Source organism: Kitasatospora sp. NPDC058492 (genome assembly GCF_042720685.1).
Lineage (GTDB): Bacteria > Actinomycetota > Actinomycetes > Streptomycetales > Streptomycetaceae > Kitasatospora.
Window position 1 is genome coordinate 1 of sequence record NZ_JBHXMU010000059.1, and the last position, 54,056, is coordinate 54,056.

The window sequence follows — 54,056 nt, forward strand, 5'->3', positions numbered from 1 at the left end:
CTCGCCGCGAAGCTTCTCGATATCCCCCAAATCCACGCCGACAGGATGCCCGACCCGAAGACCAAGATCAAGTTAAGTTAACGAAGTACTACTAGCGCCGCGCCTGCGCTGCGAACCCGCCAAGGCCCCTGGCGGGAACGGCCGGTGCCGCGCGGAGCCGGTGCGCGCAGGATCGCGGCCCCGCGTCGGGCGGCGTGCGGTCAGCGCAGGGCGGCGAGTTCGCTGACGCGCAGGGTGGGGGTGCCCAGGAAGAGGTCGGCAGGTGCCGGGCCGTGGGCGATGTTGAGCGTGTCGAGCCGGTAGGTCCACGCGCCGTCGTGCGCGTGGGCGAAGCGGTAGTTGATCTGCCAGCGCAGCCATTGCCCGCGGGCCAGGCGCAGTGCCGGGGGGCGGCGCCGTCGGCGCGGCATGCCGAAGGGCGTCGCGACGAGCTGGACCCGCAGCAGGTGGCCGGCCTCCTGGAGGAGCACGCCGGTGTCCGTGCGGGAGCCGGGTGTGCTCTCGTGCGTCAGGGAGCGGGGCCGGAAGCCGTCGGACTCGTGCATCCGGACCTCGTGGACGAGGGGCGGTGAGCCGGGCGGCAGCAAGAAGGCGGTCGGGGCCGCGTTGCGCCGGGCGGCTTCGGGTCCGCCCCGGGACTGTCCGGTCCATGACGTGCGGACCCACTGCATCACCGTTTCCACGGGGCCGATCCTGCGGCAGGGCGGTGCCCGGGCGCCACGTCGTTTCGGCGGCTCACGGCACCGGCCGGGGCCGGGCGGGTGGGCCTGACGGCAACGGCCATGCGCGGGTGGGCGCGTAGTCGGCCTTGAGGCTGTGCAGCTGGGCGGCGAGCAGGCGGCCCGCCGCCCCGGCCAGGCCCTGGCGGTCCGTCACCGGATGCGGACCGTCCAGGAGGGACATGGTGAGGCGGTAGGTCGACAGGGCTCTGTCCGTCCGGGCCCCGGTCTGCTCCCGGGACGGTGCGCGGGACAGGACCAGTACCGCCGGCTCGCGGTTCTCGGCGATGGCGGCGCCGAGGCGGGCGTGGCCGTCCAGGACCACATGGCAGTTGAGCCCGCTGAACCACCAGAGCAGGACGGGCGCCAGGATGCCCTCCCGGGCCTGCTTGCGGCAGGCCTTCACCCGGGGGTCGTCGGGTGGCGGCATCCGGCGCAGCGGCATGACCCGCCACGAGCCGTCGAACCAGTCGATGTAGCCGTCGGGATGGCCGTCGAGCAGCAGGGAACGCCACTGGCCGCCCGGCCCGCCTGCGGCCGGTGCCATCCCCTCGCGGGCGAGCCGCGGGGAGAGCACCCACCGCCCCTCGTGGAGCGGGCCGGCGGCGCGGGCGTGCAGGGCGCCGGCGAAGCGGTGTGCCCAGCGGGCGTACCAGGACGGCCCTCCCGGCCCGGCGACCGCGCACGCCTCGGCGACCGCGCACGCCTCGGCGACCGCGCGTGCCTCGGCGGCCCGCAGGGGGACGACGGGGGAGCGGTAGTGGTCCGTGCGGGAGTACTCGACGCCGCACCGGTCGTCGTCGATCCTGCCGGTGAGCACCACCCGCGGCCCCTGCGACAGGACGATCAGGTTCCCGTTCGCCGTCCGCGGCCGAAGCCCCGGTTCGGTGGCAGGGGGGAGCTCCAGGCCCAGGCCGCCCCAGGATTCGCCGTCGGCCGCTGTCAGATTCCTCCGGTGCACCGGCCGATCCTAGGCGCCGGCAGGCCCGCGTCGCCCCGCCCGGCCCGGGTTGACACGTTTCTTCACATCTAGAATATTGGATGCGTCATCTGGTCGAGGGTCGGGCGAAGGGGGTGCGTGCGGTGGATCCGCTGGCCGTTCACAAGGCGCTCGCCAATCCGGCGCGGGCGGACTTCCTGCGCTGGCTCAAGACGCCCGAGCGCTACTTCGACGAGGACTACTACCGCGAACGCGGCGTGGGCTTCCACATCGGCGTGTGCGTGACGGACATCCGGGAGAAGTCCGGGCTCGCCCAGTCCGTGGTCTCCGGCTACCTGCAGATCCTGCGCGACGCCGGACTGCTGGTGTCCGAACGCGTCGGCAAGTGGACCTTCTACCGCCGCGACGAGGAGACGATCGCCGCGTTCGCCGCCTACGCCCGCGACGAACTCTGACGCTCCGCCCCCTCAGGGGCGCACCCCACCGCCCCCGCCGGGGCGGCCCGGGCTGCGCCCTTCCTTTTCGCCCCATTCCATCTAACTATCTAGATTTGTAGCCCTGTGCGTGGGGGGCGGGTGCCGTGCGCCCGCACACCCCGCGCACCGGGCGGACGGAGGCAGCACATGGCAAAGACCGGCCCCGCCGTCCTGACGCTCTCCCTGGGAGTGTTCGGGATCATCACCACCGAGATGGGCGTCGTCGGCGTCCTGCCCCGCATCTCCGAGGACCTCGGCGTCACACCCTCCGCCGCCGGCTGGCTGGTGGGCGTCTTCGCCCTCGTGGTCGCCGCCACCGGGCCGTTCGGCACCCTGCTGGCCTCCGGCCTGCGCCGCAAGGCCGTCCTGGCGGGCGCCCTGGCCGTCTTCGCGCTCTCCAACGCCGTGTACGCGCTCACCGGCGACTTCGCCGTGATGTTCGCCTTCCGGATCCTGCCCGCGCTCTTCCACCCCGTCTTCTTCGCCGTCGCCCTCACCACCGCCGCCAACCTGGTCCCCGCACACCGCGCCACCCGGGCGGCCACCACCGTCTTCGCCGGCGTCACCCTCGGCTTCGCCTTCGGCGTGCCGCTCACCTCCTACCTCGCCGAACACGCGGGCCTGGCCGCCGCGTTCTGGTTCGGCGCCGGCGTCAACCTGCTGGCCTGCCTGGGCGTCCTGCTCCTCCTGCCCGCCACCCCCGCAGCGCCCACCACCCCCACCACCCCCACCACCCCCGCAGCGCCCGCCGGTCGGCGCCCCTCCTACCGGGGCCAGCTGGCCATCCTGCGCCGGGGCCGGCTGTGGCTGTCGGTCCTCGCGGTCGTGTGCGTGTTCGCCGCGATGTTCTCCGTCTACGGCTACTTCGCCGAATACCTGGAACGCGTCACCGGCCTGAGCGCCTCCCTGGTGGGCGCCGCGCTGATGGCCTTCGGGATCGTCATGGTCCTCGGCAACCTCCTCTTCGGCCGCCTCCTGGAACGCGACCTGCTGCGCACCGTCACCGCCTTCCCCGCCCTCTACGTCCTCCTCTACGCCCTGCTCTACGCGATCGGCCCCTGGCCCGCGCCGATGACCGCCGGCGTCCTGCTCTGGGGCGCGGTGCACTCCGGCGGACTCGTCGTCAGCCAGAGCTGGCTGGCCCGCGACGCCCAGGACGCACCCGAGTTCGGCAACAGCCTGTTCATCTCCTTCTCCAACCTGGGCATCACCGCCGGCAGCGCGGTGGGCGGCCTCGTCGTCTCCACCGCCGGCGCCCGCCACCTGCCCTGGGCCGGAGCGGGCTTCGCCCTCGCCGCCCTGGCCGCCGTCCTGCTCCGCCGCCGCCTGGGCCCCGGCGCCCCCGCCGCCGCCGCTGCGCCGCAGGCGCAGGCGCAGGACGCACCGCCCGCCACCGTCTGACGGCTCCCGTATCAGTCCAGGCAGGCCAGGGCGTCCGCCACGAGTGAGCGCGCTGCCGCGCCCCGTACCGCCCCCTGTGAGAGGCGGTCGAAGGCCCGGGCGTACAGGCCGACCTGGCTGGGCTGGGTGAGGGTGAAGGCAGCGTCCAGCGTGTCCGCGTGGACCCTGCTGTCGTCGAAGATCGTGAAGGTCGGCATGGGCCACACGTCCCGTTGTGCCGCGAACGGGACGATGCCCAGGGCGACGTTCGGGAGATCCATGGCTCCGAGCAGGTGGCCGAGCTGCGCGGCCATGGCCTCGGCGCTGCACACGCGGTACCGCAGCACGGACTCCTCCAGGACGAAGGAGAACCGGCGTGTGCCGTTGTTCAGTACCGCGTTGCGCTTCATGCGGGCCGCCACGGCGTCACTCACGTCGTTCGGGATTTCCCGGAAGTCCGCGATGGACGCCAGCAGGGCGGCGGCGTATCCAGGTGTTTGGAGGAACCCGGGGATCACGTCGGAGACGTAGGTCCGGAACACCTTGGTCTGTCGGTACAGGTCTCCGGTGGACTCCTGCAGACGGCGCAGCCCGCTTCGCTGGAGCCGTCTCCACTGCACGTGGGCGTCGGTGGACTGCCTGTTGGCGGCGATCAGGTCGGGGATCTGATCGTCGGCGTCACAGGCCCGGCACCACGCCCTGATGTCCGCGTCGGAGGGGGGCGTCCTGGCGTTCTCGATCCGGGACGACTTCGACTCCGACCAGCCGCACCTGATGGCCAGCTCCCGCCCGCTGATCTCTGCGTCCTTGCGGATCTCGCGCAGCCGGGCGGCCAGGACTTCGCGGGCCTGCTGGACGCTCGCAGAGGGGTGCGCGGGCACGGAGGCGGGCCTTCGTCAGATTCCGTACAGGTGGTGCGGGACCGCTCGCTCCCAGACCGCTTCGAACGCGGTGGCGCACAGCTTGACGGTCTGCGGGTCCTCGGTGATCTCGTCCTCGACCACCGCGCCGTCGCCGGAGAAGTGGTGCACCCGAAGCAGCGCGCCGTCGAACAGCCAGAAGTCGTTGCCCGGCAGGGGGATGCCCGTGGCCCGTCGCCGGGGCAGCCAGCGGACCTCCTCGCCCGCCGCGACGTTGGCGTGGGTGACGTAGTGCTCCCACCGGATGTACGCGGACACGGGCTCGGAGACGACCCGGGCCCGGCGCACGGCCACACCCCGGGCCACCGTGTCCGTGATCAACTGGTCATAGGGATGCCACCAGGACCCGCGGTCCTCCCAGTCGATCCGCTCGCCGCGCCGCCACGCCTCGAACCGCTCCGTCGGGGCGTAGGAGTCCCGCAGCTCCAGATGGACGGCGGACCGCCGGCACCGCCCGAGCAGCTCAGCGAAGTCGGGCACGCTCGACGGCATCACAGGCCTCCCTGATCATGGGCACCATCCGGGCCGGAATCCTGACGATGGTCTCACTGTCGGGTACCGGACCGTTCGCGGGGCTGCTCGCCTCGCACTGCGCCTGAGTCTCGGGGCTCGCATTCCACCCCTGCAACAGGATCTCCTGAGCCTGCGGGTCCACCCACACGGTGGGGCAGTGGTCCCGATCGGTGTCGGGATCGATGCCAACGAACTCCACGGCCATGGTCGGCTCCCTGGTCCAGGTGCTTTCTCGGGCTCGCACAAGCTTTGCCGAGCAGCGGATACGGCGTCAATACGGGTACTCGCCAGGGTGATTGAAGTGCAAGCTCGTGCAAGTTCGTAGAGTCCGGTGCCTCGCTGTCCGTAGCGTGGCCTGTGCCGGTCACAGCAGACGGCGCAGGAAGCATCCGGGTGGAGTGCGGAGCCCGGGACGACGCGAAGGAGCCCGGCCATGGGTTGGGGAACCGGCAAGGGTGGGAGCAGCGGCGGCGGATCGGGCCGCAACGACGGCGGACAGGGCAAGCACGCGGGGAACAAGGACCCGGGCAAGTCGGCCCCGAGCCCCGACACGCAGGGCAGCAAGGGCGACAACAAGCACGGCAAGGGGAAGTAATTGCCTGAGCACGAGGGTCAGCCGGAGCAGGCCGCCGTTCGCGGCCTGCTCTCGGCCGTCGGCAAGGAGCTCGGCCGCGACGTGGCCCCGGAATGGGCGGCAGCCGCCGAAGCGGCGCCCCGGTCCTGGTTCCTCGCCGACCGGGTGTGGCTGGACGACGGGAACGGCGGCTACACGCCGTGCGACCGCGCATCCGATCCGGAGGGCTGGAACAAGGCCGCCTACGCCGACGTACCGGTCGTCACGCAGGTCAACGACGGGAAGGACCCGGACGCAGACCCATGGCCGTCGTCCTCGGCATCGGCCCCGTCCATCGTGTTCCGCATGCTCGAAATGCTCGATCTGCGGGACGGCATGACCGTGCTGGAGATCGGCACCGGCACGGGGCTGACGGCCGCCTACCTGAGCCACCGGCTCGGTTCGCCGAACGTCGTCTCCGTCGAGGTGGACGCGCAGGTCGCGACGCGAGCCCGGACCAGTCTGGCGAACGCCGGTTTCAGCCCCGAAGTGGTCTGCGGCGACGGCACCCGAGGGTGGGGCCTGCGGGCCCCGTACGACCGTGTCTCGGTGACCTGCGCCCTGCAAGGCGTCCCCGAGGCGCTGGTCCGCCAGACCAGGCCCGGTGGGCTGATCCTCACGCCGTGGGACAACCCGTGGGTCTGCTGGGGCCTGCTGAGGCTTTCGGTCGCCGAGGACGGCAGCGCCGAGGGCCGTTTCAGTCCCTACAGCGCGTTCATGCTCGCGCGGAACCAGCGAACGGACCTGCGGATCTATCGGGACGTGGTCCGCGACGAGCACGTGCCGGACGAGTCGCACACCGAGCTGCCCGCGCACGGGATCGCGGAAGACCGGTGGGACCTCGCGTTCACCATCGGCGTGCACCTCGGCAACGTCTGGACGGCGTGGGACGACGACCCCGACGTGGACGGCGTCGCCCGCCGGCTCTGGCTCGCCACCACCGACGCCACGTCGTGGGCGGCCGTCGATCGGGCGGACGACGGGTCGAGCGGCTACACCGTGTGGCAGTACGGCAAGCGGCGGCTGTGGGACGAAGTGGCACAGGCGCACGCCTGGTGGATCGGCCACGGCGAACCCGGGCCAGAGCGGTTCGGGCTGACCGCGACCCCCCAGGGCGAGCACCGGTACTGGCTCGACAGCCCGGGCAACGCCGTCCGTTCCAGGGACGATCGCTAAGGCTCGGACCGGGGCGCGGACGTCTCTCATCGCGACGGTCCATGCCTGCCGCCGTCCCACACGGGGTGTTGTTCAGCAGGGGACGGGGACGGCGAACCCTCGCGCCGGACCGGATTGAGGAAGGGCCCGCCGATCCGGCGCGGCCGCCCAAGAGCCCTTCCTGCGAAGCGAATCGGGAGCGCGCCGCGGCGTGCAGCGGGCGCGGTGACGGCCGGATGCCGGGGGTGTGAGCCGGGTGCCGGTGGCCTGTCAGTGGCGTGCCGGTGGGGCCTGGGAGCTTTCCGGGGACAGGCCGGGTGCCCATCCGGCAGGCGTGCGACAGACAGGGAACCACCATGACCACCGACATCACGATCATCGGCGCCGGACTCGGCGGGCTGACCCTGGCCCGGGTCCTGCACCTGCACGGCATCGCGTCCACGGTCTACGAGGCGGAGGCCTCGCCGGCGGCGCGTGCGCAGGGCGGGATGCTCGACATCCACGACTACAACGGGCAGCTCGCCGTCCGGGCGGCCGGCCTGATGGAGGAGTTCGAGGCCCTCGTGCTGGAGGGCCGCCAGGCGATGCGGATCCTCGACCGGGACGGGAGCGTCCTGCTCGACAAGGCCGACGACGGCACGGGCGGGCGCCCCGAGGTGCAGCGCGCCGAACTGCGGCAGATGCTGCTCGACTCGCTCCCGGCCGGCACCGTCCGGTGGGGCCGCAAGGCCGCCGGCGTCCGCGCCCTGGGCGCCGGCCGCCACGAGGTGGCGTTCGCCGACGGCGCCACCGCCGTCACCGGCCTGCTGGTCGGCGCGGACGGCGCGTGGTCCCGGGTGCGGCCGCTGCTGTCCGCCGCCACCCCCGAGTACACCGGCACGTCGTCCGTCGAGACCTACCTGTTCGACGCCGACACCCGCCACCTCGCCGCCGCGAAGGCGGTCGGCGGCGGGTCGATGATGGCGCCCTCGCCCGGCGCGGAGATCTTCGCCCACCGGGAGAGCGGCGACACCCTGCACACCTACGTGATGCTCACCAGGACGCAGGACTGGTTCGCCGCCGTCGACTTCACCGACCCCGCCGCGGCACGCGCCCGCATCGCGGCACAGTTCGACGGCTGGGCACCGGAACTCACCGCGCTGATCACCGACGGCGACACCGCCCCGGTCCTGCGCCCCCACTACACCCTGCCGATCGCCCACCGCTGGGACCGGGTGCCGGGGGTGACCCTGCTCGGCGACGCCGCCCACCTCACCGCCCCCAACGGCGAGGGCGCCAACCTCGCCATGCTCGACGGCGCCGAACTCGGCCAGGCCCTGGCCGCGCACCCCGGCGACACCGAGGCCGCCCTCGCCGCGTACGAGCGGACCATGTTCCCCCGCAGCGCCGAGGCCGCCTCCGAGGGCGTGCACATGCACGAACTCCTCAACGGCGACGACACCCCCCGCGCCCTGATCGCCGCCTTCCTCGACGGCGAACCGGCCTCCTGAACCGCCCACCTGAACCGCCCACCTGAACCGCCCGCCTGAACCGCCCACCTGAACCGGCCTCCTGAACCACCCACCGGCAAACGGGCGCAGGGCGGCGCTCAGGCGTACCGGTCGAGCAGCGCCTCCAGGTAGTCCTCCAGGCGCCGGCCCAGCAGGGCCGGCGTCAGGTCGCCGCGCCCCAGCTCCCGCCACGGCACGGCGACCTTCTCCGCGTCCGGGGCGAACGCCAGCGCGTCCAGCAGCCGCCAGTACAGGTGCGCGCCCGGGTCCTCCTCCAGCGTGCCGCCGGCCGCCAGGTAGCGGGCGGCGAAGTCCAGGCCGGTGTCCACGCCGTGCAGCAGGGCCAGGGCGGTGGAGCAGTGGGCCATGTCCAGGTCGGCCGGGCCCCAGGAGGTCTCCACCCAGTCCACGACCCCGCTGACGGCCAGCGCGGCGCCCTGCCCGGTGAACAGCACGTTGCCGGGGTGGAAGTCGCGGTGCAGGAAGCACGGCCGGTACGCGGGCGCCTCGCGGCGGATCACGTCCACCGCCCGCCGCCACACCCCGGGACGCGCCGTGGCCCCGGGCACCTGCACCCGATCCGGGGCCGTCCACGCCTCGAAGGCGCGGGGTCGCTCGCCCGGCGCCACCGCGAGGGCGTGCACGGCGGCCAGCTGACCGGCCAGCAGGTCCGCGCGGCGCTCCACGTCGCCGTCCTGCGCCACCCGCACGCCGCCCGGCAGCAGCGACATCACCAGCGACGGGTGGTCGCAGAACTCGCCCGCCGCGTCCAGGGCGTGCAGCCGCGCCGCCGGCACGCCGCCGTCCGCGAGCAGCCGCAGCACGCCGGCCTCACGGGTCAGCAGGGCGGGCGCGTGGCGCAGGTAGAACGGCTTGACGAACGAACGCAGCACCAGCGCGTACCCGCCCGGGACCGGGCCTGCCTCCGGGCCGACGTCCAGGCGCCGCATCCGCGACGTCCAGCCGCCGCGCAGGCCCGTCACCGAGCGCACCCGGTGGCCCGGGGGGAGGCCCTGCTCCACCCATCGCAGCGTGGCGGCCCAGTCCCGGCCCGAGGACCCGTACGGTTCGTGCGGGGGTTCGTGCGGCGGCGCGAAGGCGTTCATCCGCCGAAGGATACGAACACCGCCCGCCCGCCGCGACGCCGGGTTCCCCCCGCTCCCGCAGTCATGGCCTGACGCAGGGTCAACTCACCGTCAACGCCCGCCGACCGCCCACTATTCCGAGACCAGTCGAAGTTTGACAGTTTCCCGCGCACCGGGTTACGTAAGTGGCCGCACCGCACGCCGCACCGCACGCCACGCCGCACGCCACACCGCCACCGGCCCACCACAGCAGGGGAGTTGCGCCATGTCCAGGACCGTCGTCTTCGACCGCACCGGAGGACCGGAGGTCCTGACCGTGCGAGCCGCCGCCGTACCCGTGCCCGGCCCCGGCGAACTGCTCATCCGCGTCAGCGCGATCGGCCTCAACCGCGCCGAGGCCCTCTTCCGCGCCGGTGCCTACCTCGACGAGCCCAAGCTGCCCGCCACCCCCGGCTACGAGGCCGCCGGCACCGTGGAGGCCCTCGGCGAAGGCGTCACCGGCTTCGCCGCCGGCGACCGGGTCGACACCGTCCCGGCCTTCTCCCAGAACGACTACGGCGTCTACCGCACCCACGCCCTCGTGCCCGCCCGCGCCGTCGTCCACCACCCGGCCGGCCTCACCGACGTCCAGGGCACGGCCGTGTGGATGCCCTACCTGACCGCCTACGGCGCCCTCGCCGAGGACGGCCACCTGCGCCCCGGCGACCACGTCCTGCTCACCGCCGCCGCCTCCGGCACCGGCCTGGCCGCCATCCGCACCGCCCGCCGCCTGGGCGCCGTCCCCATCGCCACCACCCGCACCCGCGCCAAGAAGCAGCAACTCCTGGACGCCGGCGCCGCCGACGTGATCATCACCGGCGAGGAGGACCTGGTGGCCCGGGTGGACGCCATCACCGCCGGCGCCGGCGTGCGCACCGTCTTCGACCCCGTCGCCGGCCCCGGCGTCCTCACCCTCGCCCGCACCATCGCCGCCGGCGGACGCCTGATCGTCTACGGCCGCCTCGACCCCCGCGACACCCCCCTGCCCGGCCAGGACACCTTCGCCCCCGTCACCAGCCGCTTCTACTCCATGCACGACATCACCCGCGACGACGAACGGCTGCGCCGCGCGCAGGCCTTCGTCGCCGCCGGGCTCGCGGACGGCTCTTTCACCCCCGCCGTCGACCGGGTCTTCGAGGGCCTCGACCGGATCGCCGAGGCCCACCGCTACCTGGAGGCCGGCACCCAGGTCGGCAAGATCGTCCTCACCGTCCAGAACTGACCCCACTGACCCCACCAGGGCCGAGCCTTCCAGAACCGGCCCGTCCCACGGCCGCCGGCCGTGGGACGGGCGGGCCCGCTCAGGGCGCCGTGCGGGCCTCGGCATCGGCGGCGGCGACCACCGCCGACAGCAGGCCCGGGAAACGGCCCTCCAACTCCTCGGCGCGCAGCGAGTTCATCTTGGTGGTGCCGACGTAGTACTGGTGCAGCAGTCCGGCCTGGCGCAGCACGTTGAAGTGGTGCGTCGAGGTGGAACGGGAGACCGGAAGATCAAAGGAGCCGCAGCTCAGCGCGGCGCCCGCGTGGGCCAGCCGGCGCACCACCGATCTGCGGGCAGGGTCCGCGAGTGCCTCCAACACCTGCTGGACCCTGAGGTCCTCCACACCAGGGTGCACGATCACCCGCGCCGCCACGCGTGCCCGTCCCACACCCACCACCCCTTCCCAACGCTCGACCCCCGTCCCGGTTCGGTAAAAGCCGCGCGGCGTGCGCGACTTCGCGCCTCGACGCTACTACGAGCGCGCCGTGCGCCACGCCCACCGCAACACCTCCGCAACACGCGCGCGCCCGCCCCGGCGCGCCCGCGACCCCCGCGCCCCCGCCCGCCCCCGTGCGCGCACGCGGGCGGGCGGCCCCCTCAGCGTCGGGGCGCCGCCCGCCACGACGACAGGCCGTCAGGCCGCGCGCGCACCGACAGGCTCTCAAGCCGCGCGCCCCGGCGATCCGCCGAACCACGCGCGCACCGACAGGCCGTCAGGCCGCGCGCACCGCCGGTCCCGTCAGGCCGCGCGCACCGGCGGCCCGGCCGGGCGCGCCAGCCGGGCCAGGGCCAGCGGCTCGAAGATCCCCATCAGCACCGGGTCCACCGGCCGCACCACCGCCGGAGCGGGCGCGACGGGAGCGGGGGAGCGCAGCAGCGCCAGGTAGAGCTCCTGGGTCTCGGCGGCCGGGTCGATGCCCAGCTCCTCCGCCAGCACCCGGCGCAGCTGCTGGTAACAGCGCAGCGCCTCGGCCCGGTTGCCGGCCGCGGCCAGCGCCTCCATCCGGCAGCGGTAGGCGCTCTCGCGGAACGGGGCGCGGCGCACCGCCTCGTCGGCCCAGCGCAGCGCGTGGTGCTCCTCGCCCAGCGCCGAGGCCGACAGGCTCGCCGTCTCCAGCGCGGACATCCGCAGTTCCTCCACGTGCTCGCGCACCCCGCCCGCCCACTCGCCCTCGTGGTCGGGCAGGAACGCGCCGCGCAGGTTGGCGATCGCTCCTGCGGCCAGCTGCTGCGCCACCGCGTAGGAGCGGGCCGCGTACGCCTCCCCGGCCTCCCCGACCGCGCTGGCGGCGGCCTCCAGGTCCACCGCCGCGTCCGCGGGCAGCCGCAGGACGTAGCGCCCGCCCTGGGCGATCAGCGGGGTGGCGCCCGGGCCCTGGCCGGGGGAGGCGACGAAGGCCCGCACCCGCGAGACCACGCTGCGCAGCGCGGAGGCCCAGGTGTCGGGCAGGCCGTCGGGCCAGATGGTGTCGGCCAGCTGGTCGCGGCTGGTGCCGGCGGAGCGTTCCAGGACCAGGCGGGCGAACGCCACCTGGGCCTGGGCGCTGGACAGGTGCTGCGGGGCGCCGCGGTCGTGCTCGATCGTCACAAGTCCTGTCAGGCGGATCAGCATGAGAATGTCCCCGATCTGCCGGACGGACTGTCTTCCCGGAAGCCGTTCAACGTGCTCCAACCCCCTTGAGCCAAAGCGGAGCCGACGGCCCGTGACGCCAGGCCGACGGCGTGGGAAACCTGGACCGGAAATTCCGCCTACCAGCCGTTCGGTTTCGGCGGATTTCGACCATACATTCGGCGCATCACACGGTGTCAACACTGGTCGGCAAAACATACCCACCGGCCGGTCCATGCGTCGTGGACGCAGGGTTTCTGCACGTCAGAGCGTTACCGCAGGCCGAGAACACGGCTATTGCGGACGCCTTGCGCATCCTGCCGTAGAAATGTAGTCATCCTTGAGCACCCCGCGTGAAGGCTTCGAGAAACACCACCCACCCCCTGCGCCGGGCACCACCCGTAAAAGCCCCGGGACTATCCCGGGAGGAAACCCCAGCACCACCACCCGCCCCCGCGCCGGGAAATACCGAAAACAATCCGGAACAAGCCGACGACGAACCGCCGAACAGCCGACGGACAACCGGCGGCAAACCGACGGCAAACCGCACGGCAAAACCGCCGCGCGCCCGCCGCGCCCCGCCGAGAAGGAGACCCGCACGTGAACGCCACCGGAGCATGGGACCGCCTGGAGCCGAAGCTCGCCGCCACCCTGGACCGCGTGGCCGCGCTGGAGTCCGACCCCTCACGCCGCAACAGCTTCGTCGCCTACACCATGGAACGCGACAGCGCCTACTGCGACCTGGACGGCGAGCGCCTGCTCATGATGTCCGGCTACAGCTACCTGGGCCTGGCCGGAGACGAACGCGTGGTGGCCGCCGCCAAGGCCGCCGTCGACGTCTACGGCACCGGCAACCACGGCGTGCGCGCCCTGGCCGGCACCATCCCGCTGCACGAGGAACTGGAAGCCGAGGTCGCCCGCTTCGCCCGCCGCGAACGCGCCCAGGTCTTCGGCTCCGGCTACGCCGCCAACGTCGGCACCGTCGGCGCCCTGGTCGGCCAGGGCGACACCGTCCTGATCGACAAGTACGACCACGCCAGCATCGTCGACGGCTGCCGCCTCTCCGGCGCCACCGTCACCCGCTTCCGCCACAACGACGTCGACCACCTGGAACGCCGCCTCAAGGCCGCCTCCCCGACCGGCGTGCGCCTGGTCATCGTCGACAGCGTCTACTCCATGGACGGCGACATCGCCCCGCTGCCCGAACTGCGCGCGGTCTGCGACGCCCACGACGCCCTCCTGATGGTCGACGAGGCCCACGCCCTGGGCGTCATCGGCGAGACCGGCGGCGGCATCGAGGAGCACTTCGGCTACCGCCACCGCGTCGACATCAAACTCGGCACCCTCTCCAAGGCCATCCCCTCCATGGGCGGCTGGGTCGCCGGCAGCCACGAACTGATCGGCCACCTGCGCTACGCCGCCCGCCCGTTCCTGTTCTCCGCCGCCCTCGGCCCCGCCCAGACCGGCGCCGCCCTGGAGTCCCTGCGGATCCTGCGCCGCGAACCCGAACGCGTCACCCACATCCAGGTCCAGGCCGAGCGCCTGCGCCGGCGCCTCAACGACGCCGGCATCTCCACCATGGACTCCGCCACCGCCGTCCTGCCCGTCATCGCCGGCTCCGACGACGCCGCCTACGACTACGCCACCGCCTGCCGCAAGGCCGGCGTCATCGGCCTGCCCGTCGTCACCCCCGCCGTGCCCAACGACCTGGCCCGGCTGCGGATCGCCGTCACCGCCCGCCACACCGCCGCCGACATCGACTTCGCCGCCGACGCCTTCCTGACCGCCGCCGCCCAGACCGGCCTCATCTGACCGAGCCGGCCCCCGGCCCACCCAGGAAGGCCCGCCGGCCCCCGGCCCCGCCCCACCTGGGAAGGCCCGCGCCGGCCCCCAACGCCCGGAAAGGACAAGACCATGGCAGCCCGCCCCACCCGGCCCCCCATCGCCGTCACCGGCCTGGGCGTCGTCAGCCCCGCCGGCCACACCCCGGACGCGTTCTGGCACACCGTCAGCACCGGCACCCCCACCGCCACCGCCCTCACCGACCCCGCCCTGGCCCGCCACCGGGTCCGCCTGGGCTGCCGCGTCACCGGCCTGCCCGACAACGGCCCCGTCCCCGCCAAGGACGCCCGCCGCCTCGACCCCTTCGCCCACTACGGCACCCTCGCCGCCCTCGCCGCCCACCAGGACGCCGGCGCCCCCGAACCCGACCCCGGCCGCAGCGCCATCGTCGTCGGCAACGCGGTCGGCGGCCGCACCACCAGCGACCGCGAATCCGCGCTCTTCACCACCGCCGGACCCCTGCGCGTCAGCCCCCTGATGCCCCTGGTCACCATGCCCAACGCCGCCGCCGCCCAGATCGCCATGCGCCTGGCCTGGACCGGCCCCGCGCTGACCATCGCCACCACCTGCGCCTCCAGCGCCGACGCCATCGGCCACGCCGCCCTCCTCCTGGAAACCGGCCGCGCCGACATCGTCATCGCCGGCGGCTGCGAAGCCACCCTCACCCCCGTCACCCTCGCCGCGTTCGGCAACCTCGGCGCCCACTCCCAGCGCAACGACGACCCCGCCCGCGCCAGCCGCCCCTTCGACACCGACCGCGACGGCTTCGTCATGGGCGAAGGCGCCGGCTTCCTCGTCCTCGAACGCCTCGCCGACGCCCGCGCCCGCCACCGCACCCCCTACGCCCTCCTCGCCGGCTACGGCTCCAGCGCCGACGCCTACCACCTCTCCAACCCCCGCCCCGACGGCGCCGGCGCCGTCGCCGCCATGCGCGCCGCCCTCACCGACGCCGGCCTCACCCCCGCCGACATCGCCCACGTCAACGCCCACGGCACCTCCACCGTGCACAACGACCGCGCCGAAGCCGCCGCGCTGCGCACCGTCTTCGGCCCGCACGGCGTGCCCGTCACCTCCACCAAGGGCGCCATCGGCCACCTCATCGGCGCCGCCGGCGCCGTCGAGCTGATCGCCGCCGTGCAGGCCATGAACAGCCGCCTCGCCCCTCCCACCGCCAACCACGAGCACACCGAACAGGGCCTGGACCTCGACGTCGTCCACGGCACCGCCCGCCCCATCCGCGCGGGCGCGGCCCTGTCCAACTCGTTCGGCTTCGGCGGCCACAACTCGACCCTGGTGGTGACCCCGCTATGACCACGACCACACCCGCGACCACACCCGAGCCCGCTACGGCGACCGGGCCCGCCCACCGCACCGCCCGCACCAGCACCACCGTGACCGCCGACGCCCTGGCCGCCTACCGCACCGCCGCCCGCACCGGCCTGCCCCCCGCCCCGGACGCCGCCGCCGCCCCCGCCCACCCCTTCGTCCTCGCCCACACCCTCGCCCAGCACACCGTCACCACCCTGACCACGGGCGACACCGGCTTCACCGGCGTGGTCCACCTCGCCCAGGAGATCCACACCCACCACCCCCTCACCGCCGGCACCCACGTCGACATCGACGTCACCGTCACCGCCGCCCGCCGCGAAGCCCGCGGCACCCGCCTGGCCCTCACCACCCACCTCACCGACGGCACCCGCACCCTGGCCCACCTGACCACCTCCGCCCTGCTCGTCGGCGCCACCACCATCGAACCCTTCGGCACCCTGGGCCCCGCCGCCCACCCCGGCACCACCCCCGACACCGAACCCCTCACCCTCACCCACACCCTCACCCCCGCCGACGTCACCGCCTACGCCCACGCCGCCGGCGACCTCAACCCCCTGCACCTCGACGACGACGCCGCCCGCGCCGCCGGATTCCCCGCCGCCATCGCCCACGGCATGCACCTGGTCGCCCTCGCCACCGAGGAGATCACCGACCGCCACGCCGACGGCGACCCCACCCGCCTCACCGCCCTGGGCGCCCGCTTCGCCGCCCCCACCACCCCCGGCACCCCGCTGCGCCTGACCCTGCAGCCCTACGACCGGGGCACGGTGGTGCGCTTCACCGTCGCCACCCAGGCCGGCACCGCCGTCAAGGCCGGCTGGGCCGCCCTCACCCCGGCGGGGGAGTGAGACCCCGATGACCACACCCGCCGAACCCGCCGAACCCGCCGCGTCCGCCGCGTCCACCGCGTCCGCCGCGCCCGCCGTGCAGGCCCCGCCGCCGCTGTCGCTGCCCGACGCGTTCACCGCCCACGCCCGCACCCGGCCCGACGCCGTCGCCCTCCTGTGGCACGAGCGCGCCGTCACCTACCGCGAACTCGCCGAAACCGCCGAACGCGAACGGCTGCGCCTGCACACGCTGGACCTCGCCCCCGGCGAGCCGGTGGGCCTGCCCGCCGCCAAGTCCCCCGAGCAGATCGCCCTCGTCCTGGCCTGCCTGATCGAGCGCCGCCCCTTCCTGCTGCCCTCCCCGCAGCTGGCCCCCGCCCTGCTCGCGGCCCTGTTCGCCCAGGCCGGCGCCCGCCACCTGCTCGCGCCCCTGGGCCAGGACGCCCCCGCCCTGCCCGCCCTGGCCCGCCCCGCCCCCGTGCCCACCCTCGCCGCCGGCACCTCCTTCCTGCTCACCACCTCCGGCTCCACCGACCTGCCCAAGATCGTCCCCCTCGCGCAGGCCGCCGTCGACCGCTTCACCGCCTGGGCCCACGACACCTTCGACCTCGGGCCCGGCCGCGTCGTCGCCAACTACGCCCCCCTCAACTTCGACCTGTGCCTGCTCGACGTGTGGGCCACCCTCGCCGCCGGCGGCACCGTCCTGCTCATCGACCCCGCCCACGCGCTCAACGCCCGCCACCTGCTCGCCCAGCTCACCCGCCACCGCCCGCACGTCCTCCAGGCCGTCCCCCTCGCCTACGCCCTCCTCGCCCAGGCCGCCGCCCAGACGGCAGGCCCGGCGGTGCTGGACAGCGTCGAGCACGCCGCGTTCACCGGCGACGCCATCGACGCCCGCACCCTGGCCGCACTGCCCGCCCTGCTGCCCGGCGCCGCGCTCTACAACATCTACGGCTGCACCGAGACCAACGACAGCTTCCTGCACCGCCTGGACCGCCTGGACGCCACCGCCGCCCTGCCGGTGCCCATCGGCACCCCCCTGCCCGGCGTGCGCACCCTGCTCGCCGCCCCCGACGGCACCCCCGTCACCGGCCCCGGCCACGGCGAACTGTACGTCTCCACCCCCTTCCAGGCCGCCGGCTACCTGGACCGCTCCCGCGACACCGGCCGCTTCACCACCCAGCCCGAAGGCGCCGGGCCCGGACGGCGCTGGTTCCGCACCGGAGACCTGGCCGCCCGCGACGAACACGGCCGCCTGCACCTGACCGGACGCGCCGACTTCCAGGTCAAGGTCCGCGGCGTCGCCGTCAACACCGCCGAGGTCGAACGCGTCCTGCTCGCCCACCCCGAGGTCCGCGAGGCCGCCGTCGCCGCCGCCCCGGACCCGCTGACCGGCAAACGCCTGCACGCCGCCGTCCAACGCGCCGCCGGCTCCGCCCTCAACAGCCTCACCCTGCGCGAGCACCTGGCCCGCAACCTGCCGCGCGCCGCCGTGCCCGAACGCCTGGCCATCCACGACACCCCGCTGCCCAAGACCGCCACCGGCAAGGTCGACCGCAAGGCCGTCCTGCCCACCGCCTGACCGAGCCACCCGACCATCGCCCGACCATCACCTGACGACGCCACCAAAACCCGACACACCCAAGGGAGTTGCGAGCCATGAGCAACATCGCCCAGATCAAGCGGTTCCTCATCGAGGAGTTCCTGCCCGACGTCACCCCCGAGCAACTCGCCGACGACCACGACCTGCTCTCCGACGGCGTCATCGACAGCCTGGGCGTCCTCAAGCTCATCGCCTGGGTCGAGGACCACTTCGCCCTGCCCGTCGACGACACCGACCTCGACCCCAACAACTTCCGCTCCGTCACCGCCATCGACGCCTTCATCACCCAGCGCCGCGCCGTCCCGGCCAGCGCCGTGGCAGGCGGCTGACCCGTGCACCCGGCCCTCACCGCCCTGCTCGCCGGGCACGACGTCGACCTGGACACCTGGCGCTCGTGGTGGGACCAGCTGGAGCAGCGCACCCCGGGCCCGGCCCGCGACAGCGACCGGGCCCAGGCCGCGGCCCTGCTGGCCGCCCTCACCACCCGCCTGCCCGCCCCCGACACCCTCGCCGCCTTCACCACCTCCCTGACCGAACGCAGCCCCCACCCCGGCCCCGCCCACCCCGCCAGCGTCAACATCGTCGGCACCGGCGGCGGCCCGGCCACCTTCAACCTCTCCACCGCCGCCGCCCTGACCGCCGCCGCCATGGGCGTACCCGTCGTCAAGACCGGCTCCCGCGCCTACACCAGCAGCGCCGGCTCCATCGACCTGCTGGAGCGCCTCGGCATCACCCTCACCTCCTCCCACACCGCCACCGCCGACCACCTCGCCCGCCACGGCATCGCCTTCGCCGGCCCCCACGTCTACCCGCCCGCCCTCACCCGCCTGGCCCGCCTCCTGTTCCCACTCACCCTCAAACCCTTCGGCCGCCTCCTCAACACCCTCGGCCCGCTGCTCGCCACCGTGCCCGTCACCGCCCAACTCACCGGCACCAGCGCCACCACCGACCTGCCCGCCCTGCGCCACCTCGCCCCCCGCACCCCCGGGCGCGCCGTGTGGCTGGCCACCAACACCGCCGGCGCCGACGAACTCCTGCCCTTCGCCGACAACACCCTGCACACCCCCGACACCACCTTCCACCTGCCCGCCGGCTCCATCGCCCCCGCCGACGGCACCCTGGCCGACCTCGCCCCCCACCCCGAGGACCTCACCGGCCACTTCCTGCAAGCCCTCGCCGGCCGCGCCGGCCCCACCGCCACCCACACCATCGCCCTCAACGCCGCCGCCCTCGCCCTCGCCTCGGGCCGCCACACCCACTGGCACACCGCCCACACCGCCGCCCTGGACGCCCTGGCCGACGGCGCCCCCCGCGCCCTGGCCGCCCGCCTGCGCGCCGACCACAAGGCCCCCGCCCATGCCTGACACCACGTTCTTCGCCGCCCGCGCCGACGGCCGCCCGCACCTGGCCCTGTTCCTCAACGCCGGAGACCCGCCCGCCCGCCTCACCGACCTGGCCCTCGTCCTGGAGGAGGAAGGCGTCGACGTCCTCGAACTCGCCGTCCCCTTCCCCAACTCGCCCACCGACGGCCCCGTCATCCGCCGCTCCGCCGACCGGGCCCTGGCCGCCGGCACCACCCTGGACACCGTCCTGGGCGAACTCGCCACTCTGCGGCCCCAGTTGAAGAACATGAAGATCGCACTGCTCGCCGACTGGAGCCACAGCCTGCGCGCCGCCGACCCCGCCACCTGCGCCCGCGCCATCGCCCAGGCCGGCGCCGACGCCCTGCTCGTCCACGCCCTGCCGCCCCGCCTGCGCCCCGCCTGGCGCCAGGCCCTGCGCGAGGCCGCCCTGCCGCAGGTCGCCACCTGCTACCCGACCTCCACCCCCGAGGTCCTCGCCGCCGCCGCCCGCGACGCCCACGACGCCTACGTCTACCTCGTCGCCCACTACGGCCGCTCCGGCACCACCCCCGCGCAAGGCCACCACACCCTGGCCGCCACCGTCGCCACCCTGCGCGCCGCCGCCCCCGCCACCCCGGTCGCCATCGGCTTCGGCGTCAAGAGCGCCGCCGACCTGGACGCGGTCGCCGCCGCCGGAGCCGACGCCGCGATCGTCGGCTCCGCCGCCGTCGCCCGCATCGAGACCGCCCTCACCGAGGGCCGCGACGCCGCCCAGGCGCTGCGCGCCCTCCTCCACGACCTCCGCCCGCCCGGGCCACCCCAGCCCGCCACGGCCGGACGCACCACCAGCACCACCGCCGTACCGCGCACCACCAGCACCACCGCCACGAGCACCACCCCCCGGCACCACCACCCCCGCCCGCTGACACGAAAGGCAGAACCAGCATGCTGATCCGCGACCTTGACGACGTCCAGACCGTCGAGTGGGGCAACGGCCTGTCCCGCCGCTTCCTGGTGGCCGGCGACAACCTCGGCTACAGCCTCACCGACACCATCGTCAACGCCGGCACCAAGTCCCGCCTGGAGTACCGCAACCACCTGGAGGCGTGCTACTGCATCGCCGGCTCCGGCGAGGTCATCGCCATGGACGGCACCTCCCACCCCATCACCCCCGGCCGCCTCTACGCCCTCGACGAGCACGACGCCCACTACCTGGTCGCCAGCCCCCACGAGGACCTGCGCCTGGTCTGCGTCTTCTCCCCGGCCCTGCGCGGCGACGAGGTCCACCAGCTCGACGCCTCCTCCTCCTCCGCCTACTAGGCGACCCTCCCCTTCGAGTCACGCGCCGGCGCCCCGCGCGCCGGCCTGCCACCCCGGGCCCCGCACGCGGGCCCGGGAGGAAGGCGGCACGTCCATGATCCGCTGGAACGCCGACCAGCACGCCCTGCGCGAGGGCCTGGCCCGCTTCGGCGACGACCTGAGCGCCGGCCACATCGAAGGCGACGAACAGGCCGCCTTCTCCCACGACAAGTGGCGCCTCGTCCAGAAGACCGGCATCCTGTCCCTGCCCTTCGAGGAACGCTACGGCGGGCTGGGCCAGTCCCTGCTCACCACCATGTACGTCCTGGAGGGCCTGGGGCAGACCTGCCGCGACGGCGGCCTCAACTTCTCCGTCACCACCTCCCTCGCCTCCACCGGCGTCCCCCTCCAGGCCTTCGGCTCACCCGCCCTCAAAGAGGCCTACCTGCCGCGCATCGCCTCCGGCGAGGCCATCGGCGCCCACGCCATCACCGAGTCCGAGGGCGGCTCGGACGCCATGCAGATGCGCACCCGCGCGATCCGCGACGGCGACCACTTCGTCCTCAACGGCGCCAAGACCTTCGTCAGCAACGGCCCCGTCGCCGACGTCATCGTCGTCTACGCCCGCACCCACCCCCAGGGCGGGGCGCTCGGCGTCACCGCGTTCCTCCTGGACCGCGACATGCCCGGCATCAGCACCGGAAACCCCATCAAGAAGATGGGCCTGCGCACCTCACCGCTGTCCGAGGTCTACCTCGACGACGTCAAGGTGCCCGCCTCCCGGGTCCTGGGCCGCGTCGGCGGCGGCTTCCTCGTCCTGGACCACGTCATGAAACGCGAGATCCTCTACTCCTTCATCGTCAACACCGGCGAGATGCAGCACCGCCTGGCCCGCTGCCTCGACTACGCCAAGACCCGCATGTCCTTCGGCAAGCCCATCGGCTCCTACCAGTCGGTCGCCAACAAGATCGTCGACACCAAGATCCGCCTGGAGACCGCCCGCAAGTGGCTCTACGACACGGCCCAGCGCCTGGAGGCCGGCGAGAACGTCACCGTCGACATGGCGATCGCCAAACTCCTCACCAGCGAATCCAACCTCGCCACCTCGCTGGCCGCCGTCCAGGTCTTCGGCGGCAACGGCTACATGTCCGAATACGGGCTGGAGAAGGACGTGCGCAACGCCGTCGCCGGCACCATCTACTCCGGCAGCAACGAGATCCAGTACAACCGCATCGCCGCCATGCTCGGACTCGGCAAGTGAGCGCCCCCGCCCCGCCCCGCCCGCTGCCGCCCGCGCGGCCCCGCCACCTCAAGGTGTGCGGGGCCCGCACCCGCGCCGACCTCACCCTCCTCGCCGAAGCCGGCCCCACCCTGGTGGGCCTGTGGCACGGCGTGCCCGGCGGCCCCGCCGAACTCTCCGAACAACACCTCGCCCACCTCGCCGCCACCGCCATCCGCCTGGGCCTGGAACCCGTCCTGGTCACCTTCCTCGACGACGCCGACCGACTCGCCCGCCTCGCCCGCGCCACCGGCATCCGCTGGATCCAGCTCCACGCCTACCAGAACCCCGCCCTCGTCACCGAACTGCGCCACCACCTGCCCTACGCCGTCCTCGTCAAAGTCCTCCACCTCTCCCGCGGCCGCTGCCTGGAACGCCCCTTCATCGGCGCCTTCGAACGCGCCGGCTGCGACCTGTTCCTCCTGGACACCGTCACCGACGACGGCCGCGTCGGCTCCACCGGCCACCCCCTGGCCCCCGCCGACGTCCACACCCTGCTGCCCCGCCTCACCATCCCCTTCCTCCTCGCCGGCGGCCTGAACGCCGCCAACCGCGACACCTACCGCACCGTCACCGACCACCCCCTGTACGCCGGCGCCGACATCGACACCGCCGCCCGCAACCGGGCCGGCGACTTCACCCACGAAGCCGTCACCGCCCTCGCCCACGCCTGGCACCCCCGCCCCAAGGAGGCTCGCGTATGAGCGCCCCGCGGTTCCTCGACGCCCTGCTGGCCGCGAGACGCCCCCTGATCATGGAAGTCAAACTCCGCGACCCGCACGGCACCGACCTGCTGGGCCCGCGTACCGTCACCGACCTCGTCACCCGCTACGAACAGGCCGGCGCGCCCTGCCTGTCCGTGGTCACCGGCCGCTGGTTCGGCGGCACCCCCCGCCTGCTGCGCGAGGTCACCGCCGCCACCGACCTGCCCGTCCTGCAGAAGGACTTCCTCACCCGCCCCGCCCAACTGGAGGCCGCCGCCGCCCTCGGCGCCTCCGCCGTCCTGCTCACCGCCGCCCTGCTGCCCGCCACCTCCCTGCACCGCCTGGTCACCACCGCCCTCGCCCTGGGCCTGACCCCGTTCGTCGAGATCACCGGCGAACACGAACTCGCCCACCTGCCCCAGCCCGAACACTGCGTCATCGCCGTCAACAACAAGGACATCCGCACCCGCGAACGCGACCGCGGCGACCTCGGACGCAGCCTGCGCCTGCTGCCCGCCCTGCACGCCACCGGCACCCGCGCCCCCGTCTCCGCCTCCGCCATCACCGAACCCGCCGACGCCGCCCGCCTCCTGGACGCCGGCTACGCGGGACTGCTCATCGGCACCACGCTGATGCGCCAGAGCGACCTCACCGGCTGGCTCACCGACCTCGACACCGCCCGGGCCACCACCGCTGCCCGCGCCGCCACCGTCCGGGCCGGAGCCGCCGTATGAACCCCCGCCCGAACCCGCGGCCCAACCCCCGCCTCGCCACCCGCTCCCTCGTCCTGGACGCCGGCGGCATCCCCGTCTCCGCCCTCGTCGCCGAACCCCAGGACCGCGCCCCCAAGGCCGTCCTCCTCGCCATCCACGGCCGCGGCATGCGCGCCGCCTACTTCGCCGGCCCCGCCCACCCCGACACCAGCCTGCTCACCCTGGCCGCCGACCTCGGCTACACCGTCCTGGCCCTGGACCGCCCCGGCCACGGCGCCTCCGCCCACCGCCTGCCCGACGGCCAGCTCATCGCCGACCAGGCCGCCACCCTGCACGCCGCCCTCACCGACTACGCCCGCGCCCACCCCGTCGGCGCCGGCGTCCAGCTCCTCGCCCACTCCTTCGGCGGCAAGATCGCCCTCCACCTCGCCGCCCACTGGCCCGCCGACCCCCGCCTGCCCCTGCTCGGCGCCGACATCTCCGGCCTCGCCCAGCACTACGCCCCCGGCGCGTGGGAACGCCCCGACGACCTCGCCGGCGGCGGCCGCCTCAACTGGGGCCCCCTCGGCCTCTACCCGCCCGGCACCTTCCACGCCGCCCGCACCCTGCTCACCCCCGTCCCCGCCCTCGAATCCCGCGAACTGGCCACCTGGCCCGCCCGCTACAGCGCCCTGGCCGCCCGCGTACGCGTGCCCGTGCGCCTCACCCTCGCCGACCACGAGGCCTGGTGGCGCCTGGAGCCCTCCCACCGCACCGCCCTCACCGCCGCCTTCCCCCCGGGCCTGGCCCACCTCGTCACCGCCCACCGCGCCGGCCACAACCTCTCCCTGGGCCACGCCGCCCGCCCCTACCACCTGCGCGCCCTCGCCTTCACCGACGAATGCCTCACCCGCCCCCGGCCCCAGCCCGCCGCAGCCGCCCCCGAACCGGCCCTGGCCGCCGCCGGCTGACCGCAGGGCGGGCGATCACCCGCCCTGAGGGCGACATCCGAGCTACTGTGGATGTCATGACTGCGGCCTACGAGGACGTGCCCTTCAGCGAACTGCTGCACCACCCCGCCGCGACCGCGCGCCGGCTGGACGCCGTCCGCGCGCTACGGCTGCGGCGGCGCGACGCGGGGGACCTGGCCCTGATGCGCGTCGAGCAGATGGAACGCGACGCCTCCGTCGTGGACTTCACCTCGCGCCTGCTGGCGGCGCTGGTACGGACCGGGAACACCGCCGCCCTGCGCCAGGCGCTGCCCGAGGCCCTGCCGTGGAGCACGTTCCTGCCCGCCGAGGACATCGACACCCTGCTCGGCGAGCTCGTGGACACCGCCCTCGGCGCGGTGGCCCTGGACAACCTCGCCCCCATCGCGCTGCTGCTCACCCAGTGGCGCCACAGCGCCGAGGTCCACGCCGACCCCGCCCTGCTCGCCCTGATCACCCGCGAGCCCGACGGCGACCTCGGGCCGGCCGCCATGCCCGAGGCCACCGAGTGAGCCCCAAGGCCACGGACTGACCACCTGCCACCCCGCCGGCCGCGCGACCCACTGCGCCATCGCCCGTGCCCATCGGCACACCGCTGGGGCGCACGAAGCGAATTGCCTTGGTGCTGCAGCTCCCTGACGTCTCGTCGCAAGACAGTGGATCGTCATCGAATGAACCCGGCTCGTGAGCCGCTGCGCGCTGTCGCCACTGCCGATTGCCGCCGGGGCCGCCAACGGCCCCTGCCGACCCGAGCGCCGCTGCGCAGCGGACGGCTGCATGAGAAGTCGGAGGGGCCGACTTCTCATGCAGGGCGGGACGGCGCGACCGCGACCACCTGTGCAGCAGCCGCCCCGGCCGTGGCCGGCAAGACTTCTCGCAGCAACACCGATTCCCTGATCCCCATTGCGGCCGAACGGGCATCCGGTGGGACTCTTTCAGGTGAATGCCCTGGTATCGCCCGGCGCGGATTCCACCCTCCGGTATTGGTTTCACCAAGAGCCACGCACGTGGCACCGAGTGGCGCGAAGGGTGGAGCGTGCGCAAACGCAGCCCTCCCCCCGGAGAGCGCCGGGTAAGGGAGTTGGGGTTCATGACGAATCGCTTCGCACGGGCGGCCCGCAGGGCCGGTCTGGCCGGGGTGGCACTGGTGACGGTCGCCGGAACGGCACTGCTCGCCACCCCGCCCGCGAACGCCGCCGAGCAGTGCTGGGGCGAGGACGTGTGCATGTGGGATCAGCCCGACGGACAGGGGCAGATCCACCGGGTCTCCGTCCCGGCGGACGGCACCTGCATCCCTCTCGACGTCACTTGGGCCGACGGCACCACGTCCCAGGCCAAGACCGTTCACAACGCCGGATCCGGAGGGCTGGCCGGATTCGAAAGCACCGACTGTTCCGGCAAACCGCTCACCCTGCTGGGCCCCAACAACTATGCCAATGTCTCCCGGGCCCATTCGGTGCGGGTCGTCGACTGTGAGAGCGGCAAGGTCTGTTTCTGGGAGAACGACAACTTCTCCGGATCGAAGAGCACGGCGGACTACGCGGACTCCTGTTCGCCCATCGGGATCGACTCCGCCAAGACGGTGTGGAACCGCACCAGCAAGGCGATCGGCCTCTACGAAGGATGGGCGTGCGTGGGCGCGGGCTGGAAGGGAGACGTGCCCTCCGGCGGCTGGTCGTCCTTGAACAGCGGCAGCGTCTCCAAGATCAGCCGGGTCTGACAGCGGACCCCGGCCCGTGGGGCCGACCTGCCCGACGCACCAGCGCGGGCAGGTCGGCCCCACGGGCTGCACCGATCTTGTGCCGGTTCACAGTGCGATCACGATCTTGCCGTGGACGTGCCTCTCGGCCTGCGTCGTCACGGCTTCGCGGATCCGCTCGACCGGGAAGGTCGCCGCGATCGGAACGGTGATCTCGCCGGAACGGATCGCGTCGGTGATCCGCTCCAGGGCGCCCGGGCCCGCATCGAGGGCGCCCGCCCTGCGCACGCCGGGCGGCGGGGCGGGGCCGTCGGCGACGACGGTGATCCGCTCGGGTGCCACGCCGAGCTCGAGCGCGGTCTCGGCCGCCTCCCTTGCGAACAGGTCGGTCGCGGCGGTGATTCCCTCGGGCGCCAGGGCCCGTACCCGGTCCGCCAGGCCGGGGCCGTACGCCACGGGTTCGGCGCCGAGCCCGCGCAGGAATCCGAACGTGCCCTCGGAGGCGGTGCCGAGCACCCGGGCACCCGCAAGCTTCGCCAACTGCACGGCGAAGATTCCCACGCCACCCGCCGCCCCGCCGATCAGGACGGTGTCCCCGGTGCGGAGCCCGATCGCGGCGAGCGCGGCGCAGGCCGTCAGTCCGGACACCGGAAGCGTGGCCGCCACCTCGTCGCCGACGCCCTCCGGGGTGAGCCACAGCTGTGCCGTGGGTGTCTTGACCAGCACGAATTCGGCGACGGACCGGCCGATCGCAGCCCCGTACACCCGGTCGCCGGTCGCGAATCCCGTGGCTTCGGCGCCCACTTCGTCCACCACTCCGGCGAAGTCGCTGCCGAACCCGGCCGGCAGGGTGATGCCGAAGCGCGCCGCCATGTCGGGCTGTGTGGTGATCTGCCAGTCCATCGGATTCAGTCCGGCGGCCGTGACCCGGACGCGGACCTCGCCCGGTGCCGCGTGCGGCTCGGGTATCTCCTGCACTTCGAGTACTTCGGGACCGCCGAATCGCCGGTAGCGCACAGCTTTGCTCATCGGTGACCTCTCCTGGCCAGTGATGGGACTTGGTCTCATCGACCGTACACCAGTGATGGGACGAAGTCCCGTACACTGCTCCCATGGCCCGCTGGCAACCCGACGCACCAGGACGACTCGCCGCCGCCGCCCTCGACCTCTTCGAGGAGCACGGCTACGAGAACACGACCGTGATCGAGATCGCGGAGCGCGCGGGGCTCACCAAGAGCACGTTCTTCCGGTACTTCCCGGACAAGCGCGAGGTGCTCTTCGGCAGCACGGTGACCGGTCTGCTCGTCGAAGGGATCGCCTCGGCGCCGCCGGCGGCCGGGCCGCTCGACGCGGTGGCGGAGGCCCTCGATGCGCTCGGCCGGACGTTCTTCACCGCCGACCGCCGCGAGTTCAGCGGCCGGCGCCAGGCCGTGCTGAACGCCAACACGGAACTGCGTGAACGCGAAGCCCTGAAAAGGATCGACCTCACCGCCTCGATGATCGAGGCCCTCAACCGCCGCGGAGTCCCGAACCTGACCGCGCGCGTGGCCGCGAACCTGGGCGCGCTCGCCTGGGAGATCGCCTACGACCAGTGGATCGACACCAGCAACAGCGAGGGCTTCGGCCCGCTGGCACGGCAGGCGCTCGCCGAAGTACGCGCGGCCGGAGCCGTGCGCTAGTTTCGCACCCCGCAGCTCCACCTGATCCGAAGTCACCGCACGGCGATCATCGAGGGCAGGACGACCCACACGGCGAGTGCCGCCGCGGCACCGGGGAGACCCCGCATGGCCGACTGCTTCCCGTACCGGATCACCACCCGCAGAGGGGACCTGACGCTGATCTGGCGGCCCGGAGAGGGCGATGCCCCCGATGAGCTCGCCGTCGACGACCTCGGAAGACTCGTCCACCTTGGCCCGTCAGGCCCTCGAATGCCGCCTGCCGGCCTGTGGCACACGGCCACCGGCTGATCTTCGTTTGTCGACACAACTCACGATGATCAACGGTGGCCGTCTTCATCTGAGGGCCGGCCTTACCCGGCACGATCAAGGCCGGCTTCAGCGCGCGCGTCGGGACTTCCACGTGAAGGCGTCTGCGGTCCGCCTGGCCAACGAGCCGGTCTGCCAGGATTCCGTGATGTCGGTCCAGTTGTGGAACGGCTGACGGACTGACTCAGACAGTCACCTCGGCCGACCGCGCCCGAACCTGCTGGAGGGTCTCGTCGGCGCTTCTCTGCCCGGCCCAGCCCTCGGTGAGGGCGGCGCCGGCGGTGCGGCATTCGCCGTGGAACGTGGCGTATCCGCCGCCGCCCGGCAGCATGAAGTGCGCCTTGAACGCGCTTCGCTCCAAGTTGGTGGTCCCGTGGAACTGAGTGCCCATGAAGTCCGCACGCGCGAACCGGCAGTCACTGAGGTCGAAGTCGATCAGAGTGGCGGCGGAAAGGCCGAGATCGACTCCGTCCCAGAACTGTTCGCGCGGCGGGGAATCCGGCGCCGCCCCGGGGTCGTGAGGGCGGAGGTGGTCGGTGAGGATCTGCTGCGCGGTCCGCCGCAGCCTCAGTTCGGCCACCTGCTCCGCGGTGAGCGCGGCTTCATCGCCGGCCTCGAACGCCAGCGGCGCCCTCAGGAATCCGCAGACCGCGTCGACGATTCCGGCCCGCTGGTCGGCGCGGGCCTGGCCGAGCGCGTCGAGCACGTGCAGTCCGGACAGCCGCACCGCCGGGTCGGCGTCGGCGAGCTGGTGGGCGTAGGGCGCCACGGACTCGTCCGTCACCAGCCGGCCCGGCCCGTTGTCCTCGGGACGCAGCACCCAGCCGAAGGGCCATTGCTGAGGGCTGAACGACTCTTCCGCGTCGTCGACTTCCGAAGCGTCGTCTTCCTCGGCGACAGTGTCCGCGGTCGCGCCGGTGAGATCCACACTCGGCTGGTCGAGATGGACCTGATCGCCGAACCAGGCGTCGCCGAACTCCGCATCCGCCCCGAACCGTGCCTTCCAGAACCAGGCCGGACCGTGGAATCGCGCGCCGCGGAAGGACACCCGATCCCGGAAGCAGGTGCCGTCGCTGCCCTCGTACCAGGTCTGGTAGTCCTCCTGAAGCACGGCGCTCGGCCAGCCGGGATCGGCCTCGTTCGGCTCGCGCCAGGGGATCTGCACGCCGAACGGATCCGGCTTGCCAGAGGGCAGATCGCCGTCCTCGTCGAACTCTTCGAATCGGGAGTCGTCCTCCTGGACGGACTCCTCACCACGGCCGAACCAGGCCAGATGGTCGAACCGGGCGCCGGCGAAGCCGGCCGGGGAGTGGAACCGCGCCAGCCCGAAGTGGGCGTCTGCGCCGAACCTGACGTCGGCGAACGACGCCTCGCCTTCGAACACGGCCCGCGCGAAGATCGCGTCGTCGCGGAAGTGAGCGCCGTCGAAGACGCAGCGGCCGCGGAAGTGGGCGTCCGCGAAGACAGCCGGGCCGAAGGAACAGCCGCTGAAGTCGACGTCCGGCAGTACGGCGCCCTCCAGGGCGAAGGAGAGGTGGTCTCCGCCCCGCGCCAGTGCGACAAGAAGCGCGACAGCACTGTCGACAGCTTCCACAACCGTGCCGCGCAGGTAACGGCACACGGCGTCGGCGGCAGGCTGGCGCAGCGCGGGATGTGCCCGGGCGAGTACCTCAAGCTCCTGCAAGCCGGCGTGGTGCGCGTCGGCGCCCGGTCCCGCCAAGCAGTCGGCTATCCGCTGGAACTCCCCGGAGGCGTCCGGGTCCGTCGGTGATCCCATGCCGCCAGACCCTAGCGCAGCACCGCGTTGATCCTTCGTGGGTTCATGTGGCTTCGAGCGGGGAGCCGTCGTAGGTCCAGCGGTAGACCTAGTTGGCGCCGAATTCGCCGGTACGGACGGCGGTGACGAAGGCCTGCCAGGCGGGGGTGGGGAAGAGGAGGACCGGGCCGTCGGGGTCTTTGGAGTCGCGCACGGGCTGCACGTGGGTGAAGCCGTCGGCGACTTCGATGCACTGACCGCCGCCAGCGCTGTAGGTGCTCTTTCGCCAGGTGGTGTCCATCGCGGTGCCTCCTGTGGGCGGAGTAGGAAGTCGATGGTTATGACTTCCCACTCTGGTGTCAGGTAGGCCTAGTCGGAGCCGAGTTCGCCTGCGCGGACGGCGCTGACGAAGGACTGCCAGACGGCGGAGGAAAAGAGAAGGACCGGGCCGTCGGGGTCTTTGGAGTCGCGCACGGGCTGCACATCGGTGAAGCCATCGGCGACCTCGACGCACGCGCCGCCGGATCCAGTGCTGTACGAACTCTTTCGCCAGGAAGCGTCGGTCAAGCTGACATCCACTCCAGGTTCCTCCTTGTCGCGCGGATGAAGGCCAGTGTTTCAGCCTGGCCAAGGGCCTCGACCGCAAGCCGATCGTAGCTCCTGGTCAAGGCCGCAACCGACTTGATATCCCGGTCGAGGTAGCCGCGCTGCTCGATCTCGCCATAAGCGATCACTTTTCGGTTCGGCATGGTCAGGAGATGCGTCATCAGCGAGAGCGGCCGGTTTTCGCCCAGGGAGAACGGGGCCACCTGGATGACTACGTCGGGGCGAGTGGCCAGCTGCTCGAGGTGAAGCAACTGTTCGACCATGACGTCACGTCCGCCGACGAACCGCCTGAGGCAGCTCTCGTCCAGCACCACGTGTACGAGTGGAGGAGGAGTCCGTTCCAGGACCTGCTGTCGGGAAAGCCTGAACTCGATGCGTTCCTGGGCCAGTTGCGGGGACACATTGCCTTGCCTGGCATAACCCATCAGAAGCGCGGTTGCGTACGCCCGGGTCTGCAGGAGCCCGGTGACGAAATCGTTCTCGAAGATCCTGATCTGCTCCGCGAGGGCCTCGTAGCCGGCGTACTCCGGGAAGCCCTCCAGGATCGCGGCGTTCTTCAGCTGATACCACATCAGCACGAGGGTGCCGCCAGTGTCGAGCTCTTTGTCGGCGAGCTCGGCGAGCTTGCGGGTCGGAGGCCGGTGCGCAAGTTCGACGTAGGAGAGGTGCGACGGCGAGCACTCGAGGAGCGGAGCCAGCTGCCACTGGAGGAGGCCTTTGGCCTCTCGTGAGTTGCGGAGTTGGATTCCGAAGGGCGCCCAGGGGCTGGACTCCGGGTCGATCTTCTTCTTGTTCATGGCAGTCCTCAACTTCCGGCGCCCCAGGTGCAAGTAGGCAGGTCACTTCCAGCGCTAGACGACACCGGGCCATCATGTGCACAGAACGTGAAACGCTGATTGCGGAAGGTTATTCCCATGGCCGATGCCCAAGTTCCCCGCCACCACGGCTACGGCGTGCGCTGGGACACCGGGGCCCGCCTCTACCGGGTCCGCAACGAGGTCACCCGGGAGTGGCTGCGCCAACCGGACGGTGAGCTCAGCGGGTTCAGGTCCTTCTCCGACGCCTGGGCACGTGGCGCGTCTTCGAGGTCCACAAGCGGCCGGGGGAGTGAGCGCCGGACGCATGACGGCTGAACTCCTCGCCCGCCTCCTCTGGTTGGCGGGCTTCTCCCTCGTACTCCTCGCCGCCCTCAGAAGGTGAACCGCCCGATGCGCGACCCCCGCCTCCTCGCCAAGCCGCCCGTGTGCCGGCTCGGCTGCCTCGTCCTCGTCCGCAACCCGCGCGGCGACGTCCTCCTCGTCGACCCGGACTACATGGACGGCCTGATCCTGCCCGGCGGTGCCGCGAAGCCGAACGAGCCCCCGCACCTCGCCGCCGCCCGCAACCTGCACGCCGAGACCGGGCTCAACCTGCGCCTCGCCGACGTCCTCGCGGTCGACTTCACCCCCGCCGACCGCTACCTGGAGCGCCTCAACCTGGTCTTCGACGGCGGCACCGTGCATGACGACGTCCGCCTCGCCGTCCCACCCCGGCGCAGGAGCGGGCTGTTCGGCGCCCGCTTCGTCCCCGCCCGCCAACTCCCGGACGTCATGGCGCCCTCCCAACTCGCCCGCGTCAGCGAGGCGTTGGCGGGCCGGGCGCTGCCCGTCCTCCTCCACGGGCAGCGCGCGACCTGAGGACCGCCGTGCTGGTTCACCGCGCGCCGGCGGCCTCCAGGATCGCGGACAGCCGCGACAGGCATTCGCCGGCGAAGCCGGGATAGGTGTCCCAGTAGTACGACAGCCCGCCGACTGCGACGCCGACCGCCCACGCCCGGGCCCGTAGCCACGTCACGTCGTCGAGGCCGAGGGCGTCCCAGTACGCCTGGCGGGCCGGGGACGGAAGGTCCCACACCGTGGCGTGCTCGGCGTCGGGAAAGCCGACCGACAGGCATCCGAAGTCGATGACCGCGTGCAGCCTGCCCTGCCGGACGAGCAGGTTGGAGGGTTTCAGGTCGCCGTGCAGCCACACCTGGCGCCCGGACGGCCCGGGCAGGGCGAGCGCGCTCTGCCACAGGTGCCGCAGGTGCTCGATGTCGAGGTCCAGGCCCGGGATCGTCCGGCACTTCTCGAAGCAGTCGGTGATCGACTCGTCGCTGTCGCGCAGGTCGCCTCCGCGGTACCAGCTGAGCGCGCCGTGGCGGACGGCCCCCATGAGCGGGGCGCCGTGCAGGCCCTCGACGACCGCCGCCAGGTCGGCCCCGAAGGCGGGCCAGTCGGTGACCGACCCCGGGCCGGGCTCCTCGCCGTCGATCCAGCGGTACACCGACCAGGCGAGCGGGAACACGGCACTCGGCGTCCCGGCGTGCACCGGCTCCGGGACGCGGCACGGCAGGTGCGGTGCCAGCCGCGGCAGCCACGTCAACTCCTTCCGCACGGACTCCGCGCTCTGCGCGGTGCGCGGCAGCCGCACGAGCAGGTCGTCGCCGAGCCGGTACATCGTGTTGTCCGTGCCCGCGCCGGCCGGCGAGACGGACAGGCCGGCCCAGTGCGGCCGCTGCTCCCGGAGCAGGGAGCGGACGACCGCCTGGTCCGCGAAGATCTCGTTCTCGTGAAGGGCCACGGTGCGAGCCTTCACGCCGGGCGCCACCGCCGCCAGCGATTTTCCCGAGACCGCTGCTGTTCGGGTCCCTTCGAAGACCACTGCGGCGGCTCGGCGGTGTGGTGGACGAACGATCCGACCGGCGAAGCGTGCTGCGGTCGGATCGTCGGCGTGCAGGGGTTTCGGCCGAACCATCTCCTGGACGCGCGTTCGGGTCAGCTCGGCCGGTCGTTGCCCCGGTACAGGTGGGCGCCGGCGACGATGACCTGCCGGTCGGGGTCGGGGAGGGCGTCGAGCTCGTCAGCGGCCCGGTAGCCGAGGACCACGCTGGTGCGAGTGGATCCGTCGCTGTTCGCGCCGACGGTGTGGAAGACGGTCCCGTCGAAGAGCAGGACGCCGCCGGCCGGGACCGGCACCGGGACGGCTTGGTCGGCGAGGCCGGAGAGTTCGGGGTGCTCGTCCATCCAGGTGCCGCCGCCGTCGGGCTGTGGGACGCCCACGTAGGGGGCACGGTGGGAGCCGGGGACGATCCAGGTGCAGCCGGTCTCCACGGTGGCGTCCTCGAAGTACACGACGGCGGTGAGCAGGCCGCGGGTGGGCTGGAGGATGTCTCGGTGCAGCCGGGGCTCCTGGGCGTCGGGTGCGTTGAGGGAGCCCTGGTTGTGCCGGTTGAGCACGTAGACCACGTTGGGGCCGAGCAGCGCGGTCAGCGGCTCGGTCAGGGCGGGATGGGCGATGAGCCGGTGCATCAGGGCCTGGTCGTGCTGGTAGAGCCGGTACACCTTGGCCTGGCCGGTAGGCAGGTGGGCGGCGCAAGCCCGGACCAGCTCGGCCACCTCGCCGAGGAGGCCATCGGGCAGGCCGGCGTAGGGCAGGCGAAGGTATCCGAGGTCGCGGAAGTGGCGGGCCTGCTGCTCGGTCAGCGTGGACGGGGTGGTGGTGAGCATGGCGGTTGATCCCTTTTCAGGTGATGCGGCCGAACGTGGCCAGACGGTCGGGGGCCGGGGTGTGGATGTCGTAGGCGCCGACCGGGTGGCCCTGGCTGATCGCCCAGGGCATGAACTGGCGGTACAGGTCGGCCTCGCCGGGGTGGGCCAGCCGTCGGGAGTACTCGTCGAACAGCGCCCGGAACGGGGTGGGGGTGAGGATGACCGCGCCGGTGCTGGTGGCCTGCCGCAGGCCCTGGCGGTTGTCGGAGGGCAGGGTGGCGTCGGTGCCTTCGAGGGCGTGGACGACGAAGGCGCCGTCGGGGTCGAGGAAGAGCCGGCCCGCGTTCTGCGCGCCCTGGCCGGGGGTGCTGGTGACGGTCCAAGTCACCGCAGCCGGACGGGATCGGTGGGCGGCGACGGCGGAGGGCAGCAGGGTGAACGGGAAGAGGGTGTCGGCGGGCAGTACCACTGCCACCGGGACGTCGGCCAGGTGGTGCAGGGCCGCGTAGGCGGCGCCGGCGGTGCCGAGCGGGTGGTCCTCGCGGTGGAAGGTCAGCTCTACCTGACGCGCCGAGCAGGTGAGCGCGTAGGTCTCGACGGCTTCGGCGCCGGTGGCCGGGTCGGTGCTGGTGAGCAGTGCGATGCGCCGGAACCCGATGGCCGTCAGCTGGGCGAGGGCGTGGCCGAGCATCGGGGTGCGGCCCGTCGGGGTGTCGATCGGCACCAGGACCTTCGGTGTGGCCTGCAGCTCGGGGTCGGCGGCGGCACGCAGCCGGCTCCCCCTGCCGCCGGCCAGCACCAGGGCGACGGTGCGGGCGGGTAGGGAGACAAGGGCGCTGGTGTAGTAGCGGGCGATGGTGCTGGTGGTGTCGGTTGTGTTCCGTTCGGTCACGGGGTCCTCCCGGGGTGGCGGGTGGGCGCTGGGATGCCGGCCCGCCCGTATGCCCCGGGTCAGAGGAGCCCGAGGCGGTCCAGGGCGAGGTAGGCGGCGGCGGTGTCGGTCATCTGGCCCCTGCGCAGCACGGTGGAGCGGAACTCGGGCAGGGGCAGGGTGACCACGTCGATGAACTCGGTGCGCTCCGGGGTCGGCTCGGCGACCTTGGCGCAGCCGGTGGCGTAGAAGGCGATGCGCAGGGCGGTTGAGTAGGCGTCGTGCCAGTACGGTCCGGCCGCGTGGACCTCGCCCTGGTAGCCGGTCTCCTCCAGCAGTTCGCGGGCGACGGCCTCGGCTGCCTCTTCTCCAGGTTCGATGAAGCCACCGGGTAGTTCGTACAGCACGCGGTCGGGGCCGGGCCGGTACTGGCGGGCGAGGATGACGTGCTGGTCGGGAGTGAGGGCGAGCACGGCGCCGGCTGGGCGCTCGCGTTTGAGGTAGAACTCCTCCTTCCGTCCGTCGGGCAGCTCGAAGTCGACGCGTTCCACGGACCGGCCGAACTTGCTGAACATGGTGGTTCGTTCGATCTCGCGCCATGACGCGCCGGGGTAGGTCATGGCTGGACTGTACGGCTCTGGCCTGACTCCGGGCGCTCGTTGTGCCGCCGGATCCTGGTAGCGGAGGGGGCATGTCCAGGAAACCACCTGATCGGGTGATGGCGGCAGGGCAGATCGGTAGGCAATCCATGTGGCGCTCGGTACGTTGAATCCCCTCCTTGAAGCGGGAGTTGGTGGTGTGTGCGATGGTGAACGCGCTGTTCAGGAGTGCGCGGCTTGCCCTGGTATTGACGCAGCGACAGGTCGCCGAGCAGGTGCGAACCCTGGTCGAGGCGGCGACCGAGCGGGAATCGTCGTTTGACGCCGGCTACGTCTCACGCATAGAACGTGGCCTCATCACGTGGCCGCACGAGCACTACCGGCAGGCCCTGTGCCTGGTCCTGAGGGCGGGGACGGCGGCCGAGCTGGGTCTGGTCGCCAAGCAGGTCCACCACGAACATCCCGATGAGGTGAGTGACTCGAACCGCCGAGACGTCCTCGCCGTCGCGCTGGCAGCCCTGTTGCCGCCCGCCCGGCCGCTCTCCCGCCTGCGCAAGGGCGATGTCACCGCGATCGCCGAGCGCACCAGCGCGTTGGAGCACTGGGACCGAGCCTGCGGCGGACAAGCCGTTCGCGACTTCGCGCTGCGCGAGCTGCACGCCGCCATCGACCTCACCACGGCGTCCACCACCCCCGCCGTGCGAGGCGCACTGCTCGGCGCGGTCACCCGCCTGGCCAACCTGACCGCCTGGTCCAGCTTCGATGCCGGCCGGTACGGCGAGGCCCGCCCGCTGTTCCAACTCGGCCTGGCCGCCGGCCGCGAGCACGGAGACACCGGATTGCTGTGCCACCTGGCCACCAACGCCGCCCGCCAGGAGATCCACCTTCGCCGCCCCGACCAGGCCCTACTGCTGGCGGGGCAGGCGGGCGGGCGTCTGCCCGCCGCGGCGCGGGCGATGCTCGCCGCCGTCACCGCCCAGGCCCACGCCCTGACCGGTGACGAGCGGCAGACGGCCCGGCACCTGCTGGCCGCCGAGCGCACCTACGAGCGCGTCAGGGACCTTGCGGCGGGACCTGTCTGGACGCAGACCATCACCGTGGCCAAGGTTGGCAGCGACACCGGCTTCGCCCTCTACCTGCTGTCCACCGCCACCGGCCGCCTACATCCCCGGGTCGTCGCCGACTTGCGCCGGGCCACCGAGGGCGACACCGTCCAGGCCCGGGTGCGGGCGATGGCCACCGCGCGGTTGGCCACCGTGCTCTACCGGCAGGGCGAGCGCACCGAAGCCGGCCATCACGCCGCCCAGGCCTCTGCGCTCGCTGCCGCCGTCGGCTCCGCCCGCCTGGCCTGCGCCCTCAACGACATGCGCAATGCGTCTTCGCTGGAGGCCAGTTGACGCCTCACCGATCCGGCGGCCCGTTCCCGGCGCGGTCCCTCCTCGGCGAGATGGCCGCAGAGCAGGCCGCCGCTTGTCGCCGGCGAAATGGCGACATGCGCAACAGCGAAAAAGGGGGTGCGCGCGGAGCCGGGCGCCGACCCGGCTCCGCGCGCAGGGGGGCCGCGGCTCAGGCGGCGGTCAGGCGGGCGGTCCTGCGGTGTTCCGTCATGCCGGAGACCAGCTGGTCGCGGATGCGGGCGGGGACCTGGGGGGCGAAGCGGGCCAGGTAGTGGGCCAGGTGGGCCTCGTCGTCGACGAGGAAGGGCAGGTCGAAGACGAGGAGCTTGCGCACCGCCAGCAGCGGCACGGGCGCGCGCAGCGGCCTGAAGGAGCCGTTCCACAGGCCCCCCTCCTCGCAGACGGGGTGGAACTGGCCGATCATCAGGCCCTGTTCGACGAACTCGTCCTTGGCCTTGCGCTGCGCCTCGTCCAGCGCGGTGGAGTCGGCCCGGTCCAGGCCCGGCAGCACCAGCAGGACGGTCAGCAGCTCCCGGTCCGACTCCTCCGTCAGGTCGGCCAGCAGCCGGTCGTACCAGGCGCGCAGCTCGCCGACGAGCGCGGGCAGGTCGCCGCCCGCGCCGGTGTCGGCGACGGCGATGTGGAACAGGCCGCGGCGCAGCGAGGGCTGGGTGTAGGGGCAGACGGGGCCGCTGCGCCCGAGGTCGGGGTGGGCGGTGGTGAGGAAGCGCCGGCTCCAGGCGAGGATCTCGGCGGCCTCGGGGTGGTGGTCGGCGGCGCCGGCGTCGATCTGCTCGGCGGAGTAGACGCGCAGGGCGGTGTCGACGCGCAGTGCGGTGTCGCTGCGCAGGGCGGTGTCGATGTCGAGGGTGTGGGTGGTCATCGGGGGCCCCGCCACACGGGGGTCAGGCGGGGGCCGCCGGCGGGCAGGGCGATGGCCTCGCCGAAGCGGGTGAAGCCGCCGGCGCCGCAGACCCGGGCGCCGCCGGGGGAGCTGGTCTCGGCGTAGGCGGCCTGGCCGTCGTGGTCGACGCGGGCCAGGAAGGCGCGCAGGAGGGCGGTGCCGGTGCCGGTGCGGCGGGCGTCGGGGTGGGCGCCGACGAACGCCAGGTAGTGGTGGGGGCGGTGGCGCGGGTGGCGGCGGGCCTGGAGGCGGGTGATGGCGGCCAGGCGGCGGGCGGATTCGGGGTGGGCGTCGGCGTCGACGGCCGCGTCCAGGGCGCGGGCGGCCGCCTGGTCCTGGTGGCCGGGGTGTTCCCACACGCCGGGGGGCAGGAAGAGCAGCGCGCCGACGGGGGCGTGGTCGTCGGGGTGCTGGGCGGTCAGGGCGCCCTGGTGGGCCAGGCACTGGTCGACGTGGACGCGGAAGAAGGCGGGCAGGATGCGGGCGCGGTGGGCGTCGTCGGGGAAGGCCCAGCGGGTGAGCGGGTCGTCGTGGAAGGCGGCGGCGAGCACCCGGGCGAGGGCGGGGGCCTCCTCGGGTCGGGCGGGGCGGACCGCGGGGGCCGCGAGGGCGGCGTCCGGCGGGACGGTGGCGGTGGTCAACGGACACTCCTCGGCAGACAGGGGGCGGGCGGCGGGGCGGTCGTACGGGGGTGCAGTCGTACGGGGGGCCTCAGGGCCGGGCGGTGGCGAGCGAGGTCAGGCGCGCGTGCAGGGCCGGCAGGTGGTCCTCCGCCTCGGGCTTGATCAGGACGCTGCGCAGCACCGAGGCCCCCTCGGCGTCCGCCGCCGCTGCCGGGTGGCGGCGGGTGAAGTCGGCGGCGTCCACCCGCAGCAGGCTCAGGTAGAGCGGGTCCTGCTCGTCGGCCATGCCCTGGCGCAGCACGTGCCGGCTGGCGGCGTCGACGGCGGACATCGGTGTCCCGCCGGGGGTGGGGTGGTAGGTGACGATGTCCAGTTGCGGGCGCTGGTGGAGGGTCAGGTGCGGGCTGTCCTCGATCAGGTCCGCCCAGGCCAGGGCCGCGCGCCGCCCGCCGGCCAGGACGGCGCCCAGGCCCTGGGGGGTGAGCGGCAGCAGTTGCAGGGTCAGCCACAGGGCGGCGGCCGCGGCGCCGGCGCGCGAGCATTCCAGGCTGATCTCGCCCAGGTGCAGTTCGGCGTCGGTGAAGTAGGTGTAGGGGGAGTCGTGGGCGAAGTGGCGGCCGATGTCGGGGTCGGCGAACAGCACCGCGCCGCAGCCGTAGGGCTGCAGGCCGTGCTTGTGCGGGTCGACGGTGACGGAGTCGCAGCCGGCGATGGCCCGCCACGGCGCCGGGTCCAGGTGCAGGGCGGCGGCCTGGGTGTCGTCGGTGGCCAGCAGGGCGAAGAACCCGCCGTAGGCGGCGTCCACGTGCACCCGCACCCCGTGGCGGCGGGCCAGTGCCAGCACCTCGTGCACCGGGTCGACGGCGCCGAGCCCGGTGGTGCCGGCGGTGACGACCACCGTGCCGACGCGGCCGGTGGCGAGCAGGGCGGCCAGCGCGTCGACGTCCATGCGCCCGTCCGCGTCGGCGGCCACCGCGTGGCCCTCGACGCCCAGGACGTGGCACATGCGGCTGTGCGTGTAGTGGGACTGCGCGCTGTAGGCGACGCCGCGCCCGGGGTGGCTCTGGCGGGCCACGTACAGGGCTTCCAGGTTGGCGATGGTGCCGCTGCTGGTGAGGTGGCCGACGTGGCGGGGCAGGCCGAACATGGCGGCGAGCTGGGCGACGCACTCGCGTTCCATGTCGTTGGTGGCGGGCCCGCCCTCGTAGGCGTGGTTGTTGGGGTTGAAGCGCATCGCCGTCAGGTAGCCGACGACGGCGGCCGGGTGTGGCGGCTTGACCATCTGCCCGGCGTAACGGGGGTGGAAGAACGGGTAGTTGTGCTCCAGGCGCTTGGCGAAGCGCTCGAACGCGGCGGCGAAGTCCGCGTCGTCCACCTGGTGCGAGGGGTGCGGGCTGTACGGCCCGAACCGCTCTCCCCACTGCTCGGCGACCTCGGCCGCCCTCGGCAGCCAGTACCGCAGGTCCACGCTCCGGCCCTTCCCTTCGAGGGATCCTCCAGTGTTCTGCGAGCCACGGTGACCGCCCGCCGCAAGCGGCCCGCAACACCCGCAGCTCACCGCGCGCCCCGCCCGCAACCCGCCCCGCGCGCTCCACCGGGCCTCAGCCGGACCCCAACCGGGCGCAAGGATCCGCTGCTGCAATCACCCCCGGAACCCGCCCCCGCCCCACCCGCCGGGGCCGCACGGGCACACCGCCACACCGGGCCGGCAGCAGGAGGACGCGCGATGGTGACCAGACGCAGGATGATCGGCGCCGCCCTGGCGACCGGGGGAGGGGTCCTGCTCATGCGCACCACCCTGCGCCCGGCCGCCTCCGTGGAGACCGCCGCCGCCGCGGCCGCCCACACCCACCCGGGCGCCACCGCCCCCGCCGCCGAGGCCGACCCGGGCCCCGACGCCGGCCCCGCCCTGGCACCGAAGTTCACCGCCGCGATGCCCCTGCCCCCGGTGCTCGCCCCCGTCTCCACCGACGGCGCCGCCGACACCTACGCCGTCACCATGCTCAAGTCCTACGCCCGCATCCTGCCCGGGCACCGCACCGACGTCCTCACCTACAACGGCGCCTTCCCCGGCCCCGTCATCCGCGCCCGCTCCGGACGCCCGGTCGTGGTGCGCCAGACCAACCTGCTGGACGACCCCGTCTCCGTCCACCTGCACGGCGCCCGCGTCCCCGTCGCCTCCGACGGCGGCCCCATGAACCTCCTGGACGCCGGCGCCACCCGCACCTACACCTACCCCAACGACCAGCCCCACGCGAGCCTGTGGTTCCACGACCACGCCCACCACCTGGAGTCCGAGCACGTCTACCGGGGCCTGGCCGGCACCTACCTGATCACCGACGCCACCGAAGCCGCCCTGCCGCTGCCCGCCGGCCGCTACGACCTGCCCATCGCCCTGCGCGACGCCCGCTTCGACCCCCAGGGCCGCCTCGTCTACCGCATGGACGACCCCCTCAACCGCACCACCATCCTCGCCAACGGCCGCCCCTGGCCCAAGGTCGAGGTCGCCGCCCGCAAGTACCGGCTGCGCCTGCTCAACTCCTCCAACCTGCGCTTCTTCTCCCTGCGCCTGGCCGACGGCGGCCCCCTCACCCAGATCGGCTCCGACGGCGGCCTGCTGGAACGCCCCCACGTCACCGACACCGTCGACCTCTCCCCCGGGGAGCGCGCCGACGTCGTCGTCGACTTCTCCCGCTACCCGGTCGGCTCCAGCATCGTCCTCACCAACTCCATGCCCCCCGGCCCCGCCGAACACGTCGGCCAGGTCCTGCGCTTCGACATCACCCGCGCCGCCGACGACCCCAGCCGCGTCCCCGCCCAGCTGCGCACCCTGCCCGCCCTGGGCGCGGCGGCCCGCGAGCGCACCGTCGTCCTGGAGTACCAGGAGAAGCCCGGCGCCGCCCCGCTGGGGCTGATCGACGGCAAGGTGTACGACCCGGCGCGGGTGGACGCCTCGGTGGCGTTCGGCACCTCGGAGATCTGGACGGTCGTCAACGCCAACAAGGACGTCCCGCACAACTTCCACCTGCACCTGGTGCAGTTCCGGGTGCTGGCGCGCAACGGCGCCGCGCCCGGCCCGGCGGAGTCCGGCCTGAAGGACACCGTGCGCCTGCTGCCGGGGGAGAGCGTGCGCCTGCAGGCCCTCTTCGACTCCTACCGCGGCCGCTACCCCTACCACTGCCACCTGCTGGACCACTCCGCGATGGGCATGATGGCGCAGCTGGAGATCACCTGACCACCTTTTACTCGACCCCCCCCGCCGGGCCGCCCGCCCCCCGCAGGCGGCCCGGGGGCCCGGCCGTCAGCCGGCGTGGATGCCCTGGCCCGGCGCCAGGATCCCCGCCGGATCCCACCGCCGCTTGGCCCGCTCCACCCGCTCCCACAGACCGCCGTAGTGGCGCCGCCAGTCCGCCCCCGTCATCCCCGGCACCGCCCCGATCAGGTAGCGCTTGCCGCCCAGCTCCACCGCCCGGTCGTACAGCCGCCGGTTGCGCTCCAGCATCGCCGCCGTGTCCGCCCCCGGCGCCGGGAACGCCAGCAGGTCGAAGTGCCAGCCCACCGGCTCCTGCGGCAGCACCGCCAGCGGCGCCCCCACCCGCGCCCGCGCGTACGGGTAGAACAGCAGCAGCCCCGCCCCCAGGTCCTCCGCCGTCAGCAGCGCGGTCGCCTCCCGCATGAACACCCCCACCGTCGAGGCGGGCAGGAACAGGCTCAGCCACGGCTTCGGCAGCCCCCAGAACCCGGCCGCCCGCAGGTACCCCGCGAACGCGTCCACCCGGAACGCGTACTCGCGCCAGCTCTGCTCCACCACCGTCGTCTCGCCCGCCACCCCGTGCAGCCCCGCCAGCAGCGCCTCCCGGTCCACCGCCCGCCCGGCGTCCCCGTAGGCCACCAGCTCCGCCGTGTAGCGCCACCGCTGCCCGTCCGCGCTGCGCACCACGTTGCCGACCTGGAGGTCGAAGCGGCCCTGGGCCAGCACCTTCTCCTGGTCCGCGCGGTAGAGGTCCGCGTCGTCGTAGGCCAGGGTGAACACGGTGGCGCGCTCGCGCGCCGGCACCAGGGCGAGCGTGGCCCGCACGATGATCCCCACCTGCCCGCCGCCGGCCAGCACCGCCTCGAACAGCTCCCGGTTGTGCTCGCGCGAGGCCGTCACCAGCTCGCCGGTGCCGGTCACCACGTCCAGCGACCGCACGGTGTCCGCCTGCAGCCCGTGGCGCTGCACCGCCCCGCCGATGCCGCCCACGCTCAGCGTCCCGCCCACCGACAGGTGCAGGTAGTCCGTCAGGCACGGCGGCATCCAGCCCGCCGCCAGCGCCGCGTCCGTCAGCTGCGCCCAGGTGGCGCCCGCCTCCACCACGGCCCGCCCGGGTTCGACGGAGAGGATCCGCGACAGCCCGCGCGCGTCGATCGCGATGCCGCCGCGGGGGTTGGCCTGGCCGTAGCTGGAGTGCGACTCCAGCCCGCTGTCGCCGGCCGCCGCCTGGTCGCCGCTCTGCCCGTTGACCGCCACCGGGATGCGGTGGCGGCGGGCGAAGGCCACCACCTTCTGGACGTCGCGCACCGAGGCCGGGCGCAGCACCGCGCGGGGCGAGGCGGTGACCAGGTGCCCGAAGTCGGAGGAGAACCGTTCCACGTCGGCGCCCCGCAGGGCCACCGTGCCGTCCAGGGCGGGCAGTTGATCCACGTTCTCGCCCGGCTCGGCGGCCCAGGCGCGGGCGGCGGTGTTCCAGCCGACGACGGCGGCGCCGGCGCCGGCGATCAGTGCGCGGCGGGACAGACCTGAACTGCTCATATCAGCGTTTCTCCGATCAGTCGTCAAATAGGGATTGTTGTACCGCAACCACCCCGCGACCACCTACCTCCCCGCACGCCCCTCCTGCTCCAGCCCCGCCAGCGCGGCCGCGATGTACTCCGGCATCCGCATCTGGTGGGCCGGGGCGCCGGCGGGGATGTGCGCGCAGGCGGCCCGCGCCTCCTCCAGCAACGCCCGCCGCGCCCCGGGCAGATGGGCCACCCGCGGCGAGTCGGCCGCCGTCCACAGCACGTGGGCGAGCTTGTAGGCGTACACGGGCGGGCTGACCGGGAACAGCGCCCGGTACACCCACAGCCCCTCCGGGGCGTCCAGGACCCACTCGTTGTGGCTCAGCAGCCGCACCCGCGCCTTGAGCACCAGGTCCCTGTGCGCCGTGTCCTTGTGCACCGTCATCCTCGCGTCCCCCTTCGTCCGTTCACCGCCCACCGCCTGCGGCGCCGTACGGCCCGTGCGCAGCACGGCGCGCGCCCCGGCCGCCCTGGACAGGGGGCCGGCGCGTGGCCGAAGGAGTGGATGCGGACGAGTCTGCGGGCTGCGCCCGCCGCCCGGCAAGGTGTGATCCGGGTGCTCTGCGTCCTACCGAAACCCCCCGCTGAACTGGCACAATGGGGCTCGGTACACGCCGGGATCCCCGGCCGCGAGGCCCCTGTCGTGCGGGGCTAGCCTGGTCGCATGTTCGTACTTGAGCTGACGTACACCGCCCCGCTGGAGCGCATCGACGCCGCCCTGCCGCAGCACGTCGAGTGGCTGCGCGGGCACTACGAGGCCGGCACCTTCCTCGCCTCGGGCCGCAAGGTGCCGCGCGAGGGCGGGGTGATCATCGCGCTGGGCGAGGACCGTGCCGCGGTCGAGGAGCTGACCCGCACCGACCCCTTCGCCCGCGAGGGCCTGGTCGCCTACACGGTGACCGAGTTCCTCGCCACCACCACCGCCCCCGCCCTGGACGCCTACCGCCAGCAGCTGCCCGCCTGAACCCCGGCCCCTGAACCCCGGCCCCTGAACCCCGGCCCCGCCGTGCCCCGCCCCGCCTCGCGGTTCGGGGCACGGTCGCGTTCTGGCTACGATCGGTGGCACGGGGCAAGGACGCGTACGGGAAGTTGGCGGGAGAAGACGGATGGCACACGCACGGGCCGGGCAGTTGGCACAGCCGGATGACCTGGTGGATGTGGCGCGGCTGGTGACGGCGTACTACGCGCTGAACCCGGACCCTCAGGAGGTCGGCCAGCGGGTGGCGTTCGGCACCTCGGGCCACCGCGGGTCCTCGCTGGACGCCGCGTTCAACGAGGACCACATCGCCGCGACCACGCAGGCGATCTGCGAGTACCGGGCCCAACAGGGCATCGCAGGACCGCTGTTCCTGGGCGCCGACACGCACGCGCTCTCGGAGCCGGCGAAGGTGACGGCGGTGGAGGTGCTGGCCGCCAACGGCGTGCAGGTACTGCTGGACGCGGCCGACGGCTACACCCCCACGCCCGCGGTCTCGCACGCGATCCTGGCCCACAACCGGCGCAGCCCCCGGGCGCTGGCGGACGGCATCGTGGTCACCCCCTCGCACAACCCGCCGCGCGACGGCGGCTTCAAGTACAACCCGCCCAGCGGCGGCCCGGCCGGCTCGCAGGCCACCGGCTGGATCCAGGACCGCGCCAACGAGCTGATCCGCGAGGGCCTGCGCGGCGTCAAGCGCGTCCCGTACGCGCGGGCGCTGGCGGCGGCGACCACCGGGCGCCACGACTACCTGGGCACCTACGTCGATGACCTGCCCGCCGTCCTCGACCTGGACGCGGTGCGCGCGGCCGGGCTGCGCATCGGCGCGGACCCGCTGGGCGGGGCGTCGGTGGCGTACTGGGCGCGCATCGCCGAGACGCACCGCCTGGACCTGACGGTGGTCAACCCGGTCACCGACCCGACCTGGCGGTTCATGACGCTGGACTGGGACGGCAAGATCCGCATGGACTGCTCCTCGCCGTCCGCGATGGCCTCCCTGATCGGGCGCCGAGACGAGTACGCCATCGCCACCGGCAACGACGCGGACGCCGACCGGCACGGCATCGTCACCCCCGACGGCGGCCTGATGAACCCCAACCACTACCTGGCGGTGGCCGTCGACTACCTGTACCGCCACCGCGCGGACTGGCCCGCCGACGCCGCGGTCGGCAAGACGCTGGTGTCCTCCTCGATGCTGGACCGGGTCGCCGCCGACCTCAAGCGCGAACTGGTCGAGGTGCCGGTGGGCTTCAAGTGGTTCGTCGACGGGCTGGCGGAGGGCTCGATCGCCTTCGGCGGCGAGGAGTCGGCCGGTGCCTCGTTCCTGCGCCGCGACGGCGGGGTGTGGACCACCGACAAGGACGGCATCCTGCTGGCCCTGCTGGCCTCCGAGATCACCGCCGTCACCGGCGCCACCCCCAGCGCCTACTACCGGGAGCTGACCGAGCGCCACGGCGCCCCCGCCTACGCCCGAGTGGACGCCCCGGCCGACCGCGAGCAGAAGGCGCGCCTGGCCCGGCTCTCCCCGCAGCAGGTCACCGCGGGCGAGCTGGCCGGCGAGGCGGTGACCGCGGTGCTGGCCGAGGCGCCCGGCAACGGCGCGCCGATCGGCGGCATCAAGGTGTGCACCGACAACGCCTGGTTCGCGGCCCGCCCCTCGGGCACCGAGGACGTCTACAAGATCTACGCCGAGTCCTTCCTCGGCACCGGCCACCTGGCCCGGGTGCAGGAGGAGGCCCGCGCCCTGGTCGGCGAGGTCCTCGGCGCCTGATCCCCGCGCCCGCGGGTGCCCCGGACCGGTTCCCCGGCCCGGGGCACCCGCGTTTTCCGGGCCCCTCGCCCTCACGGCGCTGTCCCGCGCGCCCCGCCGCCCCGCGCGCGCCCCTTCGCCCCGCCGCCCCTTAGCCCTTTCGCCTCGTGCTCAGCCGAACGGGCCCTGCTCGGTGAAGCGCCGCAGCGACCGGGCGAACGCCTCGGCCTCCCCGGGCGGCCAGGAGGCGAGCGCCTCCTCGATGCCGCCGGCCAGGCGCCCGCGCATCACCGCCACGGTGCGCTCGCCCGCGCCGGTCAGGGTCAGCAGGGTGGCGCGCTGATCGTGCGGATCGGCCTCGCGGCGCAGCAGCCCGGCCTCCTCCAGACGGGTGGCGCGGCGGCTGACCCCGGAGCGGTCCAGGCCGATCTCGGCGGCCAGGTCGGCGGCGCTGCGCGCCCCGGTGCGGGCCAGGCCGGAGAGCACGGGGTAGGTGACCTCGTCCACCGCCTCGCCCAGGCCCTCGGTCAGGCGCCGGTAGAGCGCGGCGCGGGCGGGGCGGCGCAGCAGGACGGCCAGGGCCTGGGCGACGGCGTCCCCGAGGCCGGGGGCAATTTCAGGGGCGGGGTCGGGGGCGGGGTCGGGGATTTCGGGGGAGTGGTCCACCCCCCGATCATAGCGTGCGCGGCGCACGCGTTCCTGGGGTACGCTCATCCCATGAAGCGTGCGCCACGCACGCATTGTCGGATTCCGAGAAGGGAACCCCCATGCCCGCCACCGCCCCCCGCACCACCATCGCCGCCGCCCTCGACGACCTGCTCTTCACCCCCGGCCTCGACCTGGAGACCGCCGTCGAGCGCCACTTCACCCCCGACTACCGCCAGCGCACCGACGGCCGCTGGGACGACCGCGCCGCCTTCACCGACCACATCCGCCACCTGCGCGCCGTGGTCGCCTCCGGCCGCGTCCAGGTCCACGAGGAACTCCACGACGGCGACCGCACCGCCACCCGGCACACCGTCGACGTCCTCAAGACCGACGGCACCCGGGTCTCCATGGAGGTCTACCTCTTCGGCCGGTACGCCCCCTGCGGACGCCTGCGCCGCATCGAGGAGACCACCCTCCTGCTCGCCGGAGCCGAGGCCGACCGCAACCTCGGCTCCGCCCGCTGAGACCCCGGTCTGTTCGACGATCAGGACCGCGACGGTGCCGGCGCCGGCACCGTCGCCACCTCCTCCTCCGCCGCCCCCGCCGCACCCGCCCGCGCGTCCCGCGTGGTCGCCGCCGCCGTCACCGCCGCCACCAGCGCCAGCCCCGCCGCCGCGAACGGGAACCACCGCCCGCCCAGCACCGCGATCGCCGCACTGCCCGCCACACCCCCGGCCGCCGTCCCCAGGTACAGCGCACTGCTGTTCAGCGAGATCAGCAGCGGCGCGTTCCCCGGATCGATCGACGCCAGCCGGTGCGGCAGCGCCACCGACACCGCCCACCCCGCCAGCGGCACCACCGCCGCGTACACCAGCGCCCCCGGCATGCTGCGCCCCAGCCACGGCAGCACGGCGAACGCGCCCGCCGCCACCGTCGAGCCGGTCAGCAGCACCCGCCGCACCCCGACCCGGTCCACCAGGCGCCCGCCCAGCCAGCTGCCCGCCACCGACATCACGCCCGCCGTCAGCAGCACCAGGCTCAGCCGGTCCGCGTCGCCCCCGGTCGCCCCCGAGACGGCGGTGGCCAGGTAGATGTAGACGCACTGGAAGGCCAGGAAGAACGCTAGCGTGGTGGCCGCCGCCCCCAGCACCCGCCGCTGCCCCAGCGGCGCCAGGCGCGCCCGCAGCCCCGGCGCCGCCACCGGCGCCGGCAGGTCGCGCAGCAGCAGCGCCAGCCCCGCCAGCGCCGCCACGCCCAGCGCGGTGACCAGCCACATCGTCATCCGCCAGTCGCCGCGCCCCACCCAGGTGCCCAGCGGCACGCCCAGCGCGGTGGCCACCGTCATCCCGCCCAGCACGGTGGCCAGCGCCCGTCCGCGCCGCTCGGGGGCGACCAGGGTGGTGGCCACCGCGTTGGCGGTCGGCGTGTACAGCGCGGCCCCGGCGGCCGCCAGGACCCGGGTGGCCAGCAGCAGGCCGTAGCTGGGGGCGAGCGCGCTGAGCGCGTTGGCCGCGCTGAACACCGCGAGCGCGGTCAGCAGCAGCCGCCGGCGCGGCCAGCGGGCGGTGAGCGCGGCCAGCGCCGGGGCCAGCAGCGCGTAGCCGAGCGCGAAGACGGTGACCAGCTGGCCCGCGGCCGGCACGGACACCCCCAGGTCGGCGGCGATCGGGCCGAGGATGCCGGCGACGACCATCGAGTCGGTGCCCATGGCGAAGGTGCCGAGGGCGAGCAGGAGCAGGCGTACGGGCATGGAAAAGCCCCCCGATTGTTTGACGATAGGGCAACAGTTTGACGCTCGTCAAACACTAGGGGATTGGTGGATGATCTGAACTCTTGGGCGCAGATCGCCTGCTTTGCCTGGGGGTTGGCCCATCCTTGGCGCGAAGCTGCGCGGGTCGCTGCGTTGTCGGTGGCGTGCACTACGTTGATCACAGTGGTTGGAAGGGTGGTGTTCCCGTGCTGTCCGGCCGCAGGTATCGGCTTGAACTCACCTCAGATCAGGCGGTGTTGTGTGAGACGTTCGGCAACATCTGCCGGTCGGTGTGGAACATCGCTCTGGAGCAGCGCCGGGAGTATCGGCGGCGCGAGGCGTGGATGAACTACGTGCCGCAGGCCGCTGAGCTTGCGGAGGCGAAGCGGGAGTTTCCGTGGCTGGCGGTCGCGCCGTCGCATGTGTTGCAGCAGACACTTCGGGATCTGGACCGGGCGTGCCGGGAGCACGGGACGTTCGGGGTGCGGTGGCGCTCGGTGCGGCGCTGGTCGCCGTCGTTCCGCTTCCCGGCCGGGAACCTGATCACGGTGGAGCGGATGGGCCGCAGGTGGGGCCGCGCCAGACTGCCCAAGCTCGGGTGGGTGCGGTTTCGCTGGTCGCGTCCGCTGGGTGGCGGGATCCGGTCGGCGACGGTCACCCGGCAGGGGCGGCACTGGTTCGTCTCGTTCCTGGTTGAGGACGGCAAAGCAACACCCGAGGCGCACGTGATGCCGTCCACGGCGGTCGGGATCGACCGCGGCGTGAAGATCGCCGCCACCACCAGCGACGGCACGTTCCACGACCGGCGGTTCGCCACGGCGGGCGAGACAGCGAGGCTGCGCCGGCTGCGGCAGAAGCAGGCCTGGCAGAAGAAGGGCAGTACTCGCCGCGAGCAGACGATCGCGGCGATCAACCGGATCACCGGCCGGGTCCGAAACCGCCGCGCGGACTTCTGTGCCTGGACGGCGAACCGGATCACCGGCCAGGCCGCGCTGGTCGTCCTCGAAGACCTCCGGATCAAGAACATGTCCGCTTCGGCGGCCGGGACCGTCGAACACCCCGGGCGCAATGTCCGGGCCAAGGCCGGGCTCAACCGGGCCATCCTGGACAAGGGATGGAACATGCTGGAACTGGCCCTTCGCAACGCCGCCCGGTACACCGGGACGGACGTCGTACTGGTCGACCCCGCGTACACCTCCCAGACGTGCAACGTGTGCAGGCGCGTGGACCCGAAGAACCGCAAGAGCCAAGCGGTCTTCGAGTGCACCGCTTGCGGACACACCGACCACGCCGACGTGAACGCGGCGAAGAACATCAAGGCCGCCGGGCAGGCGGTCTCAGGGCGTGGAGACCTCGGGGTTACCCGGTCGGTGAAGCGCCAACCACCGGCCGACCGCACCCACGCGGGGCGAAGCCCCCGCGCGGCACGCGCGGCCGGAGTCCCCGTCCTTCAGGGCGGGGAGGAAGCCAATGTCAAACCGACGCCGACCCGACGAGGACCACGTGCCATGACCGAAGACGAGCGGCTTCCCCAGCCCACCACCGCCGACATCGACCTCGTCACGGTCCTGCACGCCCTCGGCGACCCCGTCCGGATGACCCTGCTGCTCAGCTACGCCGACGGCGCCGAACACTCCTGCGCCCCCCGCGACCTGGGCCTGGAGCACCTCCACAAGTCGACCGTCTCCCACCACATGCGCGTCCTGCGCGAGGCCGGCGTCACCACCACCCGCGTCGCCGGGCGCAACCGCTTCGTCAGCCTGCGCCGCACCGACCTCGACACCCGCTTCCCCGGCTTGCTCGACGCCCTCCTCACCGGTGCGCCCGCTGCCCCCGCAGCTCCCGCCGCGCCCGCTGGGCCCGCCGTCTCCGGCTGAGGCCTGCGCCCCGGGGCCTATGCCCGCGGTCGTACCCGCCGCCCGGCGCTCCTGCGCCGGCCCGACGCGCCCGCAGGGCCCGACCCGCCACCGTGGGCCCATGACCACCCCGCACACCGTGACCACCCCGTACGCCGCTGCCGCCCCGCACACCGCGGCCGCCCCGCAGTTCGGCCGCCGCAGCGCCCTGGCCGCCCTGGCCGCCACCGCCCTGCTCGCCGCCGCAGGCACCGCCCCCGCCCGCGCGGCCGCCCGCGCCGCCGCCCCGCCCTCACCCCCGGGCCGGCCCCCGCGCCTGATGCTGCCCGCCCCCACCGGGCCCCACCCCGTCGGCACCACCACCCTGCACCTGGTCGACCCCGCCCGCCCCGACCGCTGGGCCCCCACCCCGCGCCCGCGCGAACTGCGCACCCGCCTCTGGTACCCCGCCGCCCGCGTCGCCGGCCACCCCCGCGCCCCCTGGATGAGCCCCGCCGAGACCGCCCACCTGGAGACCGCCTACTTCCAGGTCCCCGCCGCCGGCCTGGACTGGCCCACCACCCACGCCCACGCCGACGCCCCCGCCGAGACCTCGTGCCGCCACCCCGTCGTCCTCAACTCCCACGGCTCCGGCGGCGACTCCGCCTTCAACACCGCTCTCGCCGAGGAACTCGCCTCCCACGGCCACGTCGTCGCCGCCGTCGACCACACCTTCGACGCCGGCGAGACCGAATTCCCCGGCCACCGCCTGGAAGTACGCGACAAGGCCGCCGTCCAGGCCATGACCGACGCCGACATCGTCGCCTACCGCGCCGCCGACGTCCGCCTCGTCCTCGACCGCCTCACCGACCTCGCCGCCGGCGCCGACCCCGACGCCGACCACCGCCCCCTGCCCGCCGGCCTCGCCCAGGCCCTCGACCCGGACGCCGTCGCCATGTTCGGCCACTCCATGGGCGGCGCCACCACCGCCCAGGCCCTCCACGACGACCCCCGCATCCGCGCCGGAGCCGTCCTCGACGGCCCCCTCTTCGGCACCTGCGCCACCGCCGACCAGCCGCGCCCCCTGCTGCTCATGGCCTCCACCTGGGCCAGCCCCGCCCGCGACGCCATGTGGGACACCCTGTGGCCCCACCTGACGGGCTGGCGCCGCCGGCTCACCCTCACCCGCTCCGGCCACCTGTCCTACACCGACCTCCAACTCCTCGTCCCCCAGGGGCAGGACGTGATCGCCTGGCCCGCCGACCAACTGGAGCACTTCCTCGGCACCGGCGACCCGCTGCGCGCCGTCACCGCCCAACGCGCCTACCTCACCGCCTACTTCCAGCTCCACCTGCGCCGCCGCCCCACCACCCTCTTCGACGCCCCCTCCCCGCACTACCCCGAGATCACCCTCGACGCCTGAACCGGCCTGAACCCGCCTGAACCGGCCTGAACCGGCCAGGACCCACCGCCCGCGGGGTGCCGGGGCGGCGGGTCCTGGAGTGGGAAGTCGGCCTGTCCGACTTCTCGCGGCGGCGCCGTGCCGGGGCGTCCGTCGGCAGGAGATCGGCAGGGGATCAGTAGGGGATCGGGCGGTTCTCGCGGGCCCACAGCTGTTCGGCCTCGCTCTGGGGCGGGGGCGGGGAGATCCCGTCCATCATCCACAGGTCCCGGGGCGTCTCGTCGATGTGGAACTCGCAGTACAGGCCGCGCCCGGTGGTGTGGGGCGCGAGGAGGGCGGCGAGGGCCTCCCGGGTGCGCTTGCGCAGGTCGGGGTCCTCGGTGTGCCGGGCGATGTGCTCGACCACGATCCGCACCGCGTCGTGCGCGGGCTGGTCGCCCACGTGGAAGGAGTCGGCGCCGATCTCGTGGAAGAGCGTCATCACGTAGAACTTCGGCAGTCCGAAGCGGGTGTAGAACCCGGTGATGTCGGCGGCGAGTTGCTGCTTCTGCCCGGGGGTGTAGGTGCCGGGAGGGTGGTAGACGTGCCACAGCGGCATGGGTGTTCTCCTCGGTGTCGGCCGGCGGTGGCCGGCGGGTTTCGGCGGTTTCGGCGGGGTGCGGTTCAGCGGCGGATGGGGATGGTGAGGCCCTCCACCGGGCCGGGGAGCGCGGACTTGAGCGCCCGGGTGAGGTCGTCGACGAGGACTTCGCGATCGCCGCGCTCGACGCCGTCCAGGACGATGCGGGCCACCTCGGCGGCCGGGATCTTGTCGACGGGCAGGGCCGCCACCATCTCGGTGTCCGCGAAGCCCAGGTGCACGCCGACGACCTGGGTGTGCTGGGCGGCGAGTTCCAGGCGCAGGGAGTTGGTCAGGGACCACAGGGCGGCCTTGGAGGCGCCGTAGGCGCCGGCGCCCGCGCCCCAGGACAGCGCGGAGTGGATGTCGACCAGCGCCCCGCCGCCACGGGCCGCCAGCACCGGCGCGAAGGCCCGGGCGATGCGCAGCGGGCCCAGGACGTTGGTGTCGAAGGTCTCCTGGACCTGCCGCAGGTCGGCGGTGAGCAGCGCTCCCGGGTACAGGACGCCGGCGTTGTTGAAGACGACGTCGACGTCCTGGACGCGCTCGGCCAGGGCGGCCACCGAGGCGTCGTCGGTGACGTCCAGGGCGAGGACCTCCACCCGTGCGTCCTCGCTGGGCACGGGGGTGCGGGCGGTGGCGTAGACCTTCTTCGCGCCGCGCGCCAGCAGTTCCCCGACGAACGCCCGGCCGAGGCCGCGCAGGCCTCCGGTGACCAGGGCGGTGGAGCCGTCGATCACGGTCATGTGCGTGTTCCTCGCTCTCGGAAGGCGGTGCCCGCAGCCGGGGCACCGCAACGTTTAGATTATTACTATCATCTAAACTGGATGGGGAAGCCCGGATGGGAAAGTAGGACCACCACCACCGCAGGACGAGGAAAGGAACGCAGGCATGCCCCGCGTGTCACGGGCCGAGGCCGAACGCCACCGCCAGGAGGTGATCGACCACACCGCCAGACTGATCCGGGAGCAGGGCTCCGACCAGGTCAGCGTCCCCCGGGCGATGGCCGCCGCAGGCCTGACGCACGGCGGCTTCTACCGGCACTTCGCCTCCAAGGACGACCTCGTCGCCCAAGCCCTCACAGCCGCCTTCACCGAACGCCGCGAAGCCATGGACCGCCTCGCCGACCACCCGCCCACCGGCGACCCCACCCCCGGCACGCCCGCCGCCCAACACCCCACCCCCCGCGCCGAGTTCCTCGCCCGCTACCTCTCCACCCTCCACCGCGACAACCCCGGCCAGGGCTGCGCCGCCGCAGCCCTGGCCGCCGACGCGGCCCGCGCCGAACCCGGTTCCCCGCTGCGCAGCGCCTTCACCGCCGGACTGCACGACCTGGCCGACGGCTTCCAGCACCTGCCCGACGCGGCCGAACGCGAGAGCGCCCTCGCCGACCTGTCCACCATGGTCGGCGCCCTCCTCCTGGCCCGCGCCAGCGAGGACCCCGCCCTGTCCGACGAACTCCTCGCCGCCGCCCGCCACCGCCTGACCACCCCCACCACCCCCACCGCCCCCGCCGGCCCCGCGTAGGGTCGGGGCCGTCGCGCCGCCCCCGGCCCGCCCGCCCGGGCCCGGGGCCACCGGCCGCTGCCGCGGCGGCGCTTGCCCCGACGCCGCGGCCCGTGATCGGATGGCGCCAGCATCGCGTGCCGGTGGCGGACAGCGTCAGGCATGGAGGTGTGGAACCGAAGGGGCCGCCTCCCGTGGCTTCCCATGACGGCGACCGCGTGGTCGCCCTGAGCCTTCAACTCTCCCGAGCACACCAGGAACTGCGCCGCCAGGTCGGCCGCATCAGGGCCGGGATCGGACAGCGCCGCCCGGACGGCGACGCACTGCGCACCCACTGCCTGGCCTTCTGCGCCGCACTGACGGCACACCACCAGGGCGAGGACGAGGGCATGTTCGCCCAGCTGGTGCGCGAACGCCCGCAGCTCGCCGGGACGGTCGCCAAACTCGTCGAGGACCACGAGATGATCGCCGCCATCCTCACCCGGGTGCGCGAACTCGCCGACCGCGCCGCCGAATCGGCCGAATCAGCCGAACCGCCCGGCGAGGGACTGGAAGCGGTCGGGCGCGAACTCGACGGACTCACGGCGATCATGGAATCCCACTTCGCCTACGAGGAACGGACGATCAGCGAAGCCCTCGACGGCGCGACGCCCGAGGGCAGTTGGCCCGACCGGGTGTTCCGGTTCGGCTGAC

General features: G+C 73.6%; 58 protein-coding genes. 32 read left to right on the forward strand and 26 right to left on the reverse strand.

Features of this window, described 5'->3' with window-relative positions; all coding sequences use genetic code 11:
- Nucleotides 1-200: 200 nt before the first annotated feature.
- Together ACFWPI_RS30725 and ACFWPI_RS30730 are read right to left on the reverse strand one after the other, a co-directional pair.
- Nucleotides 201-683 (reverse strand): hypothetical protein, encoded by a 483-nt coding sequence (locus tag ACFWPI_RS30725; protein WP_380375873.1) that lies wholly within the window; start codon nucleotides 681-683, stop codon nucleotides 201-203.
- A 52-nt stretch (nucleotides 684-735) separates the two neighbouring features.
- Nucleotides 736-1,680 (reverse strand): hypothetical protein, encoded by a 945-nt coding sequence (locus ACFWPI_RS30730; RefSeq protein ID WP_380375872.1) that lies wholly within the window; start codon nucleotides 1,678-1,680, stop codon nucleotides 736-738.
- A 122-nt stretch (nucleotides 1,681-1,802) separates the two neighbouring features.
- Between ACFWPI_RS30730 and ACFWPI_RS30735 the strand changes: the two genes are divergently transcribed.
- Nucleotides 1,803-2,114, forward strand: coding sequence for a helix-turn-helix transcriptional regulator (locus ACFWPI_RS30735; RefSeq protein ID WP_063352995.1), 312 nt, complete (start codon nucleotides 1,803-1,805; stop codon nucleotides 2,112-2,114).
- A gap of 168 nt (nucleotides 2,115-2,282) precedes the next feature.
- On the forward strand, nucleotides 2,283-3,536 hold the full coding sequence (locus ACFWPI_RS30740; protein ID WP_380375870.1) for an MFS transporter: 1,254 nt from the start codon (nucleotides 2,283-2,285) through the stop codon (nucleotides 3,534-3,536).
- A gap of 11 nt (nucleotides 3,537-3,547) precedes the next feature.
- On the opposite strand, the gene ACFWPI_RS30745 is transcribed toward ACFWPI_RS30740, so the two are convergent.
- Genes ACFWPI_RS30745 through ACFWPI_RS30755 form a run of 3 tightly spaced genes read right to left on the reverse strand, consistent with a single transcriptional unit; the run spans nucleotide 3,548 to nucleotide 5,153 of the window.
- Nucleotides 3,548-4,396, reverse strand: coding sequence for a helix-turn-helix domain-containing protein (locus ACFWPI_RS30745; RefSeq protein ID WP_380375869.1), 849 nt, complete (start codon nucleotides 4,394-4,396; stop codon nucleotides 3,548-3,550).
- 15 nt (nucleotides 4,397-4,411) lie between these two features.
- Nucleotides 4,412-4,927 carry a DUF6879 family protein gene (locus ACFWPI_RS30750; RefSeq protein WP_380375868.1) on the reverse strand — a complete coding sequence of 172 codons (516 nt, stop codon included), beginning with the start codon at nucleotides 4,925-4,927 and terminating at the stop codon, nucleotides 4,412-4,414.
- The gene (locus ACFWPI_RS30755) at nucleotides 4,899-5,153 is read right to left on the reverse strand and encodes a hypothetical protein (protein ID WP_380339282.1); all 255 of its coding nucleotides are present in this window, start codon (nucleotides 5,151-5,153) and stop codon (nucleotides 4,899-4,901) included. Before ACFWPI_RS30755 ends, ACFWPI_RS30750 begins: the two co-directional genes overlap by 29 nt.
- Nucleotides 5,154-5,381: 228 nt before the next feature.
- On the opposite strand from ACFWPI_RS30755, the gene ACFWPI_RS30760 reads away from it, so the two are divergent.
- From ACFWPI_RS30760 to ACFWPI_RS30770, 3 genes are all read left to right on the forward strand, one after another.
- Nucleotides 5,382-5,543 carry a hypothetical protein gene (locus ACFWPI_RS30760; RefSeq protein WP_350886069.1) on the forward strand — a complete coding sequence of 54 codons (162 nt, stop codon included), beginning with the start codon at nucleotides 5,382-5,384 and terminating at the stop codon, nucleotides 5,541-5,543.
- Nucleotides 5,544-6,737: a methyltransferase domain-containing protein gene (locus tag ACFWPI_RS30765; protein ID WP_380375866.1), complete on the forward strand. Its 1,194-nt coding sequence runs from the start codon at nucleotides 5,544-5,546 to the stop codon at nucleotides 6,735-6,737. It abuts the gene before it with no gap.
- Nucleotides 6,738-7,072: 335 nt separating this feature from the next.
- Nucleotides 7,073-8,206 carry an FAD-dependent oxidoreductase gene (locus ACFWPI_RS30770; protein WP_380375865.1) on the forward strand — a complete coding sequence of 378 codons (1,134 nt, stop codon included), beginning with the start codon at nucleotides 7,073-7,075 and terminating at the stop codon, nucleotides 8,204-8,206.
- A gap of 98 nt (nucleotides 8,207-8,304) precedes the next feature.
- Here ACFWPI_RS30770 and ACFWPI_RS30775 read toward each other — a convergent pair whose 3' ends face one another.
- Nucleotides 8,305-9,312 carry a phosphotransferase family protein gene (locus ACFWPI_RS30775; RefSeq protein WP_380375863.1) on the reverse strand — a complete coding sequence of 336 codons (1,008 nt, stop codon included), beginning with the start codon at nucleotides 9,310-9,312 and terminating at the stop codon, nucleotides 8,305-8,307.
- 244 nt (nucleotides 9,313-9,556) lie between these two features.
- Here ACFWPI_RS30775 and ACFWPI_RS30780 point away from each other — a divergent pair, with 244 nt between their 5' ends.
- The gene (locus tag ACFWPI_RS30780) at nucleotides 9,557-10,552 is read left to right on the forward strand and encodes a zinc-dependent alcohol dehydrogenase family protein (protein WP_380375861.1); all 996 of its coding nucleotides are present in this window, start codon (nucleotides 9,557-9,559) and stop codon (nucleotides 10,550-10,552) included.
- 79 nt (nucleotides 10,553-10,631) lie between these two features.
- Here ACFWPI_RS30780 and ACFWPI_RS30785 read toward each other — a convergent pair whose 3' ends face one another.
- The gene (locus tag ACFWPI_RS30785; RefSeq protein ID WP_063352990.1) at nucleotides 10,632-10,979 is read right to left on the reverse strand and encodes a helix-turn-helix transcriptional regulator; all 348 of its coding nucleotides are present in this window, start codon (nucleotides 10,977-10,979) and stop codon (nucleotides 10,632-10,634) included.
- A gap of 351 nt (nucleotides 10,980-11,330) precedes the next feature.
- Nucleotides 11,331-12,203 (reverse strand): bacterial transcriptional activator domain-containing protein, encoded by an 873-nt coding sequence (locus ACFWPI_RS30790; RefSeq protein ID WP_063352989.1) that lies wholly within the window; start codon nucleotides 12,201-12,203, stop codon nucleotides 11,331-11,333.
- Between the two features lie 597 nt (nucleotides 12,204-12,800).
- Between ACFWPI_RS30790 and ACFWPI_RS30795 the strand changes: the two genes are divergently transcribed.
- The 14 genes from ACFWPI_RS30795 to ACFWPI_RS30860 all read left to right on the forward strand — a co-directional run bounded on the left by ACFWPI_RS30795 (nucleotide 12,801) and on the right by ACFWPI_RS30860 (nucleotide 25,827).
- Nucleotides 12,801-14,012, forward strand: coding sequence for an aminotransferase class I/II-fold pyridoxal phosphate-dependent enzyme (locus ACFWPI_RS30795; protein ID WP_063352988.1), 1,212 nt, complete (start codon nucleotides 12,801-12,803; stop codon nucleotides 14,010-14,012).
- A gap of 102 nt (nucleotides 14,013-14,114) precedes the next feature.
- Nucleotides 14,115-15,353: a beta-ketoacyl-[acyl-carrier-protein] synthase family protein gene (locus ACFWPI_RS30800; RefSeq protein WP_380375860.1), complete on the forward strand. Its 1,239-nt coding sequence runs from the start codon at nucleotides 14,115-14,117 to the stop codon at nucleotides 15,351-15,353.
- Nucleotides 15,350-16,219, forward strand: coding sequence for a MaoC family dehydratase (locus tag ACFWPI_RS30805; protein WP_380375859.1), 870 nt, complete (start codon nucleotides 15,350-15,352; stop codon nucleotides 16,217-16,219). Before ACFWPI_RS30800 ends, ACFWPI_RS30805 begins: the two co-directional genes overlap by 4 nt.
- A 7-nt stretch (nucleotides 16,220-16,226) precedes the next feature.
- On the forward strand, nucleotides 16,227-17,780 hold the full coding sequence (locus tag ACFWPI_RS30810; protein ID WP_380375858.1) for an AMP-binding protein: 1,554 nt from the start codon (nucleotides 16,227-16,229) through the stop codon (nucleotides 17,778-17,780).
- A gap of 77 nt (nucleotides 17,781-17,857) precedes the next feature.
- Nucleotides 17,858-18,130 (forward strand): acyl carrier protein, encoded by a 273-nt coding sequence (locus ACFWPI_RS30815; RefSeq protein ID WP_063352985.1) that lies wholly within the window; start codon nucleotides 17,858-17,860, stop codon nucleotides 18,128-18,130.
- Nucleotides 18,131-18,133: 3 nt separating this feature from the next.
- Nucleotides 18,134-19,165 carry a hypothetical protein gene (locus tag ACFWPI_RS30820; RefSeq protein WP_380375856.1) on the forward strand — a complete coding sequence of 344 codons (1,032 nt, stop codon included), beginning with the start codon at nucleotides 18,134-18,136 and terminating at the stop codon, nucleotides 19,163-19,165.
- Nucleotides 19,158-20,096: a tryptophan synthase subunit alpha gene (gene trpA, locus ACFWPI_RS30825; RefSeq protein WP_380375854.1), complete on the forward strand. Its 939-nt coding sequence runs from the start codon at nucleotides 19,158-19,160 to the stop codon at nucleotides 20,094-20,096. Before ACFWPI_RS30820 ends, trpA begins: the two co-directional genes overlap by 8 nt.
- The gene (locus ACFWPI_RS30830) at nucleotides 20,090-20,464 is read left to right on the forward strand and encodes an ectoine synthase (protein WP_380375852.1); all 375 of its coding nucleotides are present in this window, start codon (nucleotides 20,090-20,092) and stop codon (nucleotides 20,462-20,464) included. The genes trpA and ACFWPI_RS30830 overlap by 7 nt, the downstream gene beginning before the upstream one ends.
- A gap of 94 nt (nucleotides 20,465-20,558) precedes the next feature.
- Nucleotides 20,559-21,704 carry an acyl-CoA dehydrogenase family protein gene (locus ACFWPI_RS30835; protein WP_063352981.1) on the forward strand — a complete coding sequence of 382 codons (1,146 nt, stop codon included), beginning with the start codon at nucleotides 20,559-20,561 and terminating at the stop codon, nucleotides 21,702-21,704.
- A complete protein-coding gene (locus ACFWPI_RS30840) occupies nucleotides 21,701-22,426 on the forward strand; it encodes an N-(5'-phosphoribosyl)anthranilate isomerase (RefSeq protein ID WP_380375851.1) in 726 nt (241 codons plus the stop codon). The genes ACFWPI_RS30835 and ACFWPI_RS30840 overlap by 4 nt, the downstream gene beginning before the upstream one ends.
- Nucleotides 22,423-23,160: an indole-3-glycerol-phosphate synthase gene (locus tag ACFWPI_RS30845; protein ID WP_380375850.1), complete on the forward strand. Its 738-nt coding sequence runs from the start codon at nucleotides 22,423-22,425 to the stop codon at nucleotides 23,158-23,160. Before ACFWPI_RS30840 ends, ACFWPI_RS30845 begins: the two co-directional genes overlap by 4 nt.
- Nucleotides 23,157-24,089, forward strand: a complete 933-nt coding sequence (locus tag ACFWPI_RS30850) for an alpha/beta hydrolase (RefSeq protein WP_380375849.1) — start codon at nucleotides 23,157-23,159, stop codon at nucleotides 24,087-24,089. Before ACFWPI_RS30845 ends, ACFWPI_RS30850 begins: the two co-directional genes overlap by 4 nt.
- Nucleotides 24,090-24,145: 56 nt before the next feature.
- A complete protein-coding gene (locus ACFWPI_RS30855; RefSeq protein WP_380375847.1) occupies nucleotides 24,146-24,619 on the forward strand; it encodes a hypothetical protein in 474 nt (157 codons plus the stop codon).
- 578 nt (nucleotides 24,620-25,197) lie between these two features.
- Nucleotides 25,198-25,827, forward strand: a complete 630-nt coding sequence (locus ACFWPI_RS30860; RefSeq protein ID WP_380375846.1) for a peptidase inhibitor family I36 protein — start codon at nucleotides 25,198-25,200, stop codon at nucleotides 25,825-25,827.
- A gap of 87 nt (nucleotides 25,828-25,914) precedes the next feature.
- Here ACFWPI_RS30860 and ACFWPI_RS30865 read toward each other — a convergent pair whose 3' ends face one another.
- Nucleotides 25,915-26,835, reverse strand: coding sequence for an NADP-dependent oxidoreductase (locus tag ACFWPI_RS30865; RefSeq protein ID WP_380375844.1), 921 nt, complete (start codon nucleotides 26,833-26,835; stop codon nucleotides 25,915-25,917).
- An 83-nt stretch (nucleotides 26,836-26,918) separates the two neighbouring features.
- Here ACFWPI_RS30865 and ACFWPI_RS30870 point away from each other — a divergent pair, with 83 nt between their 5' ends.
- Entirely contained in the window at nucleotides 26,919-27,485 is a 567-nt protein-coding gene (locus ACFWPI_RS30870) for a TetR/AcrR family transcriptional regulator (protein ID WP_380375842.1), read from the forward strand.
- A gap of 490 nt (nucleotides 27,486-27,975) precedes the next feature.
- Here ACFWPI_RS30870 and ACFWPI_RS30875 read toward each other — a convergent pair whose 3' ends face one another.
- The 4 genes from ACFWPI_RS30875 to ACFWPI_RS30890 all read right to left on the reverse strand — a co-directional run bounded on the left by ACFWPI_RS30875 (nucleotide 27,976) and on the right by ACFWPI_RS30890 (nucleotide 30,950).
- Nucleotides 27,976-29,475 carry a pentapeptide repeat-containing protein gene (locus tag ACFWPI_RS30875; RefSeq protein WP_380375840.1) on the reverse strand — a complete coding sequence of 500 codons (1,500 nt, stop codon included), beginning with the start codon at nucleotides 29,473-29,475 and terminating at the stop codon, nucleotides 27,976-27,978.
- 181 nt (nucleotides 29,476-29,656) lie between these two features.
- On the reverse strand, nucleotides 29,657-29,848 hold the full coding sequence (locus ACFWPI_RS30880) for a DUF397 domain-containing protein (RefSeq protein ID WP_380375839.1): 192 nt from the start codon (nucleotides 29,846-29,848) through the stop codon (nucleotides 29,657-29,659).
- Between the two features lie 68 nt (nucleotides 29,849-29,916).
- Nucleotides 29,917-30,126, reverse strand: a complete 210-nt coding sequence (locus ACFWPI_RS30885; protein WP_380375837.1) for a DUF397 domain-containing protein — start codon at nucleotides 30,124-30,126, stop codon at nucleotides 29,917-29,919.
- On the reverse strand, nucleotides 30,111-30,950 hold the full coding sequence (locus tag ACFWPI_RS30890) for a Scr1 family TA system antitoxin-like transcriptional regulator (RefSeq protein WP_380375835.1): 840 nt from the start codon (nucleotides 30,948-30,950) through the stop codon (nucleotides 30,111-30,113). The genes ACFWPI_RS30885 and ACFWPI_RS30890 overlap by 16 nt, the downstream gene beginning before the upstream one ends.
- A gap of 117 nt (nucleotides 30,951-31,067) precedes the next feature.
- Between ACFWPI_RS30890 and ACFWPI_RS30895 the strand changes: the two genes are divergently transcribed.
- Both ACFWPI_RS30895 and ACFWPI_RS30900 read left to right on the forward strand, forming a co-directional pair.
- Entirely contained in the window at nucleotides 31,068-31,286 is a 219-nt protein-coding gene (locus tag ACFWPI_RS30895) for a hypothetical protein (protein ID WP_380375834.1), read from the forward strand.
- 75 nt (nucleotides 31,287-31,361) lie between these two features.
- Complete coding sequence (locus ACFWPI_RS30900) at nucleotides 31,362-31,829, forward strand: NUDIX domain-containing protein (protein WP_380375832.1); 468 nt, start codon at nucleotides 31,362-31,364, stop codon at nucleotides 31,827-31,829.
- A gap of 16 nt (nucleotides 31,830-31,845) precedes the next feature.
- Here ACFWPI_RS30900 and ACFWPI_RS30905 read toward each other — a convergent pair whose 3' ends face one another.
- The 4 genes from ACFWPI_RS30905 to ACFWPI_RS30920 all read right to left on the reverse strand — a co-directional run bounded on the left by ACFWPI_RS30905 (nucleotide 31,846) and on the right by ACFWPI_RS30920 (nucleotide 35,153).
- The gene (locus tag ACFWPI_RS30905; protein WP_380375830.1) at nucleotides 31,846-32,754 is read right to left on the reverse strand and encodes an aminoglycoside phosphotransferase family protein; all 909 of its coding nucleotides are present in this window, start codon (nucleotides 32,752-32,754) and stop codon (nucleotides 31,846-31,848) included.
- A 194-nt stretch (nucleotides 32,755-32,948) separates the two neighbouring features.
- Nucleotides 32,949-33,680, reverse strand: a complete 732-nt coding sequence (locus tag ACFWPI_RS30910) for a phytanoyl-CoA dioxygenase family protein (protein WP_380375828.1) — start codon at nucleotides 33,678-33,680, stop codon at nucleotides 32,949-32,951.
- A 16-nt stretch (nucleotides 33,681-33,696) separates the two neighbouring features.
- Entirely contained in the window at nucleotides 33,697-34,554 is an 858-nt protein-coding gene (locus ACFWPI_RS30915) for an NTP transferase domain-containing protein (protein WP_380375827.1), read from the reverse strand.
- A 59-nt stretch (nucleotides 34,555-34,613) separates the two neighbouring features.
- On the reverse strand, nucleotides 34,614-35,153 hold the full coding sequence (locus ACFWPI_RS30920) for an NUDIX hydrolase (protein ID WP_380375825.1): 540 nt from the start codon (nucleotides 35,151-35,153) through the stop codon (nucleotides 34,614-34,616).
- 158 nt (nucleotides 35,154-35,311) lie between these two features.
- Between ACFWPI_RS30920 and ACFWPI_RS30925 the strand changes: the two genes are divergently transcribed.
- Nucleotides 35,312-36,529 (forward strand): hypothetical protein, encoded by a 1,218-nt coding sequence (locus ACFWPI_RS30925; protein ID WP_380375824.1) that lies wholly within the window; start codon nucleotides 35,312-35,314, stop codon nucleotides 36,527-36,529.
- Nucleotides 36,530-36,698: 169 nt separating this feature from the next.
- On the opposite strand, the gene ACFWPI_RS30930 is transcribed toward ACFWPI_RS30925, so the two are convergent.
- The 3 genes from ACFWPI_RS30930 to ACFWPI_RS30940 form a co-directional block, all read right to left on the reverse strand.
- Entirely contained in the window at nucleotides 36,699-37,412 is a 714-nt protein-coding gene (locus ACFWPI_RS30930) for a DUF6875 domain-containing protein (protein ID WP_380375822.1), read from the reverse strand.
- Nucleotides 37,409-38,074, reverse strand: a complete 666-nt coding sequence (locus ACFWPI_RS30935) for a GNAT family N-acetyltransferase (RefSeq protein ID WP_380375821.1) — start codon at nucleotides 38,072-38,074, stop codon at nucleotides 37,409-37,411. The genes ACFWPI_RS30930 and ACFWPI_RS30935 overlap by 4 nt, the downstream gene beginning before the upstream one ends.
- Nucleotides 38,075-38,144: 70 nt before the next feature.
- Nucleotides 38,145-39,524 (reverse strand): aminotransferase class I/II-fold pyridoxal phosphate-dependent enzyme, encoded by a 1,380-nt coding sequence (locus ACFWPI_RS30940; RefSeq protein WP_063352970.1) that lies wholly within the window; start codon nucleotides 39,522-39,524, stop codon nucleotides 38,145-38,147.
- A gap of 258 nt (nucleotides 39,525-39,782) precedes the next feature.
- On the opposite strand from ACFWPI_RS30940, the gene ACFWPI_RS30945 reads away from it, so the two are divergent.
- Nucleotides 39,783-41,291, forward strand: a complete 1,509-nt coding sequence (locus ACFWPI_RS30945; RefSeq protein WP_380375819.1) for a multicopper oxidase family protein — start codon at nucleotides 39,783-39,785, stop codon at nucleotides 41,289-41,291.
- Nucleotides 41,292-41,357: 66 nt separating this feature from the next.
- Here the strand turns inward: ACFWPI_RS30945 and ACFWPI_RS30950 are convergent, their stop codons facing one another.
- Nucleotides 41,358-42,848, reverse strand: a complete 1,491-nt coding sequence (locus tag ACFWPI_RS30950; RefSeq protein WP_380375817.1) for an FAD-binding protein — start codon at nucleotides 42,846-42,848, stop codon at nucleotides 41,358-41,360.
- A gap of 63 nt (nucleotides 42,849-42,911) precedes the next feature.
- A complete protein-coding gene (locus tag ACFWPI_RS30955) occupies nucleotides 42,912-43,262 on the reverse strand; it encodes a hypothetical protein (RefSeq protein WP_380375816.1) in 351 nt (116 codons plus the stop codon).
- Nucleotides 43,263-43,541: 279 nt separating this feature from the next.
- Here ACFWPI_RS30955 and ACFWPI_RS30960 point away from each other — a divergent pair, with 279 nt between their 5' ends.
- Nucleotides 43,542-43,841: a YciI family protein gene (locus ACFWPI_RS30960; protein WP_063352966.1), complete on the forward strand. Its 300-nt coding sequence runs from the start codon at nucleotides 43,542-43,544 to the stop codon at nucleotides 43,839-43,841.
- Nucleotides 43,842-43,983: 142 nt separating this feature from the next.
- Complete coding sequence (pgm, locus tag ACFWPI_RS30965) at nucleotides 43,984-45,624, forward strand: phosphoglucomutase (alpha-D-glucose-1,6-bisphosphate-dependent) (RefSeq protein ID WP_363377591.1); 1,641 nt, start codon at nucleotides 43,984-43,986, stop codon at nucleotides 45,622-45,624.
- A 150-nt stretch (nucleotides 45,625-45,774) separates the two neighbouring features.
- On the opposite strand, the gene ACFWPI_RS30970 is transcribed toward pgm, so the two are convergent.
- Complete coding sequence (locus tag ACFWPI_RS30970) at nucleotides 45,775-46,218, reverse strand: MarR family winged helix-turn-helix transcriptional regulator (RefSeq protein WP_380375874.1); 444 nt, start codon at nucleotides 46,216-46,218, stop codon at nucleotides 45,775-45,777.
- Nucleotides 46,219-46,370: 152 nt separating this feature from the next.
- Between ACFWPI_RS30970 and ACFWPI_RS30975 the strand changes: the two genes are divergently transcribed.
- A complete protein-coding gene (locus tag ACFWPI_RS30975) occupies nucleotides 46,371-46,775 on the forward strand; it encodes a nuclear transport factor 2 family protein (RefSeq protein WP_363377590.1) in 405 nt (134 codons plus the stop codon).
- 20 nt (nucleotides 46,776-46,795) lie between these two features.
- Here ACFWPI_RS30975 and ACFWPI_RS30980 read toward each other — a convergent pair whose 3' ends face one another.
- Nucleotides 46,796-48,001 (reverse strand): MFS transporter, encoded by a 1,206-nt coding sequence (locus ACFWPI_RS30980; protein ID WP_380375814.1) that lies wholly within the window; start codon nucleotides 47,999-48,001, stop codon nucleotides 46,796-46,798.
- A gap of 83 nt (nucleotides 48,002-48,084) precedes the next feature.
- Here ACFWPI_RS30980 and ACFWPI_RS30985 point away from each other — a divergent pair, with 83 nt between their 5' ends.
- Together ACFWPI_RS30985 and ACFWPI_RS30990 are read left to right on the forward strand one after the other, a co-directional pair.
- Nucleotides 48,085-49,878, forward strand: a complete 1,794-nt coding sequence (locus tag ACFWPI_RS30985; protein WP_380375812.1) for an RNA-guided endonuclease TnpB family protein — start codon at nucleotides 48,085-48,087, stop codon at nucleotides 49,876-49,878.
- A 100-nt stretch (nucleotides 49,879-49,978) separates the two neighbouring features.
- Entirely contained in the window at nucleotides 49,979-51,259 is a 1,281-nt protein-coding gene (locus ACFWPI_RS30990; protein WP_380375810.1) for an alpha/beta hydrolase family protein, read from the forward strand.
- Nucleotides 51,260-51,413: 154 nt separating this feature from the next.
- Here the strand turns inward: ACFWPI_RS30990 and ACFWPI_RS30995 are convergent, their stop codons facing one another.
- Together ACFWPI_RS30995 and ACFWPI_RS31000 are read right to left on the reverse strand one after the other, a co-directional pair.
- Nucleotides 51,414-51,836, reverse strand: coding sequence for a tautomerase family protein (locus ACFWPI_RS30995; RefSeq protein ID WP_063352960.1), 423 nt, complete (start codon nucleotides 51,834-51,836; stop codon nucleotides 51,414-51,416).
- Nucleotides 51,837-51,901: 65 nt separating this feature from the next.
- Nucleotides 51,902-52,603: an SDR family oxidoreductase gene (locus tag ACFWPI_RS31000; protein ID WP_380339191.1), complete on the reverse strand. Its 702-nt coding sequence runs from the start codon at nucleotides 52,601-52,603 to the stop codon at nucleotides 51,902-51,904.
- Nucleotides 52,604-52,748: 145 nt separating this feature from the next.
- On the opposite strand from ACFWPI_RS31000, the gene ACFWPI_RS31005 reads away from it, so the two are divergent.
- Together ACFWPI_RS31005 and ACFWPI_RS31010 are read left to right on the forward strand one after the other, a co-directional pair.
- Nucleotides 52,749-53,384, forward strand: a complete 636-nt coding sequence (locus tag ACFWPI_RS31005) for a TetR/AcrR family transcriptional regulator (protein WP_380375809.1) — start codon at nucleotides 52,749-52,751, stop codon at nucleotides 53,382-53,384.
- Between the two features lie 173 nt (nucleotides 53,385-53,557).
- Nucleotides 53,558-54,055 (forward strand): hemerythrin domain-containing protein, encoded by a 498-nt coding sequence (locus tag ACFWPI_RS31010; RefSeq protein ID WP_380375807.1) that lies wholly within the window; start codon nucleotides 53,558-53,560, stop codon nucleotides 54,053-54,055.
- The last annotated feature ends 1 nt before the right edge of the window (nucleotide 54,056 follow it).

Excerpts from the sequence above, each read along its gene's own strand:
- ACFWPI_RS30975 (WP_363377590.1), top strand. The coding sequence starts at position 46,371 with ATGCCCGCCACCGCCCCCCGCACCACCATCGCCGCCGCCCTCGACGAC.
- ACFWPI_RS30990 (WP_380375810.1), top strand. The coding sequence starts at position 49,979 with ATGACCACCCCGCACACCGTGACCACCCCGTACGCCGCTGCCGCCCCG.
- ACFWPI_RS30760 (WP_350886069.1), top strand. The coding sequence starts at position 5,382 with ATGGGTTGGGGAACCGGCAAGGGTGGGAGCAGCGGCGGCGGATCGGGC.
- ACFWPI_RS30980 (WP_380375814.1), bottom strand. The coding sequence starts at position 48,001 with ATGCCCGTACGCCTGCTCCTGCTCGCCCTCGGCACCTTCGCCATGGGC.
- ACFWPI_RS30790 (WP_063352989.1), bottom strand. The coding sequence starts at position 12,203 with ATGCTGATCCGCCTGACAGGACTTGTGACGATCGAGCACGACCGCGGC.
- trpA (WP_380375854.1), top strand. The coding sequence starts at position 19,158 with ATGCCTGACACCACGTTCTTCGCCGCCCGCGCCGACGGCCGCCCGCAC.
- ACFWPI_RS30800 (WP_380375860.1), top strand. The coding sequence starts at position 14,115 with ATGGCAGCCCGCCCCACCCGGCCCCCCATCGCCGTCACCGGCCTGGGC.
- ACFWPI_RS30750 (WP_380375868.1), bottom strand. The coding sequence starts at position 4,927 with ATGCCGTCGAGCGTGCCCGACTTCGCTGAGCTGCTCGGGCGGTGCCGG.
- ACFWPI_RS30845 (WP_380375850.1), top strand. The coding sequence starts at position 22,423 with ATGAGCGCCCCGCGGTTCCTCGACGCCCTGCTGGCCGCGAGACGCCCC.
- ACFWPI_RS30810 (WP_380375858.1), top strand. The coding sequence starts at position 16,227 with ATGACCACACCCGCCGAACCCGCCGAACCCGCCGCGTCCGCCGCGTCC.
- ACFWPI_RS30805 (WP_380375859.1), top strand. The coding sequence starts at position 15,350 with ATGACCACGACCACACCCGCGACCACACCCGAGCCCGCTACGGCGACC.
- pgm (WP_363377591.1), top strand. The coding sequence starts at position 43,984 with ATGGCACACGCACGGGCCGGGCAGTTGGCACAGCCGGATGACCTGGTG.
- ACFWPI_RS30780 (WP_380375861.1), top strand. The coding sequence starts at position 9,557 with ATGTCCAGGACCGTCGTCTTCGACCGCACCGGAGGACCGGAGGTCCTG.
- ACFWPI_RS30775 (WP_380375863.1), bottom strand. The coding sequence starts at position 9,312 with ATGAACGCCTTCGCGCCGCCGCACGAACCCCCGCACGAACCGTACGGG.
- ACFWPI_RS30865 (WP_380375844.1), bottom strand. The coding sequence starts at position 26,835 with ATGAGCAAAGCTGTGCGCTACCGGCGATTCGGCGGTCCCGAAGTACTC.
- ACFWPI_RS30945 (WP_380375819.1), top strand. The coding sequence starts at position 39,783 with ATGGTGACCAGACGCAGGATGATCGGCGCCGCCCTGGCGACCGGGGGA.
- ACFWPI_RS31005 (WP_380375809.1), top strand. The coding sequence starts at position 52,749 with ATGCCCCGCGTGTCACGGGCCGAGGCCGAACGCCACCGCCAGGAGGTG.
- ACFWPI_RS30860 (WP_380375846.1), top strand. The coding sequence starts at position 25,198 with ATGACGAATCGCTTCGCACGGGCGGCCCGCAGGGCCGGTCTGGCCGGG.
- ACFWPI_RS30920 (WP_380375825.1), bottom strand. The coding sequence starts at position 35,153 with ATGACCTACCCCGGCGCGTCATGGCGCGAGATCGAACGAACCACCATG.
- ACFWPI_RS30900 (WP_380375832.1), top strand. The coding sequence starts at position 31,362 with ATGCGCGACCCCCGCCTCCTCGCCAAGCCGCCCGTGTGCCGGCTCGGC.
- ACFWPI_RS30815 (WP_063352985.1), top strand. The coding sequence starts at position 17,858 with ATGAGCAACATCGCCCAGATCAAGCGGTTCCTCATCGAGGAGTTCCTG.
- ACFWPI_RS30855 (WP_380375847.1), top strand. The coding sequence starts at position 24,146 with ATGACTGCGGCCTACGAGGACGTGCCCTTCAGCGAACTGCTGCACCAC.
- ACFWPI_RS30930 (WP_380375822.1), bottom strand. The coding sequence starts at position 37,412 with ATGACCACCCACACCCTCGACATCGACACCGCCCTGCGCAGCGACACC.
- ACFWPI_RS30755 (WP_380339282.1), bottom strand. The coding sequence starts at position 5,153 with ATGGCCGTGGAGTTCGTTGGCATCGATCCCGACACCGATCGGGACCAC.
- ACFWPI_RS30740 (WP_380375870.1), top strand. The coding sequence starts at position 2,283 with ATGGCAAAGACCGGCCCCGCCGTCCTGACGCTCTCCCTGGGAGTGTTC.
- ACFWPI_RS30995 (WP_063352960.1), bottom strand. The coding sequence starts at position 51,836 with ATGCCGCTGTGGCACGTCTACCACCCTCCCGGCACCTACACCCCCGGG.
- ACFWPI_RS30770 (WP_380375865.1), top strand. The coding sequence starts at position 7,073 with ATGACCACCGACATCACGATCATCGGCGCCGGACTCGGCGGGCTGACC.
- ACFWPI_RS31000 (WP_380339191.1), bottom strand. The coding sequence starts at position 52,603 with ATGACCGTGATCGACGGCTCCACCGCCCTGGTCACCGGAGGCCTGCGC.
- ACFWPI_RS30890 (WP_380375835.1), bottom strand. The coding sequence starts at position 30,950 with ATGAACAAGAAGAAGATCGACCCGGAGTCCAGCCCCTGGGCGCCCTTC.
- ACFWPI_RS30895 (WP_380375834.1), top strand. The coding sequence starts at position 31,068 with ATGGCCGATGCCCAAGTTCCCCGCCACCACGGCTACGGCGTGCGCTGG.
- ACFWPI_RS30830 (WP_380375852.1), top strand. The coding sequence starts at position 20,090 with ATGCTGATCCGCGACCTTGACGACGTCCAGACCGTCGAGTGGGGCAAC.
- ACFWPI_RS30870 (WP_380375842.1), top strand. The coding sequence starts at position 26,919 with ATGGCCCGCTGGCAACCCGACGCACCAGGACGACTCGCCGCCGCCGCC.
- ACFWPI_RS30880 (WP_380375839.1), bottom strand. The coding sequence starts at position 29,848 with ATGGACACCACCTGGCGAAAGAGCACCTACAGCGCTGGCGGCGGTCAG.
- ACFWPI_RS30955 (WP_380375816.1), bottom strand. The coding sequence starts at position 43,262 with ATGACGGTGCACAAGGACACGGCGCACAGGGACCTGGTGCTCAAGGCG.
- ACFWPI_RS30835 (WP_063352981.1), top strand. The coding sequence starts at position 20,559 with ATGATCCGCTGGAACGCCGACCAGCACGCCCTGCGCGAGGGCCTGGCC.
- ACFWPI_RS30960 (WP_063352966.1), top strand. The coding sequence starts at position 43,542 with ATGTTCGTACTTGAGCTGACGTACACCGCCCCGCTGGAGCGCATCGAC.
- ACFWPI_RS30910 (WP_380375828.1), bottom strand. The coding sequence starts at position 33,680 with ATGCTCACCACCACCCCGTCCACGCTGACCGAGCAGCAGGCCCGCCAC.
- ACFWPI_RS30850 (WP_380375849.1), top strand. The coding sequence starts at position 23,157 with ATGAACCCCCGCCCGAACCCGCGGCCCAACCCCCGCCTCGCCACCCGC.
- ACFWPI_RS30950 (WP_380375817.1), bottom strand. The coding sequence starts at position 42,848 with ATGAGCAGTTCAGGTCTGTCCCGCCGCGCACTGATCGCCGGCGCCGGC.